General features: G+C 70.5%; 59 protein-coding genes (1 of these 59 cut by a window edge). 36 read left to right on the top strand and 23 right to left on the bottom strand.

Going from position 1 to position 53,813, the window contains the following annotated elements:
* From ACZ63J_RS25685 to ACZ63J_RS25675, 3 genes are all read right to left on the bottom strand, one after another.
* On the bottom strand, positions 1-680 hold the 5' portion of the coding sequence (locus ACZ63J_RS25685; protein WP_465400216.1) for an alcohol dehydrogenase catalytic domain-containing protein. The gene continues 379 nt to the left of window position 1, outside the view; 680 of the gene's 1,059 nt are visible here — the first part of the coding sequence; its start codon is at positions 678-680; its stop codon lies off the left edge, out of view.
* A gap of 47 nt (positions 681-727) precedes the next feature.
* Complete coding sequence (locus ACZ63J_RS25680) at positions 728-1,072, bottom strand: transcriptional regulator (protein WP_465302070.1); 345 nt, start codon at positions 1,070-1,072, stop codon at positions 728-730.
* A 73-nt stretch (positions 1,073-1,145) separates the two neighbouring features.
* Positions 1,146-1,964, bottom strand: coding sequence for an LLM class flavin-dependent oxidoreductase (locus tag ACZ63J_RS25675; RefSeq protein ID WP_465400217.1), 819 nt, complete (start codon positions 1,962-1,964; stop codon positions 1,146-1,148).
* A gap of 171 nt (positions 1,965-2,135) precedes the next feature.
* Between ACZ63J_RS25675 and ACZ63J_RS25670 the strand changes: the two genes are divergently transcribed.
* Positions 2,136-2,630, top strand: a complete 495-nt coding sequence (locus tag ACZ63J_RS25670) for a hypothetical protein (RefSeq protein WP_465400218.1) — start codon at positions 2,136-2,138, stop codon at positions 2,628-2,630.
* Positions 2,631-2,650: 20 nt separating this feature from the next.
* Here the strand turns inward: ACZ63J_RS25670 and ACZ63J_RS25665 are convergent, their stop codons facing one another.
* Together ACZ63J_RS25665 and ACZ63J_RS25660 are read right to left on the bottom strand one after the other, a co-directional pair.
* Positions 2,651-3,334: a metal-dependent transcriptional regulator gene (locus ACZ63J_RS25665; RefSeq protein WP_465302066.1), complete on the bottom strand. Its 684-nt coding sequence runs from the start codon at positions 3,332-3,334 to the stop codon at positions 2,651-2,653.
* A 40-nt stretch (positions 3,335-3,374) separates the two neighbouring features.
* A complete protein-coding gene (locus ACZ63J_RS25660) occupies positions 3,375-3,815 on the bottom strand; it encodes a GNAT family N-acetyltransferase (protein ID WP_465341299.1) in 441 nt (146 codons plus the stop codon).
* Positions 3,816-3,870: 55 nt separating this feature from the next.
* Here ACZ63J_RS25660 and ACZ63J_RS25655 point away from each other — a divergent pair, with 55 nt between their 5' ends.
* Positions 3,871-4,194: a hypothetical protein gene (locus ACZ63J_RS25655; protein ID WP_465400219.1), complete on the top strand. Its 324-nt coding sequence runs from the start codon at positions 3,871-3,873 to the stop codon at positions 4,192-4,194.
* A gap of 34 nt (positions 4,195-4,228) precedes the next feature.
* On the opposite strand, the gene ACZ63J_RS25650 is transcribed toward ACZ63J_RS25655, so the two are convergent.
* The gene (locus ACZ63J_RS25650) at positions 4,229-5,821 is read right to left on the bottom strand and encodes an amidohydrolase (protein ID WP_465400220.1); all 1,593 of its coding nucleotides are present in this window, start codon (positions 5,819-5,821) and stop codon (positions 4,229-4,231) included.
* Positions 5,822-5,923: 102 nt separating this feature from the next.
* Between ACZ63J_RS25650 and ACZ63J_RS25645 the strand changes: the two genes are divergently transcribed.
* From ACZ63J_RS25645 to ACZ63J_RS25630, 4 genes are read left to right on the top strand one after another with little or no spacing between them, the layout of a single operon-like run.
* Entirely contained in the window at positions 5,924-6,661 is a 738-nt protein-coding gene (locus ACZ63J_RS25645) for an enoyl-CoA hydratase/isomerase family protein (protein WP_465341297.1), read from the top strand.
* Entirely contained in the window at positions 6,658-8,196 is a 1,539-nt protein-coding gene (locus ACZ63J_RS25640) for an ATP-dependent acyl-CoA ligase (protein WP_465400221.1), read from the top strand. The genes ACZ63J_RS25645 and ACZ63J_RS25640 overlap by 4 nt, the downstream gene beginning before the upstream one ends.
* Entirely contained in the window at positions 8,187-8,828 is a 642-nt protein-coding gene (locus ACZ63J_RS25635) for a TetR/AcrR family transcriptional regulator (protein WP_465302056.1), read from the top strand. The genes ACZ63J_RS25640 and ACZ63J_RS25635 overlap by 10 nt, the downstream gene beginning before the upstream one ends.
* Positions 8,829-8,886: 58 nt before the next feature.
* Positions 8,887-9,207 carry a hypothetical protein gene (locus tag ACZ63J_RS25630; protein WP_465341295.1) on the top strand — a complete coding sequence of 107 codons (321 nt, stop codon included), beginning with the start codon at positions 8,887-8,889 and terminating at the stop codon, positions 9,205-9,207.
* A gap of 65 nt (positions 9,208-9,272) precedes the next feature.
* Here the strand turns inward: ACZ63J_RS25630 and ACZ63J_RS25625 are convergent, their stop codons facing one another.
* A complete protein-coding gene (locus tag ACZ63J_RS25625) occupies positions 9,273-10,442 on the bottom strand; it encodes an acyl-CoA dehydrogenase family protein (RefSeq protein WP_465400222.1) in 1,170 nt (389 codons plus the stop codon).
* On the opposite strand from ACZ63J_RS25625, the gene ACZ63J_RS25620 reads away from it, so the two are divergent.
* The 3 genes from ACZ63J_RS25620 (at position 10,423) to ACZ63J_RS25610 (ending at position 12,511) form a co-directional block, all read left to right on the top strand.
* On the top strand, positions 10,423-11,298 hold the full coding sequence (locus ACZ63J_RS25620) for a hypothetical protein (RefSeq protein WP_465400223.1): 876 nt from the start codon (positions 10,423-10,425) through the stop codon (positions 11,296-11,298). The two genes, ACZ63J_RS25625 and ACZ63J_RS25620, sit on opposite strands and share 20 nt — an antisense overlap.
* Before the next feature lie 73 nt (positions 11,299-11,371).
* The gene (locus ACZ63J_RS25615) at positions 11,372-11,749 is read left to right on the top strand and encodes a hypothetical protein (RefSeq protein WP_465400224.1); all 378 of its coding nucleotides are present in this window, start codon (positions 11,372-11,374) and stop codon (positions 11,747-11,749) included.
* Between the two features lie 75 nt (positions 11,750-11,824).
* Positions 11,825-12,511 (top strand): 4'-phosphopantetheinyl transferase family protein, encoded by a 687-nt coding sequence (locus ACZ63J_RS25610; RefSeq protein WP_465400347.1) that lies wholly within the window; start codon positions 11,825-11,827, stop codon positions 12,509-12,511.
* 4 nt (positions 12,512-12,515) lie between these two features.
* On the opposite strand, the gene ACZ63J_RS25605 is transcribed toward ACZ63J_RS25610, so the two are convergent.
* Both ACZ63J_RS25605 and mihF read right to left on the bottom strand, forming a co-directional pair.
* Complete coding sequence (locus ACZ63J_RS25605; RefSeq protein ID WP_465400225.1) at positions 12,516-13,670, bottom strand: isochorismate synthase; 1,155 nt, start codon at positions 13,668-13,670, stop codon at positions 12,516-12,518.
* Positions 13,671-13,753: 83 nt separating this feature from the next.
* Positions 13,754-14,065, bottom strand: coding sequence for an integration host factor, actinobacterial type (gene mihF / locus ACZ63J_RS25600; protein WP_026468624.1), 312 nt, complete (start codon positions 14,063-14,065; stop codon positions 13,754-13,756).
* 445 nt (positions 14,066-14,510) lie between these two features.
* Between mihF and ACZ63J_RS25595 the strand changes: the two genes are divergently transcribed.
* From ACZ63J_RS25595 to ACZ63J_RS25570, 6 genes are all read left to right on the top strand, one after another.
* A complete protein-coding gene (locus ACZ63J_RS25595) occupies positions 14,511-16,139 on the top strand; it encodes a long-chain fatty acid--CoA ligase (RefSeq protein WP_465400226.1) in 1,629 nt (542 codons plus the stop codon).
* A 101-nt stretch (positions 16,140-16,240) separates the two neighbouring features.
* Positions 16,241-17,527 (top strand): ABC transporter substrate-binding protein, encoded by a 1,287-nt coding sequence (locus ACZ63J_RS25590; protein WP_465400227.1) that lies wholly within the window; start codon positions 16,241-16,243, stop codon positions 17,525-17,527.
* Entirely contained in the window at positions 17,524-18,420 is an 897-nt protein-coding gene (locus ACZ63J_RS25585) for a carbohydrate ABC transporter permease (RefSeq protein ID WP_465400228.1), read from the top strand. Before ACZ63J_RS25590 ends, ACZ63J_RS25585 begins: the two co-directional genes overlap by 4 nt.
* Positions 18,417-19,235 carry a carbohydrate ABC transporter permease gene (locus ACZ63J_RS25580; RefSeq protein WP_465302038.1) on the top strand — a complete coding sequence of 273 codons (819 nt, stop codon included), beginning with the start codon at positions 18,417-18,419 and terminating at the stop codon, positions 19,233-19,235. The genes ACZ63J_RS25585 and ACZ63J_RS25580 overlap by 4 nt, the downstream gene beginning before the upstream one ends.
* Positions 19,236-19,292: 57 nt before the next feature.
* Positions 19,293-19,748 (top strand): DUF4190 domain-containing protein, encoded by a 456-nt coding sequence (locus ACZ63J_RS25575; RefSeq protein ID WP_465400229.1) that lies wholly within the window; start codon positions 19,293-19,295, stop codon positions 19,746-19,748.
* Complete coding sequence (locus ACZ63J_RS25570) at positions 19,730-19,906, top strand: hypothetical protein (protein WP_465400230.1); 177 nt, start codon at positions 19,730-19,732, stop codon at positions 19,904-19,906. The genes ACZ63J_RS25575 and ACZ63J_RS25570 overlap by 19 nt, the downstream gene beginning before the upstream one ends.
* A 282-nt stretch (positions 19,907-20,188) precedes the next feature.
* Here the strand turns inward: ACZ63J_RS25570 and ACZ63J_RS25565 are convergent, their stop codons facing one another.
* On the bottom strand, positions 20,189-20,401 hold the full coding sequence (locus ACZ63J_RS25565) for a hypothetical protein (protein WP_465400356.1): 213 nt from the start codon (positions 20,399-20,401) through the stop codon (positions 20,189-20,191).
* Between the two features lie 139 nt (positions 20,402-20,540).
* On the opposite strand from ACZ63J_RS25565, the gene ACZ63J_RS25560 reads away from it, so the two are divergent.
* The 3 genes from ACZ63J_RS25560 to ACZ63J_RS25550 all read left to right on the top strand — a co-directional run bounded on the left by ACZ63J_RS25560 (position 20,541) and on the right by ACZ63J_RS25550 (position 24,049).
* Positions 20,541-22,265, top strand: coding sequence for a TIGR03767 family metallophosphoesterase (locus tag ACZ63J_RS25560; RefSeq protein ID WP_465400231.1), 1,725 nt, complete (start codon positions 20,541-20,543; stop codon positions 22,263-22,265).
* A 57-nt stretch (positions 22,266-22,322) separates the two neighbouring features.
* Positions 22,323-22,724 (top strand): PaaI family thioesterase, encoded by a 402-nt coding sequence (locus ACZ63J_RS25555; RefSeq protein WP_465400232.1) that lies wholly within the window; start codon positions 22,323-22,325, stop codon positions 22,722-22,724.
* 71 nt (positions 22,725-22,795) lie between these two features.
* Positions 22,796-24,049, top strand: a complete 1,254-nt coding sequence (locus ACZ63J_RS25550) for a peptidase C39 family protein (protein WP_465400233.1) — start codon at positions 22,796-22,798, stop codon at positions 24,047-24,049.
* 1 nt (position 24,050) lies between these two features.
* On the opposite strand, the gene ACZ63J_RS25545 is transcribed toward ACZ63J_RS25550, so the two are convergent.
* Positions 24,051-24,500, bottom strand: coding sequence for a carboxymuconolactone decarboxylase family protein (locus ACZ63J_RS25545; protein ID WP_465400234.1), 450 nt, complete (start codon positions 24,498-24,500; stop codon positions 24,051-24,053).
* 76 nt (positions 24,501-24,576) lie between these two features.
* Here ACZ63J_RS25545 and ACZ63J_RS25540 point away from each other — a divergent pair, with 76 nt between their 5' ends.
* The 4 genes from ACZ63J_RS25540 to ACZ63J_RS25525 all read left to right on the top strand — a co-directional run bounded on the left by ACZ63J_RS25540 (position 24,577) and on the right by ACZ63J_RS25525 (position 27,784).
* Positions 24,577-25,437, top strand: coding sequence for a sigma-70 family RNA polymerase sigma factor (locus ACZ63J_RS25540; protein ID WP_465400235.1), 861 nt, complete (start codon positions 24,577-24,579; stop codon positions 25,435-25,437).
* 44 nt (positions 25,438-25,481) lie between these two features.
* Complete coding sequence (locus tag ACZ63J_RS25535; RefSeq protein ID WP_465400236.1) at positions 25,482-26,021, top strand: HAD domain-containing protein; 540 nt, start codon at positions 25,482-25,484, stop codon at positions 26,019-26,021.
* 45 nt (positions 26,022-26,066) lie between these two features.
* A complete protein-coding gene (locus tag ACZ63J_RS25530; protein WP_465400237.1) occupies positions 26,067-27,164 on the top strand; it encodes an S-(hydroxymethyl)mycothiol dehydrogenase in 1,098 nt (365 codons plus the stop codon).
* A 65-nt stretch (positions 27,165-27,229) separates the two neighbouring features.
* A complete protein-coding gene (locus ACZ63J_RS25525; protein WP_465400238.1) occupies positions 27,230-27,784 on the top strand; it encodes a gamma-glutamylcyclotransferase in 555 nt (184 codons plus the stop codon).
* On the opposite strand, the gene ACZ63J_RS25520 is transcribed toward ACZ63J_RS25525, so the two are convergent.
* The gene (locus tag ACZ63J_RS25520) at positions 27,762-29,381 is read right to left on the bottom strand and encodes an FAD-binding oxidoreductase (RefSeq protein ID WP_465400239.1); all 1,620 of its coding nucleotides are present in this window, start codon (positions 29,379-29,381) and stop codon (positions 27,762-27,764) included. The two genes, ACZ63J_RS25525 and ACZ63J_RS25520, sit on opposite strands and share 23 nt — an antisense overlap.
* 97 nt (positions 29,382-29,478) lie before the next feature.
* Between ACZ63J_RS25520 and ACZ63J_RS25515 the strand changes: the two genes are divergently transcribed.
* From ACZ63J_RS25515 to ACZ63J_RS25490, 6 genes are all read left to right on the top strand, one after another.
* Positions 29,479-30,042, top strand: coding sequence for a TetR/AcrR family transcriptional regulator (locus ACZ63J_RS25515; protein WP_465341405.1), 564 nt, complete (start codon positions 29,479-29,481; stop codon positions 30,040-30,042).
* The gene (locus ACZ63J_RS25510; RefSeq protein ID WP_465400240.1) at positions 30,039-31,580 is read left to right on the top strand and encodes a glycerol-3-phosphate dehydrogenase/oxidase; all 1,542 of its coding nucleotides are present in this window, start codon (positions 30,039-30,041) and stop codon (positions 31,578-31,580) included. The genes ACZ63J_RS25515 and ACZ63J_RS25510 overlap by 4 nt, the downstream gene beginning before the upstream one ends.
* A gap of 180 nt (positions 31,581-31,760) precedes the next feature.
* Positions 31,761-32,030 carry a helix-turn-helix transcriptional regulator gene (locus ACZ63J_RS25505; RefSeq protein WP_465302014.1) on the top strand — a complete coding sequence of 90 codons (270 nt, stop codon included), beginning with the start codon at positions 31,761-31,763 and terminating at the stop codon, positions 32,028-32,030.
* Positions 32,027-32,575, top strand: a complete 549-nt coding sequence (locus ACZ63J_RS25500) for a hypothetical protein (RefSeq protein WP_465400241.1) — start codon at positions 32,027-32,029, stop codon at positions 32,573-32,575. The genes ACZ63J_RS25505 and ACZ63J_RS25500 overlap by 4 nt, the downstream gene beginning before the upstream one ends.
* Complete coding sequence (locus ACZ63J_RS25495) at positions 32,568-33,482, top strand: ABC transporter ATP-binding protein (protein WP_465400242.1); 915 nt, start codon at positions 32,568-32,570, stop codon at positions 33,480-33,482. The genes ACZ63J_RS25500 and ACZ63J_RS25495 overlap by 8 nt, the downstream gene beginning before the upstream one ends.
* Entirely contained in the window at positions 33,479-34,669 is a 1,191-nt protein-coding gene (locus ACZ63J_RS25490; RefSeq protein WP_465400243.1) for an ABC transporter permease, read from the top strand. Before ACZ63J_RS25495 ends, ACZ63J_RS25490 begins: the two co-directional genes overlap by 4 nt.
* Here the strand turns inward: ACZ63J_RS25490 and ACZ63J_RS25485 are convergent, their stop codons facing one another.
* The 4 genes from ACZ63J_RS25485 to ACZ63J_RS25470 all read right to left on the bottom strand — a co-directional run bounded on the left by ACZ63J_RS25485 (position 34,670) and on the right by ACZ63J_RS25470 (position 39,154).
* Positions 34,670-36,016, bottom strand: a complete 1,347-nt coding sequence (locus tag ACZ63J_RS25485; protein WP_465400244.1) for a cryptochrome/photolyase family protein — start codon at positions 36,014-36,016, stop codon at positions 34,670-34,672.
* A gap of 64 nt (positions 36,017-36,080) precedes the next feature.
* Complete coding sequence (locus tag ACZ63J_RS25480; RefSeq protein ID WP_465302004.1) at positions 36,081-37,397, bottom strand: citrate synthase; 1,317 nt, start codon at positions 37,395-37,397, stop codon at positions 36,081-36,083.
* A gap of 197 nt (positions 37,398-37,594) precedes the next feature.
* Complete coding sequence (locus tag ACZ63J_RS25475; RefSeq protein ID WP_465400245.1) at positions 37,595-38,536, bottom strand: carbohydrate kinase family protein; 942 nt, start codon at positions 38,534-38,536, stop codon at positions 37,595-37,597.
* A gap of 42 nt (positions 38,537-38,578) precedes the next feature.
* Complete coding sequence (locus tag ACZ63J_RS25470) at positions 38,579-39,154, bottom strand: TetR/AcrR family transcriptional regulator (RefSeq protein ID WP_465302000.1); 576 nt, start codon at positions 39,152-39,154, stop codon at positions 38,579-38,581.
* A gap of 105 nt (positions 39,155-39,259) precedes the next feature.
* Between ACZ63J_RS25470 and ACZ63J_RS25465 the strand changes: the two genes are divergently transcribed.
* Both ACZ63J_RS25465 and ACZ63J_RS25460 read left to right on the top strand, forming a co-directional pair.
* Positions 39,260-40,405 carry an acyl-CoA dehydrogenase family protein gene (locus ACZ63J_RS25465; RefSeq protein ID WP_465400246.1) on the top strand — a complete coding sequence of 382 codons (1,146 nt, stop codon included), beginning with the start codon at positions 39,260-39,262 and terminating at the stop codon, positions 40,403-40,405.
* Positions 40,406-40,491: 86 nt separating this feature from the next.
* A complete protein-coding gene (locus ACZ63J_RS25460; protein WP_465400348.1) occupies positions 40,492-41,049 on the top strand; it encodes a Uma2 family endonuclease in 558 nt (185 codons plus the stop codon).
* Positions 41,050-41,097: 48 nt separating this feature from the next.
* On the opposite strand, the gene ACZ63J_RS25455 is transcribed toward ACZ63J_RS25460, so the two are convergent.
* Genes ACZ63J_RS25455 through ACZ63J_RS25445 form a run of 3 tightly spaced genes read right to left on the bottom strand, consistent with a single transcriptional unit; the run spans position 41,098 to position 43,705 of the window.
* Positions 41,098-42,315: an amidohydrolase gene (locus ACZ63J_RS25455; RefSeq protein WP_465400247.1), complete on the bottom strand. Its 1,218-nt coding sequence runs from the start codon at positions 42,313-42,315 to the stop codon at positions 41,098-41,100.
* Between the two features lie 11 nt (positions 42,316-42,326).
* Complete coding sequence (locus tag ACZ63J_RS25450; RefSeq protein WP_465400248.1) at positions 42,327-42,833, bottom strand: GNAT family N-acetyltransferase; 507 nt, start codon at positions 42,831-42,833, stop codon at positions 42,327-42,329.
* On the bottom strand, positions 42,800-43,705 hold the full coding sequence (locus ACZ63J_RS25445; RefSeq protein WP_465400249.1) for an aldose 1-epimerase family protein: 906 nt from the start codon (positions 43,703-43,705) through the stop codon (positions 42,800-42,802). Before ACZ63J_RS25445 ends, ACZ63J_RS25450 begins: the two co-directional genes overlap by 34 nt.
* 66 nt (positions 43,706-43,771) lie before the next feature.
* Between ACZ63J_RS25445 and ACZ63J_RS25440 the strand changes: the two genes are divergently transcribed.
* The 3 genes from ACZ63J_RS25440 to ACZ63J_RS25430 are packed head-to-tail and all read left to right on the top strand — an operon-like array spanning position 43,772 to position 46,007.
* Entirely contained in the window at positions 43,772-44,350 is a 579-nt protein-coding gene (locus tag ACZ63J_RS25440; RefSeq protein ID WP_465400250.1) for a TetR/AcrR family transcriptional regulator, read from the top strand.
* Positions 44,350-45,186, top strand: coding sequence for an MBL fold metallo-hydrolase (locus ACZ63J_RS25435; protein ID WP_465400251.1), 837 nt, complete (start codon positions 44,350-44,352; stop codon positions 45,184-45,186). Before ACZ63J_RS25440 ends, ACZ63J_RS25435 begins: the two co-directional genes overlap by 1 nt.
* Positions 45,183-46,007, top strand: coding sequence for an MBL fold metallo-hydrolase (locus ACZ63J_RS25430; protein ID WP_465400252.1), 825 nt, complete (start codon positions 45,183-45,185; stop codon positions 46,005-46,007). Before ACZ63J_RS25435 ends, ACZ63J_RS25430 begins: the two co-directional genes overlap by 4 nt.
* Before the next feature lie 3 nt (positions 46,008-46,010).
* Here the strand turns inward: ACZ63J_RS25430 and ACZ63J_RS25425 are convergent, their stop codons facing one another.
* Together ACZ63J_RS25425 and ACZ63J_RS25420 are read right to left on the bottom strand one after the other, a co-directional pair.
* A complete protein-coding gene (locus tag ACZ63J_RS25425; protein WP_465341267.1) occupies positions 46,011-46,559 on the bottom strand; it encodes a DUF3558 family protein in 549 nt (182 codons plus the stop codon).
* Positions 46,560-46,581: 22 nt separating this feature from the next.
* On the bottom strand, positions 46,582-47,847 hold the full coding sequence (locus ACZ63J_RS25420) for an MFS transporter (RefSeq protein ID WP_465400349.1): 1,266 nt from the start codon (positions 47,845-47,847) through the stop codon (positions 46,582-46,584).
* A gap of 564 nt (positions 47,848-48,411) precedes the next feature.
* On the opposite strand from ACZ63J_RS25420, the gene ACZ63J_RS25415 reads away from it, so the two are divergent.
* Positions 48,412-49,269, top strand: a complete 858-nt coding sequence (locus ACZ63J_RS25415) for a YwqG family protein (RefSeq protein WP_465400253.1) — start codon at positions 48,412-48,414, stop codon at positions 49,267-49,269.
* A gap of 9 nt (positions 49,270-49,278) precedes the next feature.
* Here the strand turns inward: ACZ63J_RS25415 and pdxH are convergent, their stop codons facing one another.
* Positions 49,279-49,956: a pyridoxamine 5'-phosphate oxidase gene (gene pdxH, locus ACZ63J_RS25410; protein WP_465301980.1), complete on the bottom strand. Its 678-nt coding sequence runs from the start codon at positions 49,954-49,956 to the stop codon at positions 49,279-49,281.
* 221 nt (positions 49,957-50,177) lie between these two features.
* Here pdxH and ACZ63J_RS25405 point away from each other — a divergent pair, with 221 nt between their 5' ends.
* Positions 50,178-51,845, top strand: a complete 1,668-nt coding sequence (locus ACZ63J_RS25405; protein ID WP_465400254.1) for a purine-cytosine permease family protein — start codon at positions 50,178-50,180, stop codon at positions 51,843-51,845.
* Between the two features lie 49 nt (positions 51,846-51,894).
* Here the strand turns inward: ACZ63J_RS25405 and ACZ63J_RS25400 are convergent, their stop codons facing one another.
* A complete protein-coding gene (locus ACZ63J_RS25400; RefSeq protein WP_465341264.1) occupies positions 51,895-52,605 on the bottom strand; it encodes a TetR/AcrR family transcriptional regulator in 711 nt (236 codons plus the stop codon).
* 88 nt (positions 52,606-52,693) lie between these two features.
* Between ACZ63J_RS25400 and ACZ63J_RS25395 the strand changes: the two genes are divergently transcribed.
* Positions 52,694-53,800 (top strand): lipase family protein, encoded by a 1,107-nt coding sequence (locus tag ACZ63J_RS25395; RefSeq protein WP_465400255.1) that lies wholly within the window; start codon positions 52,694-52,696, stop codon positions 53,798-53,800.
* Positions 53,801-53,813: the final 13 nt, after the last annotated feature.

Here is a 53,813-nt window from a genome sequence, read left to right as displayed (position 1 = left end):
TCGGCGACGGCTTCCGGGCCGCCGAAGGCGGACGAGTCGACGGTGTGGACGGCGCCGGACTCGGCGGCCAGCCGGAGCGCGGCCGGCGAGACGTCGACCGCGACGACCTTCGCGCCCGCCGCGACGGCCAGCAGCACCGCGGAGATCCCGACCCCGCCGCAGCCGTAGACCGAGACCCACTGCCCCGCGCTGACGCGACCCTGCCGCAGCACCGCACGGAACGCCGTCCCGAACCGGCAGCCGAGGGCGGCGGCTTCGGCCGCGCCGAGGGAGTCCGGCAGCGCCACCAGGTTCGTCTCGGCGTGCTCGATCGCGACGCGCTCGGCGAACGACCCCCAGTGCGTCGCGCCGGGCTGGAACTCGCGGTCGCAGATCTGCTGGTCGCCGCGGGCGCACTGGGCGCACGTCCCGCAGGCGCAGACGAACGGCACGGTGACCCGCGCGCCGAGCTCCCACCCGCGTACGCCTTCGCCGAGCGCGACGACCCGGCCGGCCAGCTCGTGCCCGGCGACGTGCGGCAGCTTCACCGCGGTGTCGTGGCCCTGCCAGGTGTGCCAGTCGCTGCGGCACACCCCGGTCGCGTCGACCTCGATCACCACGCCACCCGGCGCGGCCACCGGCTCCGGCACGCCCCGCACCACGGGCGGGCGACCGAACTCCTCCATCACGACAGCTCGCATGCTCGCGAGCCTACGTGCTCACCTGAGCGGTTTTCCGTTGGTACCGCTCAATTGAGCGGCGGTTGCCGAACGTGGAAGCGCGTTCTGCCGCGCGGCGGCCCGAGGAGCCTGCTGAGCGAGCCGTCCGGCACGTTCAGGATGTCCTCGAGATTCCGCAACGCCTCCAACGATTCCGGCCGCTCGGGCCGGCACCGCCCGGACTGCCAGTGGCTGAGGGTGGCCAGGCTGACCGTGGTTCCCCTGCCGCGCAAGCGATAGCGGATCCGGTCGAGGCCGAGCCCACGGGCCCGGATCGCCGCCCGCAGGGCCAGGTCGAACGGCCCGGCGGCGAGCAGCTGGCTCAGCTCCGCCTGTTCCCCCCGGTCGATGGTGCGTGTTCGCTGACCGGTCATCACAACGCTCCGAAGCACTCCCGAATACGGAAAATTGGAGCGTAGGCCCAGCGTCGCAAGATCGGAAGGGCCCTCACCCACCTGCCGTGCGCGCCTCGGCCGCGATCGCCGCGAACGGTTCCGCGTAGCCCGAGTTGATCGTGACGTAGGTAATCCCCCACCGCTCCCGCCAGCCGAGAAGCCTTTCCACCGCTTGACCTGGATCTTCGGGCAGCACGGTGACGGCGCCGGCCGCGGCCAGCTCGGGCACGTCGACCCCGGCCCACCGAGCGATCCCCGGCGCCGGCGCATCCCCGACGGCCATGAGGTTCAGCCCGAGCTCGATCTCCGGCAGCCGCGCCCCGGCGAGCGCCCGGAATCGATCCACAATGGACTGCGCCTCGGCCTCGGTGGTCTTCGGCGCCCAGGTGAAGGTGACGGTGTCGGCTTCTTGCGCGGCGAGCGCCAGCATTTTCGGCCCCCCGCCGGCGAGAACCAGCCGCGGGCGGTCGATCGATCGCTTGAAGTACGTGATCGTCTCGGCCATCCGTGTGATGCGCTCACCCGGTGAGGCGAATTCCCGGCCGAGGTCTTCGGTGTGCTCCTTCGCCCCGGGCCGCCCGACGCCGAGCCCGAGCTCGAACCGCCCACCGGTCTGCTGGTGCAGGGTCCGAACCTGCCAGTCGAGGGCGCGAGCGTCCCGGAAGGGATCGGCGAGCACGAAGGTGCCGAGGCGCAGGTTGGTGGTGACGGCGGCCGCGGCCCCGAGCAGGACGAAGGGATCGGCGGCACCGACGGGATCGGTGGCGAGCAGGGTGTCGAAGCCGAGCTCCTCGGTACGCCGGGCTTGGGTGGTCCAGGCGGCCAGGTCGGGCGCGTAACCGGCGACGATGCCGAAGCAGAAGGGAGTCATGCGGGCCATGGTCGGCTTCGCGGGCCTGTCACCACATCCGCTTCAGGACGTCATCCGCGCGTACGCCGCTCAGCGCACACCCACCGCCATCACACCTTGGTCACTTTTCGTAACAACGCTCACGGCCATGCCGTCTGAATGCACGTCCGGCGACGAGAGCGAGGGCAGACGATGACCACCGAAGCGAATACCGATCAGGCAGCGCAGTCCGAGCCCGTTCCGCAGCCTGTGCAAAAACGACGCAAACCGCTCGTCTTCATCATCGCCGCTGTTGTCGCCGCGGCGCTGGCCACTGTTCTGGTCGTCGTGCTCACGGCTTCGGGAAGCACAGCGGTCAACGGCACGCTGTCCTTGCTGTGCGACATGCAATGCATCAAGTCCACAGCTGACGGGTACGACGGGTACGGCGATCTCGCCGACGGTTCACAGGTCACCCTCATGGACGAAAGCGGCCGAGTCGTCGCGAGCACCGAGCTGCGCCGGACTCCGGGCGAGGAGACGAAGATCGTCGACGGGATGTGGGTGCGTACGTTCACCTTCGCCTTCGCCGACGTCCCGACCGCGGATCGCTACGGCGTGCACGTCGGCAACGGCAATCGCGGGACGCTGTGGAAGGACGCCGACGAAGCCGAGCGCGTCGGGTTCCAGCTCTCCATCGGCGGCTGAACGGCTCGTCACGACGCCGCTCAGCGCAGGGTGACCGACAAGGCCTGCGCGATCTCCTTACCGATGGCATGCGTAGCCGCATCCGGCGGCGAACCCACCTTCACCACCAACGGCCCGCCAAACGGCTGCCGCTCCACGACCTCGATGCGTTCGCCCAGGTTGATCGCGTGCTCCGTCAAATACCGCAGGAGCTCCGGGTCCGTGTCCCACACCCGGACGATCTCGCCCACCGCGCCCGGCTCGAGGTCGTCCAGGATGCGGACCGACAGCTCCTCGACGCTGCCGTCCGGGGCCGGGATCGGGTCGCCGTGGGGGTCGCGGACCGGGTTGCCGAGCTTGGCCGCGATGCGCTCGACCAGCCGGTCGGACACCGCGTGCTCGAGCGCGTCGGCCTCTGCGTGGACCTCGTCCCACGTGTAGCCGAGCTCGGACACCAGGTACGTCTCGATCAGCCGGTGCCGCCGCAGGACCGAGCGCGCGAGCAGCCTGCCGTCCGCGGTCAGCTCGATCCCGCGGTACGGGACGTGCGTGACCAGCCCGAGCTGGGACAGCTTCGTGACCATCCCCGACGCCGAGGACGGGCTGACCTCCAGCCGGCCGGCGAGCGAGGTGTTCGTGACCGCCTCACCCCGCTCGACCAGGCCGTAGATCACCCGGACGTAGTCCTCGACCGACGAGGACCTCCGGACCGAACCATCTCCCATGCCGCATACGATACGGGGCCCGGTTCTTTCTCGTGAAAGTTCACGGCCGCCAGCGGTAGCGGATCCAGCCGGGCACCGGTTCCGCGCCGAGCTGGGCGTAGAACGCCTCGCCCTTCTCGTTGCCCGCCTGCATGTCCCACTCGACGCGGCCCGTGGTGCGGTTGCGCAGCTCGTTGAGCAGCTCGCCGCCGAGGCCGTGACGCCGGTGGGCGGGCCGGACGAACACGTCGTCGAGCCAGATCCCCGGCCGGGCCTCCCACGTGGAGAAGTTCCAGCTGCAGAAGGCGAAGCCGGCGACCGTGCCGGGCTCACCCGGCGGGGTCGCGATCAGCACCCACGCCTTGGGGTCGGGCCCGAACAGGTGACCGCTCATCTCGGCGCGGTCCAGCTTGAGGTCGTGGTTGTCCTCGTAGACGGCGTGCTCTTCGATGAGCGCGCAGATCTCTTCGATGTCTTCGAAGACGGCGTCGCGGACGGGCATCTCGCCTCCCGTTTCTGTCGGTGGTGGTCGTTACTGTCGGCTCAGGAGGTGGTCGATGTCACCAGAAGAGCGGTTCGAGGACCTGGTCGAGGAGTACACCGGGCGCCCGGGCATCACGCCACCGGGCGCGACCGGCGGCTTCGGGCGTTCGGCGCTGCGCTCGCACGGGCGGATCTTCGCCATGTTCGTCCGCGGGCAGCTGGTGCTCAAGCTGCCGAAGGCGCGCGTGGACGAACTGGTCGAAGCCGGCCACGGCGTGCGTTTCGACGCGAACAAGGGCACCCCGATGAAGGAGTGGCTGGCGCTGGCGAACGACTCGCCCGAGCCGTGGCGGGGGCTGGCGGACGAGGCGCTCGAGTTCGCCGGCGGCGCGCGATGAGCGAGCACGCCGGCTACCGGGAGGCGGTGATGCGTCACGACGGCGCCTGATAACGCAGTTCGCCGCCCACGGCCGTGCCCAGTACACGCAGGTCGTCCAAAGCGGACTCCTCCAGCGGCGACCCGGAGAGCACCGCGAAGTCGGCGAGCTTCCCCGGCTCGAGCGTGCCCAGATCTGCCTCCGCGAAGGTCGCGTACGCCGAGCCGTACGTGTACGCGCGCAACGCCTCCGCCGGCGTCAGCGCCTCTCCGGGTGAGAAGGGCGCGCCAGACGCCGTGCGCCGGCGCACCATGTCGGCCAGCGCGAGCAGCGGAGCGCCGTTCACGACCGGGCGGTCCGAAGACGCGGGAAGCACACAACCCGCGTCGAGGACGCTTCGCAGCCGGTAGCACCACGGCACGCGTGCCTCGCCGAGCGCTGCACGCATGCCGTCGCCGAGCTCGTTGACGAACCGTCCCTGCGGCGAAGCGATCAGGCCCAGCGAAGCGAGCCGAGACAGCTCCGCGGGCTGAAGCACGGCGCAGTGCTCGATGCGGTGCCGATGGTCCGTACGCGGCGAAGCGGCCAACGCGGCTTCGTACGCGTCGAGCACGACGGTGATCGCGCGGTCGCCGATCGCGTGCGTCGCGATCTGCCAGCCCGCGTCGTGCGCGCGCCGGATCGTGGTCGCCAGGGAGTCCTCGGGCACCTGGAAGTAGCCGCGGTTGTCCGGCTCGCCGTCGAACGGCTCGTGCATCGCGCACGTCCGCCCGACCAGCGAGCCGTCCGCGAACAGCTTCATCGGCCCGACGCGCAGCCAGGAGTCGCCGAGGCCGGTGCGCAGACCGAGGTCGAGGCCGAACCCGGCGCCGTCGGGCAGGTCGTGCAGCACGCTCGCGGCGACCATCACCGTGCTCCGCACGCGCAGCACGCCGGCCTCGCGCGCCTCCTGGTAGGCGGCCAGCTCCGCGGGGGTCTCCCCGACCAGCCCGCCGCCGATCCCGGCCTCCTGGACGCTGGTGATGCCTTCCGCGAGGTACTGCTCGGACGCCCGGTCGAGCCCGCGCACGACCCGCGAAACCGGCGTCGGGTAGATCAGCGGCCGCAGTAGCAGCTGGGCCTGCTCGCGCAGCAATCCCGTCGGCGAGCCGCCGGCGTCGAGCACCACGTCCCCGCCGACCGGCACGTTCGCCAGGTCCAGCTGGTCGAGGACGGCCGAGTTGACCACGGTCATGTGCCCGGACGTGTGCTTGAGCCGCACCAGCATCCCGGGCGCCGCGCGGTCCAGGCCGTGCCGGTCCGGGTGGCCGCCGACGAGCTTGTTCTGGTCGTACCCGCTCCCGACGACCCAGCTCCCGGCGGGCAGCGACGCGGCCCGCGCGGCGACGGCGTCGTAAACCTCCTCGACGCTGCGGCAGCTCCCCAGCGCGACGTCGTCCAGCGCCATCCCGAACCACGCCATGTGGTTGTGCGCGTCGTGGAACCCCGGCACGACGAACCCGCCCGCGAGGTCGACCCGCGTGCGCGCGGACAGCGCCCGGGCGTCGTCCCCCAGCGCGACGACCCGGCCGTGCAGCACGGCGACCGCGCTGGTCACGCCCGTGCCCGTCCACACCGTGGTGTTCTCGTAGACCGCGTCGACCCGCATGACTCCGCCTTCCTCCCCACCCCCACCCTCAACGGAGGCGCTTCGCGCCGCTGTGCCGTTCAAGGCTATCGATCGATCGATCGAACGTCTAGCATCGGCGTCATGCCCACCGTGGAGTTCGCCGTCGAGGACGGCATCGCGCAGATCCGGCTGAACCGGCCCGAGCGGCTGAACGCGGTCGCCGCCGTCCTGGTCGACGACTTCCTCACCGCGCTCGACGCGGCCGCCCGCAGCGACGCCCGCGTCGTGGTGCTGTCCGGCAACGGCCGGGCCTTCTGCGCCGGTCACGACCTCAAGGAGCCCACCCCCGAGGGTGACTCGCGGGCCCGGCTGGACCGACTCCAGGACGTCACCCGGCGGCTGCGCGCCCTGCGCCAGCCCGTGATCGCCGCAGTACACGGCTACGCGATCGGCGCCGGTGCGGAGTTCGCGCTGGGCTGCGACCTCATCCTCGCCGCCGAAGACGCCGTGTTCGCGTTCCCAGAAGTCTCGCTCGGCTTGAGCGTCACCGGCGCCGCGTCGCGGCTGCTGCCGCTGCTCGTCGGCCCGCTCAAGGCGAAGGAGCTCCTCCTGCTCGGTGAGCGCTTCGACGGCCGGAAGGCCGCGGAGCTCGGCATGGTCAACGCGGCCGTACCCGCCGACCAGCTCCAGGCCGAGGCGCGGAGCTGGGCGAAGCGGATCGCCGAGCACCCGCCGGCGGCCGCGGCGATGGCGAAGCGCGTGCTCGACACCCCGATCGACGTCGAACCCGCGCTGGAGCTGGAAGTCAGCCACGCCCTCATCACCGAGCACTCGGCCGCGGTCGCCGCGTCCACGGAGGCCTTCCGGAGCCGGACGTGACGCCGCTCGCCGACATCGGCACGCTGCACCAGCTCGTCACGCGCGCGGCCGAGCTGTGGCCGGAGCGCACGGCCTGGGTGTTCGACGAGAACGACCAGCGCTTCACCTTCGCCGACGTCGACCGGCTCAGTTCACACGTCGCCGCGGGCCTGGGCCGGCGTGGCATCGGCCCCGGCGACCGGGTCGCCGTGATGCTGCGCAACCAGCCGGAGTTCCCGCTGACCTGGCTGGCGCTGGCCAAGCTCGGCGCGATCATGGTGCCGGTCAACACGAACTACCAGGAGTTCGACGGCGCCCACGTCCTCCGCCACTCCGGCGCGAAGCTGGCCGTCGCCGCACCCGAGTTCACCGATCTGCTCACCCGGATCGGCCTCACCGGAGTCGTCACCCCCGCGGAGCTTTCACGTGAAAGCTCCGACCAGGGGGCCGGGCTTTCACGTGAAAGCTCCGTTCCCGAGACGCCGGTGAACATCCAGTACACCTCCGGCACGACCGGCGCGCCGAAGGGCTGCGTGCTGCCGAACCGGTACTGGACCACCCTGGCCGTCGGCCTGGCCACGGACTTCCCGGCGATCGGCGAGTCCGACGTCATCCTCACCGCGCAGCCGTTCCACTACATCGATCCACAGTGGAACGTCGCGCTCGGGCTCGCGGGCGGCGCCACCCTCGTCGTGCTGGACCGCTTCCACCCCAGCACGTTCTGGGCGAAGGTACGCGAACACGGCGTCACGTGGTTCTACTGCCTGGGCCTGATGCCGACGCTGCTGCTGCGCCAGGAGCCGTCGGCGGCCGACCGCGAACACCGGGTCCGCGCGATCTGCGCGTCCGCGATCCCGCACGACCTGCACGCCGAGCTCGAACGGCGGTGGGGCGTGCCGTGGTACGAAGCGTTCGGGATGACCGAGACCGGCGGGGACATCCGGATGGGCGTCGCCGACCACGACGAGACCGTCGGCACCGGCTGCCTCGGCCGCCCCAGCCGCGACCGCGAGGTGATGATCGCCGGCGACGACGGGAAACCGTTGCCCCGCGGGGAAACCGGCCAGCTGCTGATCCGCGGGATCGGGTTGATGCACGGGTACCACGACGATCCCGAGGCGACGGCGAAGGCGTTCGAGAACGGCTGGTTCCACACCGGCGACCTCGCCCGCGAGGACGACGCCGGCCGCGTGTACTACGTGGGCCGCACCAAGGACATGATCCGGCGCAGCGGCGAGAACATCTCCGCCGACGAGGTCGAACGCGCGCTGCTGCTGCACCCGGCGGTGCGGCTCGCCGCCGTCGTCGCGGTGCCCGACGAGCTGCGCGGCGAGGAGGTCAAGGCGTACGTCGTGTGTGACGGCGAGCGCCCGGACCCGGCCGAGCTGGCCGCGTTCTGCGCGGAAAAGCTGGCCTACTTCAAGGTTCCGCGGTTCTGGGCGTTCGCCGGTGAGCTGCCGATGACGCCGTCCGAGCGGGTCGCCAAGGGTGAGCTGCGGAAGGTGGCCGACCCGCGCGCCGGCTCGTGGGACACGAAGGCGGAGACATGGCTGTGAGCAGCCGGGAACGGGTCCGCGCGGCGGCCGTGAAACTGTTCGCCACCAAGGGCTTCCACGGCACTGGCATCCGGGATCTGGCGCAGGAGGCGGAACTTTCGTCGGCGAGCCTGTACCACTACATGGGCACCAAGGAAGATCTGCTCGCGGAGATCATGCACACCGCGCTGAACCGCCTGCTCGACGCCGCCCGCGAGGCGACCGCCGGGAGCGCGGACCCGGTGCATCGGCTGCGCACGCTGGTCGCGCTGCACGTGCTCGCGCACGCCGTCGGGCCGGCGGAAACCCGCGTGGTGGACAACGAAGTCGACGTGCTTTCCCCCGCCGCGCGCGAACCGGTCGTGGCGCTGCGCGACGCGTACGAACGGCTGTGGGCCACGGCGATCGACGAAGGGGTCGCGGCCGGGGTGTTCCACACCGAACACCCGGCGGTGACGCGGCTGGCGCTGCTGGAGATGTGCAGTGGTGTCGCGCGGTGGTATTCGCCCCGCGGCCCGCTGGCGCTGGACCAGCTCGCCGAGCACTACGCGGAGCTGGCGTCGAGGGCTCTGGCCTGCACGTCCCCGCCCGGAGTCACCGACTTGCGACGCTGCCGGGAAATCGTCGCGAAAGAGTGGGGCATGTCCGTTTAGCGGCGCTTTTACCTGTGTACGCCTTGCTCAGAACGCGTGCGTGGGGGACGCTCGAAGGGTGACTGAGGAAACGATCCAACTGGAACTGGACGACTCGGGTCTCGCGCCGGGCCTCCCGGCGCCGGCACACCCCCGCGATCAGGTGCAGGACGTACCCTACCGCCCGGTCGAGTTCCGCGATGACGATCTCCCCACCGCCCTCGAGCGGTGCTCGAAGTGGCTACGGCAGGCTCAGGAGTGGCTAGGTGAGCCGCTCGACGTGCTGGCCATCCACCTCGACTACGACGACCGGCAGGGCTCGCCGTACTACGACGTGAAACTGCTGTGCAACGAAGAGGACCTGGCGGGCGTGCCGATCGCCATCCGCAACAAGAAGTAGCTCCGACTTGCCGTCAAGGCCACCTCGCGGACGTCCGGGAGGTGGCCTTGACGCACTTCGCGGCCTCAGCCGAGGACGCCACCGACCTTCACGTGCCCCTTGAGCAGGTTGCGCGCGATCGTGCGGCGCTGGATCTCGTCGGTGCCCTCGTAGATGCGCAGCAGCCGCAGCTCGCGGTACCAGCGCTCGACCGGCAGTTCCCGCGTGTAGCCCATCCCGCCGTGGATCTGCAGGACGCGGTCGACGATTTCGTTGGCCTTCTGGCCGCCGTAGAGCTTCGCGATCGACTGCGCGTGCCGCGAGTCGACCCCCTGGTCGACCTGCCAGGCGGCGTTGAGCACCAGCCACCGCAGCGCTTCCAGCTCGACCCCGGAGTCGGCGATCATCCACTGGATCGCCTGGCGTTCCGCGATCTTCTGCCCGAACGTCTCGCGCGTGTTGGCGTGTTCGATGGCCATCGTGATCAGCCGCTCGCACGAACCGATCGCGCGCGCCGGCAGGAGGTACCGGCCCTGGCCGATCCACTGCATGGCGAGTTCGAAGCCGCGGCCCTCTTCACCGAGGATCTGCGTTTCGGGCACGCGGACGTCCTGGAAGATCAGCGACGCCGGGCCCCACTCGCCCATGGTGTCGATGTATTCGGACTTCCAGCCGGCCTCGCGGTCGACCAGGAAGCACGTGACACCGCCGTTCGCGCCCTTTTCCGGGTCGGTGATCGCGAAGACCATCGTGAAGTCGGCCTCGTTGCCCCCGGTGATGAAGGTCTTCTCGCCGTTGATGACCCAGTCCGCGCCGTCCTTGCGGGCGGTGGTGCGGATGGCCTTCGCGTCCGACCCGGCGCCCGGTTCGGTGATCGCGAAGCAGGACTTGCGCTCGCCCGAGATGGTCGGCAGCAGGTAGGTCTGCTTCTGCTCTTCGTTGGCGTGGAACAGGATGTTGTCCGCGGCGCCGCCGAAGCGGAACGGCACGAAGGTGCGGCCGAGCTCGGCCTCCAGCAGCGCGGCCATCACGGCGGACAGGCCCATGCCGCCGTACTCCTCCGGCGTCAGCACGCCCCAGAAGCCGGACTCCTTGGCCTTCAGCTGGAGGTCCTTGAGCTCTTCGCCGGTGAGGCCGGGCTGGTGCGCGCGCTCGCGGCGGAGGACCTCCTGCTCGAGCGGGATCAGCTCGCGCTGGACGAACGTGCGGACCCAGTCGCGCACTTCACGTTCTTCGGTGCTGAGAGAAAAGTCCATCGGTGAGCTGCTCCTCCGACACTGGCTAAGCGCTTGCTTACATCGCCATTTTGCGCGCACCACCACCGGCATGCAAGGACACGACCGGATCGATCACGGGTTCGCCCGCGCCGCCGCCGGGCAAATTGTGAAATCGGACACATCGTACGTCGGGGATGCCGCCGCCGCGCACTACGGCACCTTGGCCGGGGCGCTCGAGGCGAACCTCAATGCGTTGCGTGACGGGAAAGCCCTTTCCGGCGGTTACGGGGTGACCGGGATGTTCCAGGGGCTCATCCGCGAGTTCGGCCGTGAGTGGCCGGCGCAGATGGATGTCCTCGCGCAGGAGGAACGCGCTTTGGTGGCGTTCCTGCAAGGGATGCCCGAACGGCTCGGGACCGCGCACGGTCTGGTGCGCTCGGCCGAGGAGAACCACGTGAGCATGCTGCGGGCGCCCCGGCACCCGCAGGTCGTGCACCTCGATCCGGTGTTCACCGGGCCGAACGGGAAGGCGGCGGCGCCGGCCGGCTGGATCGAGTACCTGGCGCACCCCGAGCAGAATGAAGGCCCCCGGGTGACGGAGTTCCGGAACGGGAGCAAGTGGGAGACCTCACGGAAGCTGCCCTGGGACGAGTACGAGATTTCCGGGGAACGCTCCGTGCTCCGGGACCTGACCGTCGACCGGTTCTTCGCGCACGCCGACGTGCTCTCCGGCCAGAAGATCGGCAGCCTGGACGAGCACGGCGAGGTGGCCAACACCCAGGTGCTCGGCGCGACCTTCGACCTGCTCGAAGAAGTCCGCCTCCGGCGCTCGATCGAGCTCACGGTCCCGGACCAGACCGCGGACGCAAGCCGCGCGAGCGGTACATCCAGCTGACGCAGTGGTACGAGAATCACCGGGACCCGGCCCTCACGGCGATGAACAAGTTCCGGTCGCCTACGCCGCCATCATGCTGAAGGCCCGCACCGACATCAACGAGCTCATGGGCAAACTGGCGGACTCGCTGCACAAGGCCGTGGCCAGTGACCCGCTGGGGAGACCGCGTTTTTCCAACTTCCCGAAGACGCTGAAGGACGCCGCGGTGAAGGTGGTGAGCGAGGTCAAGTCCGCCGTCGACTCCGTGTCGGAGAACAAGAAGGACACCGGTTTCGGCATCAACACCAGCGACATCCACCTCGGCTATTACCGGTGTTTCGAGTCGTTCGTCAAGGCGGGCGACCTCGTGTGCTGGGAAGCGGCCGGCGCGGTCGCCCGGCTCATCACCGACGCGGAGAAGGGCCTCCTGTTCGTCCGGCGCAACTGGGTGCCGGCCCCGAACTGGTCGTAGCGCCCCCGGAATTACCCCAGTCCTGTGCCCAGGTTCGTGACAACGGCTTCGGCGCCCGGAAGGATCGGGGGCGTGATGGAGATCGTGGTCCGCTGGTCGCCCCCGCTGCCCGCCGAAGAGCGCTTCCTGCGCTTGCTGGACGACGTCGAGCAAGACCGGTTCGCGGCGTACCGCCAGGACGCGGACAAGCGGCGCTTCCTGACCGGTCGCGTGCTGGCGAAGACGGTCGCGGCGGAGTGGCTCGGTCTCGCGGTCGAGGCCGTGAAGTTCGACGCGACCTGCGAAGACTGCGGCAAACCGCACGGCCGCCCGCGGGTCCCGGGCGCGGACCTGACGTTGTCGATCTCCCACTCGGGCGACCTGATCGGCGTCGCGGCGACCCCGTCGGTCCCGGTCGGCCTGGACGTCGAGACGGCCACCCGCACCGCCGACGAGCGGCTGATCGAGTACGCACTGAGCCCGGCCGAGGCCGGCCACCTGACCGGCCTGACCGAGGCCGAGAAGGCGAGCGCGTTCTTCGTCTACTGGACACGCAAGGAAGCGGTGATGAAGGCCACCGGCAAGGGCCTGCGCATCCCGCTGCAGAGCATCACGTTCTCCCGTTTCGACGAGCCGGCGCGCCTGGTGTCCTCGGGCGACGCGGCGCTGGACCCGGCGAAGACGCGCCTGGTGGACCTGAAGGCGTCGGACGGCAACCGCGCGGCCATCGCGGTGCTGACCACCGACGAGCTGTCGGTGACCGAGGAGCACTGGGTCCCCTGACCGCTCAGCCCGGGATGTCCGCCAGGCCCATGGCGGCCAGCAGGGTCCGGAACTTCGCGGTCGTCTCGTCCAGCTCCGCCCGCGGGTCCGAAGCCGGGACGATCCCACCCCCGGCGTACAGGCGCATCGACGTCGACGCGATCTCGGCGCAGCGGATCGCCACCGCCCACTCGCCGTCGCCGGCCGCGTCGACCCAGCCGACCGCGCCCGCGTAGTAGTCGCGGTCGAACGGCTCCAGCTCCTTGACCAGCTCGCGCGCGCCCTCGGTCGGGGTGCCGCAGATCGCCGGGGTCGGGTGCAGGGCCGCCGCGAGGTCGAGGGCCGTGACGTCCGGGTCGGCCAGCTCGCCCGTGATCGGGGTGCGCAGGTGCCAGATGGCCGGCGTGGTGACCAGCTCCGGCCCGGCCGGGACGTCCAGCGTCCGGCAGAACGGCCGCAGCGCCTCGACGACGTAGTCGATCACCACGGCGTGCTCCAGCTGGTCCTTGCGGGACGTCCGCAGGGCCTCGCCGTTGGCGCGGTCGGTCGCCGGGTCGGCCGAGCGCGGCATCGAGCCGGCGTGCGGTGACGAGAACACCGTGCGGCCGGTGCGGCGCAGCAGCAGCTCCGGCGTCGCGCCGACGAGCGACCGGCCGCCGGGCAGCTCGGCCGCGTAGGTGAAGTGCCGCGGGTTGCCGACGGCGAGGTTGCGCACGATCCGCTCGGCGGACACCGGCGCGTCGAACTCGAGGTCGAGGGCCCGGGCGAGGACGGCTTTCCGCAGGTCACGCTCACGAAGAGCGTCAACGGCCGCGGCGACGGCGGACATGTGCTGCGCGGGTGAGGGCACCGCACGCACCCGCACGGGCGCGGGGAGGACCTCGCGCGGCAGGGTCGGCGCGCCTTCGGACCGGTGGACGGTCCGGGGCACCACGAGGTGACCCGGCACCTTCGTGTCGGGCCCGGTGTCGAAGGGCAGGACGCCGACGGCCAGCGGGGCGCCGGTCTCGGCCAGCACACCGGGCAGGACCGAGGCCAGCCGCCTCGGGTCCGTCTCGGTGACGGTCCGGATCGTGCCCTGCGCCAGTAGTGCGCGCGAAGCCGTCGTGAACAGGAAGTCGCCACGCTGGTAGCGGGCGGCGAGGTCGAGTGCCGGGGTCGCCGGGTCAGGTGAGCTCACCTCACCAGCGTCCCAGGCTTCGGGAGATCCGCGAGGGGAGTGTCACGAGCGACACTCCCCTCGCGGGAGCTCCTGGTGACGGGCTACTTGAGCGCGTCGATGAGCGCCTCGCGCTGGCGCTCGCCCAGGCCGGCGGCGCGCCGGTCCGGGTCGATGCCGGCCTGCTCGAGCAGGGCGGCGACCTTCACCGCGCCGAGGCCGGGGACGGCCTTCAGCAGCTGGGTGACCTTCGTCTTCCCGATCGTCTTGTTCTCCTTGGCCTGCTTGAGCACCTTTTCGATGCTCTCCTTGCCGGACTTGATCGACGCGAGCAGCTCCGAACGCGCCTTGCGAGCCTCGGCCGCCTTGGCGAGTGCATCGGCGCGCTGCTCCGGAGTCAACGTAGGCAGAGCCAACGTAGTAGTCCTTTCCTCTCAGGTCTCCGCTTTCGCGGCCGACGGCTTTTGTGAGTGCTTGCTGCTGCAAGCGCTGGCCAGCCGTCTCTTACCACGGCCCCAGTAAACGCCACCGGGTTCAACGCCGTGCAACCGACACGCACTTATTACCCCCGGAGGTGACGGCGGGCAACCCGCTCCGGCCTGCGGAAACGCTCCCAAGAACCGTCCCGAGTGGCCATACTCACCCGGAAGTGAAGCCTCCGCTACACCGGGTTTCGACGCATATTTCCTTGCTCACAACGAAAAGCGCAAAAATAGTCGATCATGATCACCGTTCGGTCGTCGCCCGATCGCGGGACGACCGTGACCGAACGGAGCCGTTGTTGACCATGCCCGCTTCACCCGATCCGCACTAGAGTCGGCGCAACCCCAGTTCACCGGCGAACGACCCCCGGGAGCGACCATGTTGAGCACCATGCAGGACGGCCAGCTGTCGCTGGCGAACCTGCTCCGCCACGGCACGTCGGTGCACTCGGCGAGCGAAGTCATCACCTGGACCGGTTCAGAAAGCCGGCGCGAGACCTACGGCGACCTCGGCCGGAACGCCGCCCGGCTCGCGAACGCCCTCCGCGGCCTCGGTGTGACCGGCGACCAGCGCGTCGGCACGTTCATGTGGAACAACGCCGAGCACATGGCGGCCTACCTGGCCGTCCCGGCGATGGGCGCCGTGCTGCACACCCTGAACATCCGCCTGTTCCCCGAGCAGCTGACCTTCGTCGCCAACCACGCCGAGGACCACGTCGTCATCGTCGACGGCACGCTGGTCCCGCTGCTCGCGAAGCAGCTGCCGGAGTTCAAGACCGTCCGGCACGTCATCGTGGCCAACGGCGACGCGGCGTCGCTGCAGGCGCCTGACGGCATCCAGGTGCACTCCTACGCCGAGCTGCTGGCCGGCCAGCCGGACACCTTCGACTGGCCGGACGTCGACGAGCGCTCCGCGGCCGCGATGTGTTACACCTCGGGCACGACGGGTGACCCCAAGGGCGTCGCCTACTCGCACCGCTCGATCTGGCTGCACTCGATGCAGGTCTGCATGAGCGACAGCATGAACCTCGCGCAGAGCGACACGGCGCTGGCGATCGTGCCGATGTTCCACGCGATGGCGTGGGGCCTGCCGTACGCGGCGCTGATGGTCGGCGCGTCCCTGCTGATGCCGGACCGGTTCCTCCAGCCGGCGCCCATCGCGGCGATGCTGGCCGCCGAGAAGCCGACCTTCGCCGGCGCGGTCCCGACCGTCTGGCAGGGGCTGCTCGCCCACCTCGAGGCGAACCCGCAGGACATCTCGCACCTGCGCGAGGTCGTCGTCGGCGGGTCCGCGGTGCCGCCGTCGCTGATGCGCGCGTTCCAGGAGAAGCACAACGTGTCGATCCTGCACGCCTGGGGCATGACCGAGACGTCGCCGCTGGGCAGCGTCGCGCGGCCGCCCGCCACCGCGACCGGCGACGACGCCTGGCGCTACCGCTACACGCAGGGCCGCTTCCCGGCGTCCGTGCGGGCCCGGCTGATCGACGACGACGGCTCGGTGCTGCCCTGGGACGACGAGGCCGTCGGCGAGCTCGAGGTCCAGGGCCCGTGGATCGCCGGGTCGTACTACGGCGGGTCGGAAATCGACCCGGACAAGTTCCACGACGGCTGGCTGCGCACCGGCGACGTCGGCCGCGTCAGCCCGGACGGCTTCCTGACCCTGACCGACCGCGCCAAGGACGTCATCAAGTCCGGCGGCGAGTGGATCTCCTCGGTCGACCTGGAAAACCAGGTGATGGGGCACCCGGCGGTGGCCGAGGCCGCGGTCGTCGGCATCCCCGACGAGAAGTGGGACGAACGGCCGCTGGTCGCCGTCGTGCTCAAGGAGGGCCAGAGCGTCACCCCCGAGGAGCTGCGCGAGTTCCTCAGCGACAAGGTCGCGAAGTGGCAGCTGCCGGAGAACTGGACGTTCGTGGACGAAGTGCCCAAGACGAGCGTCGGCAAGTTCGACAAGAAGCGGATCCGCGCGTCCTACTCCGAGGGAAAGCTCGACATCGCGCAGCTCTAACGGGTAAATCTCCGGCGAGTCTTCATGTTCGTGAAGGCCACTTTGCGGAACCCTGTGTTCCTCATCGTGGCCTTCACGAACTTCACGGAGGGGTTCCGGGGATGCACAACAGGCGCAAGTTCCTGGCGCTGGCGGGCGTCGGCGCGCTGACGGCGGCCTGCGGGTCGAACACCGGGCGGCAGGGTGACCCGCCGCCGTCGACGGCCTACTCGGCGGGCCCGCCACCGTCCGACGCGCCGAAGGTGACGCTGCAGCAGTGGTACCACGCCTACGGCGAGGACGGCGTCCAGGACGCCGTCAAGCGGTACGCCGCGAGCTACCCGGGCGCGAAGGTCGACGTCCAGTGGAACCCCGGCGACTACGACTCGAAGATCGTCACCGCGCTGCAGAACAGCAAGGTGCCGGACGTCTTCGAGGCGCAGGTCAAGATCGACTGGGTGCGGCAGAACCAGGTCGTCTCGCTCGACGACGTCATCGCGCCGGTCAAGGGCGACTTCAGCCCGGCCGTGCTCGCCGCGCAGACCGTCGAAGGCAAGGTCTACGGCATCCCGCAGGCCACCGACACGCAGGTGCTCTTCTACCGCAAGAGCCTGCTGCAGGCCGCCGGGGTGCAGCCGCCGCAGTCCGTCGACGAGCTGATCGACGCGGCGTCGAAGCTGACGAAGGACGGCGTCAAGGGTTTCTTCGCGGGCAACGACGGCGGGGTCGGGGTGCTCACCGGCCCGCTCCTGTGGTCGGCCGGCCTCGACTACCTGAAGAACGGCAACCGTGAAGTCGGCTTCGACGACCCGCGCGCGGCGACCGCGCTCGGCAAGCTGCACACGTTGAACACCAACGGTTCCCTGCTGCTCGGCGCGCCGGCGGACTGGTCGGACCCGGGCGCGTTCATCGACGGGCTGGCCGCGATGCAGTGGACCGGCCTGTGGAACGTGCCGAAGATCCGTGACGCGTTCGACGACGACTTCGGCGTGCTGCCGTTCCCGCGCCTCGACGGCACCGGCGCGCCTTCGGTCCCGGTCGGCGCGTACGGCGCGATGGTGAACGCCAAGAGTGTGCACGTCGGCGAGGCCAAGGCGTTCGTGAAGTGGCTGTGGGTCGACCAGACGCAGGACCAGCTGGAGTTCTCGACGAAGTTCGGCTTCCACGTCCCGGCCCGCCAGAGCCTGGTCGCCAAGGCGGACAGCCTGGCTTCGGGACCGGCGGCCGACGCCGCCCGGTTCGTCAAGGAGAACAGCCACCTCGTCGGCGGTCCGGTGTGGACACAGCAGGCGAACACGGCGCTGTCGGACGCGGTCGCGAAGATCGCGAAGGAGGGAGCGGACCCGGCGGCGCAGGTCAAGACGGCGGTCGGAGTCGCGCAGGCTGAACTGAAGCGCCTGTTCGGATGAACCGGCGCGACGCGCGGACGTTCTGGCTGTTCGTCGGGCCGTTCCTGCTGGGGCTGGCGGTTTTCGCCTACCTGCCGATCGGCTGGAGTGCGTATCTGTCCTTTTTCGACGCCCGCAACACGGTGACGCCGACCGAGTTCGTCGGGCTGGACAACTACGGGCACATGCTCACCGACGAGCCGTTCCTGTCGAGCCTGGGCACGTTCAGCGTGTTCGCGGTGTTCATCGTGCCGCTGACGTTCGTGCTGTCGCTGGCCCTGGCGCTGGGGGTCAATCAGCTGCGGTTCGCGCAGGCGTTCTTCCGGTCGGTGTTCTTCCTGCCGTTCGCGTGCTCGTACGTCGTGGCGTCGCTGATCTGGAAGACGTCGTTGTTCTCGGGTGTCCGGTACGGGCTGGCGAACACGGTGCTCGCGTTGTTCGGCGCGGACCCGGTGGCCTGGACCGGGACGGTCAGCCCGCCGCTGTACTGGGTCGTGCTGGTGACGGCGCGGTTGTGGCTGCAGCTCGGGTTCTACATGATCCTGTTCATCGCGGCGCTGCAACGCATCCCGCGGCACCTGTACGAGGCCGCGTGGCTCGACGGCGCGAAGCCGGGCTGGCAGGTCTTCCGGCACATCACGCTGCCGCAGCTGCGCGCGACGGCCGTGGCGGTGCTGCTGCTGAACCTGATCAACGCGTACCAGGCGTTCGACGAGTTCTACAACATCATGGGCGACTCCCGCGGTTACCCGCCGTTCGCCCGGCCACCGTTGGTGTACTTGTACTACACGTCCTTGGGTTCGGGCGGCCAGGACCTCGGCCGCGGCAGCGCGGGTGCGGTGATCCTGGCGCTGATCATCGCGCTGGTGACCCTGTTGCAGGGCCGCATGCTCCGCTTCGGGCGTGCGTCATGAAGGCGGTCCTGCGCTGGGCGTCCCTCGCCGTGGCGGCGGTCCTGTTCCTGCTGCCGTTCTACCTGCTGCTGCGCAACGGCCTGGCGTCGCGCGCGGAGATCACCGCTCCGGAGTGGACGTTCTTCCCGTCCACAGTGCACTGGGAGAACTTCTCGCGGCTGTTCTCCCTTTCGGACGTCCCTTTTGGACGGAGCCTGCTGAACTCGGCGCTGGTAGCGACCCTGCAGACGACCGGACTGCTGGTGATCTGCTCGCTGGCGGGCTACGGCCTGGCGCGCATCCCGTACCGGCACTCCCGCCTGGTGTTCTACGCGGTGCTGGCGACGCTGATGATCCCGACGTCGGTGACGTTCGTGCCGAGCTTCGTGGTGGTCTCGACGCTCGGCTGGCTGTCGGACTTCCGCGGCCTGGTGATCCCGGGGCTGTTCAGCGCGTTCAGCGTGTTCCTGTTCCGGCAGTACTTTTTGGACTTCCCGCGCGAGCTGGAGGAAGCGGGCCGGGTGGACGGGTTGACGCGCTGGGGAGTGTTCTGGCGCATCGTGGTCCCGAACTCCCGCGGCTTCTTCGCGGCGATCGCGGTCATCACGGTGATCGGCAGCTGGAACGCGTTCCTGTGGCCACTGATCATCGCCCAGTCCCCGGACTCGTGGACGGTCCAGGTGGCGCTGTCGGGGTTGTTGACGGCGCAGAACCCGCAGCTGAACCTGCTCTTCCTGGCGGCGGCGGTGTCGATCCTGCCGATCGTGCTGCTGTTTGTGTTCCTGCAGCGGTACCTGGTCCGCGGGGTGACGGAGTCCGGTCTGGGCGGCACCTGAGTAACGTGCGAGGCCGTCCGCGCGACTCCGCTGTGGACGGACAGAAGCAGGTGCACAGTGACCAGTTACGACCCTTACCAGGCTGACCAGCCGCCGATCGATCCGGCGTACCCGCCTTCGGGGCCGGTCCAGCCGTGGGGGACGCAGCCGTACCCCGTGCAGCCCCACATTTCCCAGCCGTACCCCGCACAGCCCTACGGTCAGCAGCCGTACCCCATGGTCGCGTACCCGATCCTGCGCACGAGCGGCCTCGCGGTCGCGGGCATGGTGCTCGGCATCGTGGCGCTGCTGGCGTTCTGGGTCCCCTTCGTCGACCTGCTCCTCGGCTTCCTCGCGATCGGCCTGTCGTGGGCCGGGATGGTCCAGGCCGGCCGGCCCGGGTACACCGGCAACGGCATGGGCATCGCCGGCCTGGTGTGCGGCATCATCGCGGTCATCCCGGCTCTGGTCGTGATGCTGTTCTTCTTCGGTATGTTCGCCGCGGCCGGAACCGCGTGCGGAATAGCCTGCTGACCGGCACCACCGTCAGCACGAGCGCGCCGCCGTCCGTCACCGACGACGGGATCACGAAGACGCCCAACGCCTGCGTCGCATTCACCGCCAGCACCACCCACCACACCCACGCGCGCCCGGACAACGCCAGCAGGCCCAGCAGGTTGCCCGCCAGGTAGACGTCCCCACCAGGCGCAGCCCCGTCAGGAAGCCGTCCGACGCCGGCGCGCCCGACAGGAAAGCCGCGCGAGCCACCAGTTCGGGTGAGATCACCACGAAGTTCTGCACCGCCGTCCCGATCGCGAAATCCAGCGAACACCCGGCCACCCACCACCGCATCCCCAGCCGCTCGATCGCCGCCGGATCACCGAAGCCGCCCTCGAACTGTTGGACGAAGCCGGCCTCGCCGGCCTGAGCACCCGGCGGCTCGCCGCGCGGCTCGGCGTCAGCTCGCCGACCCTCTACTGGCACGTCAAGGACAAGGCCCAGCCCTCGACCTCCTCGCCGAAACCATCTGCGAAGACGCCTTCGAGATCGACGGCACCCGGCCGTGGCGCGACCAGCTCGAGCAGGGCCTGAACCAGTTCCGCGCGCTGCTCCTCAAGCACCGCGACGCCGCCACCCTGCTCCGCGACCGCCCGCCCGGCCCGAACCGGCTGGCCCACATCGCCCACCGGCGGAAATGACCACGACCTTCGGCGGTACACCCACCCCGACACCTGTGACAGGGTACCTCGAAATGTCACGTTCACCGCCCGGACACCGGCGTCCGGCACGGTGCTGGGCAACCGAGAAACTGGGGAGCGAAAACACATGGCCGAACTCACCCGGCGCACCTTCGCCACCGCGGGCGCCGCCGGACTCGGACTCCTGCTGTGCACGCCGACCGCGAACGCCCTCGACCGCGCCCTGCGGCGCACCGCCACCCGCTCGGTCAGCACCACCGGGACCACGCTTGAACAGGTCGCCACCGGCGGCGGCACCACGAGCTACAGCCGGCTCAGCGCGGGTCCCGGCTGGCCGCTCGTCGTCCGCGGCGACCTCGCCGCTCCGCAGGCCGGCCGCGACGACCGGCGCCGCGCCCTCAGCGCGTTCGTGCAGTTCACCGACCTGCACATCACCGACGCCGAGAGCCCCGCGCGCTTCGAGTACCTGCACCCCTTCATCGGCTCCGCGCACCGGCCGCAGGAAGCCCTCGGCACCGTCGCGACGAGCGCGCTCGTCGAGCGTGTCAACAGCGTTCGCCAGGGCCCCTTCACCGGACGGCCGTTCGACCTCATGGTCACCACCGGCGACAACACCGACAACCACGAGCTGATCGAGCTCGACTGGTTCCTCAAGGTCCTCAACGGCGGCAGCGTCACGCCGAACTCGGGTGACACGAACGCCTACGAAGGTGTCCAGAGCTCGGGCAACAGCGAGTTCTGGAACCCGTCGATCCCCGGCGTGGGTGACGACTACTCCGCGAAGGGCTTCCCGCAGCTGCCCGGCCTGCTCGAAGCCGGCCAGCGGACGTTCACCGCGCCCGGCCTCGACGTGCCGTGGTTCTGCACCTTCGGCAACCACGACGACAGCATCGTCGGCTCGCTGCCGGCGCAGATCCCGGGCGTCAGCGCCTGGTACACCGGGAAGTACAAGGTCATCGGCAAGGACGAGGCCACCGCGAAGAAGCTCGCCGCCGCCGTCAAGAAGGGGTCGGGCGTGCCGGTCGCCGAGCTGTTCGGCGGCGGGGGCACCATCCGCGAGATCACGCCGGACGCGCGGCGCCGCCCGTTCAGCACCGCCGAGTTCGTCCGCGCGCACCTCGACCCCGCCAACACCGGCCCCGGTCCGGTCGGGCACGGCTTCACCAGCGCGAACTCCGACGGCAAGAACGTCTACTACACGTTCCGGATCGCGCCGGGCATCACCGGGATCAGCCTCGACACGACCACCGACGCGGGGCTCGCGGACGGCTCGATCGGCCTCGCGCAGTACAGCTGGGTCGAGTCGACGCTCAAGGCCGGCAGCTCGACCTACTACGACTTCTTCGGCCGCAAGGTCACCCACGGCGTCACCGACGAGCTGTTCGTCCTGTTCAGCCACCACACCAGCGGCTCGATGGGCAACCTGCTGCCGGACTCGCGCCACCTGCTCGACCCGCGTCTCGACGGCAACGCGTTCGTCGCGCTGCTCAAACGGTTCCCGAACGTGCTGGCGTGGGTCAACGGCCACACGCACCTTAACAAGATCACCGCGCACGCCGGGAGCACGCCGAAGCAGAGCTTCTGGGAGATCAACACCGCGTCGCACGTCGACTTCCCGCAGCAGGCCCGGATCGTCGAGGTCGCGGACAACGCCGACGGCACGTTGTCCCTGTTCACCACGCTGGTCGAGGCCGAAGCGCCGTACGCCGTGGACTACGACGCCCGGACGCCGCAAGCGCTTGCGTCGCTGTACCGCGAACTGTCGTACAACGACATCCACGTCGACCTCGGCCGCGTCGGCGAGGCCGTCGACCACAACACCGAGCTGCTGCTGGTGAACCCGCTGAGCTGACCCGCGTTACCCCGGAGGTAATCGTGCGGCGGCCCGGCGTCCGGCAAGCTGCGGGGCATGACCGATCCCGAGGGCACCGAGCTCTTCCACCGGACCATGCCGTTCGCCGAGCGCCTCGGCGTCGAGGTGCTGGCGCACGGGCGCGAGCTCGTCCGCAGCCGGGTGAAGTGGGACGAGAGCCTCTGCACGCTCGGCGGCGTGCTGCACGGGGGCGCGCTCATGGCGCTGGCCGACTCGACCGGCGCCGTGTGCGCGTTCCTCAACCTGCCCGAGGGCGCGCAGGGCACCACGACCGTCGAGTCGAAGACGAACTTCGTGCGCGGCGTGCGTTCGGGCTACGCGACTGCGTCGTCCAGACCACTGCACGCCGGCCGGAGGTTCGTCGTGGTGGAGACGGAGATCCACGACGACAACGGCAAGTTGGTCGCGAAAGTGACACAGACCCAGGCCGTCCTCTAGGTACCTGTTTACATACCGGGCCCGACCGGCAAAAATCCCTGGCTACTGGGTGGGTCGAACGAGGAGCCGGGATGCGCGTACGCAGTCTGTTCACCTTATTGTCGGTTGTCATGCTGACAGCGGTAACCGCGCAGGTCGCCGAGGCGGTGCCCCGGGACGACGAGGCGATCGACTACCACGAATGGGCCGGCGGCCGCCTCCACGAGGGCAGCTTCGCCGGGCTCGCGCTCACCCACGACGGCCTGCGCATCACCCGCCCGGTCGGCACGGTCGAGCACACCGAGCCCGAGCTCGGCACCACGAAGACGTACGAGTACGGCCAGTGGACGTCGCCGTCCTACCGCCAGGGTTTCGGCGCGACGCAGCTGGTCGCGTCGTGGAACGCGCAGACGCCGGCGAAGACCTGGCTGCAGGTCGAGGCGCAGGGCAAGACGTCCGCGGGCGCCGAAACGGCGTGGTACGTGATGGGCCGCTGGGCCAGCGGGGACGCCGACATCCTGCGCACCAGCGTCGACGGCCAGGACGACACCAACGCGCTCGTCGACGTCGACACGCTGGTGACGAAGGCGGGCGTGACGCTGAAGTCGTTCAAGCTGCGGATCAGCCTGTACCGGGAGCAGGGCTCGCGCGCGACGCCGTCGGTGACGTCGCTGGGCGCGATGACCTCGGCCGTGCCGGACCGCTTCGACGTCCAGACGACGAAGCCGGGCCGTGCCACCGGGATCGAGCTGAAGGTGCCCGCGTATGCGCAGAACCTCCACAAGGGACAGTTCCCGCAGTACGGCGGGGGCGGCGAAGCCTGGTGCAGCCCCACTTCCACCGAGATGGTGGCCGAGTACTGGGGCAAGAAGCCGTCGGCGGCGGAGATGTCCTGGATCCCGGCGGACTACGTCGACCCGTCGGTGGCCTTCGCGGCGCGCTACACCTACGACCACGCGTACGACGGCACCGGCAACTGGCCGTTCAACACGGCGTACGCGGCGTCGCGCGGGCTGCGCGGGCACATCACGCGGCTGCACTCGCTGAACGAGCTCGAGACCTACATCGCCCGCGGCATCCCGGTGATCACGTCGCAGTCCTTCCTGTCCGAGGAGCTCGACGGCGCCGGCTACGGCACGGCCGGGCACATCATGGTGGTCGTCGGGTTCACGAAGGACGGCGACGTGATCGTCAACGACCCGGCGTCCAGCAGCAACGACCGGGTCCGGAACGTCTACAAGCGGGACCAGTTCGAGAAGATCTGGCAGCGGACGAAGCGGTACCGGGCGGACGGGACCGTGGCCAGCGGCCCGGGCGGGGTCGTGTACATCGTCACGCCCGCGTAGTTCACCAGGTCTTGCCGGCCTGCTCCCGGACCGTGCGGTTGATCCGGTTGAAGAAGTTGGTCAACGCGATGTTCAGGATGATCGCGGAGAGCTGCTTCTCGTCGAACTGCCCGGCGGCGGCGTCCCAGATCTCGTCGGTCACGCCCGGCTCTCCGTCCTGGATCCGGGTGGCGGCTTCGGTGAGCGCGAGCGCGGCCCGTTCCGGCTCGGTGAAGAACGGCGTCTCGCGCCAGGTGACGACGGCGTGCAGCCGCTCGTCCGTCTCACCCTGCCGCTTCGCCGCCTGGACGCCGGCGTAGGCGCACGGGCTGCAGCCGTTGATCTGGCTGGCCCGCAGGTGGACCAGCTCCAGCAGCAGCGGGTCGACGCCGCCGGCGTGCACCGCCGCGAACAGCTGCTGGACCGCTTCGGTCACCTCGGGGCTGCCGGCGCTCTTCAGTCGTGCTTCCATCGGTCCTCCATCGGTTACCTGTGCCCCTCCGGGCTCGTCACCACCACGACGGAACGGAACCGAGGAAGGTAACAAGATGCCCGACACCCTGGCCGAGGCGTTCGAGACCCAGCGCGACCGGCTGCGCGCGGTCGCCCACCGCATGCTCGGCTCGCACGCCGACGCCGAGGACGTCGTCCAGGAGGCGTGGCTGCGGCTGTCCCGCCAGGACGCGGCGGCGATCCGGAACCTCGAGGGCTGGCTGACCACGGTGGTCGGCCGGATCAGCCTGGACGTCCTGCGTTCGCGCAAGTCGCGGCCCGAGTCGCCGTACGACGAGATCGTGGTGGCGGCCGAGGAGGGCCCGGAGGAGGACGCGGCGCGGGTGGACTCGGTCGGGCTCGCGCTGCTGGTGGTCCTGGAGTCGCTCGGGCCGGGCGAGCGGGTGGCGTTCGTGCTGCACGACCTGTTCGCGGTCCCGTTCGACGAGATCGCCCACATCGTCGGCAAGTCCCCGGGCGCGACGAAGATGCTCGCCAGCCGCGCCCGGCGCAAGGTGCGCGAGGCCTCCCGCCCGGCGACGCCGGGCCGCGAGCAGCGAAAGGTGGTCGAGGCGTTCCTGACGGCGGCCCGCGACGGCGACTTCGAGGGGTTGCTGCGGGTCCTCGACCCCCAGGTCCAGCTGACGGTCGACACCCCGGGCGGCGTCGTGGTGGTCCTGGGCGCGACGAGCGTGGCGGCGGGAGCACGTTTCGGCGCGGCTTCGGGAGGACGCGAGGTCCTGGTCGGCGGCCTGCCGGGAGTGGTGGCGTGGCGCCCGGACGGCAGCCCGCTGTCGGTGGTGGCGTTCACGGTGGTGGGAGAGCTGATCTCGGCGATAGCGGCGGTCGCCGACCCGGCGCGGCTGGCGTCGATGGCGCTGCCGGAGCCGCCCGGAACTGTCGGTGGGTCTCGGTAAACTGGAAGCCGGGGGCCGGAGGCCCATGCAAGACTGCCAAAGCCATGCACCGGCCTCTGCTGTTCCTCGACGTCGACGGCCCGCTGATCCCGTTCGGGCGCAGCTCCGGCGAGTACGAAGTCTTCACGGACACCGGCCCGGGCAATCCGCTGCTTCGCCGGATCGACCCGAGCCTCGGCCCGCGGCTGCTCGCCCTCGGGTGCGACCTCGTCTGGGCCACCACCTGGGCGGACGACGCCAACGAGTGCATCGCCCCGTTGCTCGGTCTGCCGCCGCTCCCGGTGCTCGACTTCCCCGACGAGGACACCGGTCCCGGGACGCACTGGAAGACGCGGCGCATCGTCGAGCGGGCGGCGGGACACCCGTTCGCCTGGATCGACGACGAAACCACCGACGCGGACCGCTCCTGGGTGGCGGGCCACCACCCGGGCCCGGCGTTGCTCCACACCGTCTCCGCGAGTGCCGGTCTGACGACCCGCGACCTGGATGTCATCGCGGCCTGGAGTTGCGGACTACGCAACCCGTTGCACCCTCACCACCGAACCTCACTCATGCGGATGTCGCCATCTCCGCATGATCCGTGATTAGCTGCGGGCAGCACCAGCAGCGCGGCCGGAAGGTGGATTCGCATGCCGTACGAGGTCCAGGGGGTTGTTTCGCGGGCGAAGGGCGAGCCCGTCTCGCTGGAGACCGTCCTCGTCCCCGATCCCGGGCCGGGTGAGGCCGTCGTGAACGTGCAGGCCTGCGGGGTCTGCCACACCGACCTGCACTACCGCGAGGGCGGGATCAACGACGACTTCCCGTTCCTGCTCGGCCACGAGGCCGCCGGGGTGGTCGAAGCCGTCGGCGACGGTGTCACCGATCTCGAGCCCGGCGACTACGTCATCCTCAACTGGCGCGCCGTCTGCGGCACCTGCCGGGCCTGCCGGCGCGGCAAGCCGTGGTACTGCTTCTCGACGTTCAACGCCGCCCAGCCGATGACGCTCGCCGACGGCACCAAGCTGTCACCCGCCCTCGGCATCGGCGCCTTCCTCGAGAAGACGCTCGTCCACAGCGGACAGTGCACGAAGGTCAGCCGCGACGCCGAACCGGCCGTCGCCGGGCTGCTCGGCTGCGGCGTGATGGCCGGGCTCGGCGCGGCGATCAACACCGGCGCCGTCACCCGCGGCGACTCGGTCGCCGTCATCGGCTGCGGCGGGGTCGGTGACGCCGCCATCGCCGGCGCGAAGCTCGCCGGGGCCACCACGATCGTCGCGATCGACATGGACGACCGGAAGCTCGAGTGGGCCAAGGACTTCGGCGCGACGCACACCGTCAACAGCCGCGGGCTCAGCGAAGAAGCCGTCGTCGAGGCCATGCAGGACGCCACGAACTCCTTCGGTCCCGACGTCGTGATCGACGCCGTCGGCCGCCCGGAGACCTGGCGGCAGGCCTTCTACGGCCGCGACCTCGCGGGCACCGTGGTTCTCGTCGGCGTCCCGACACCGGAGATGCGCCTGAACGACCTGCCGCTGATCGACTTCTTCTCGCGCGGCGGCTCGCTCAAGTCGTCGTGGTACGGCGACTGCCTGCCCTCCCGCGACTTCCCGATGCTGGTGGACCTCTACCTGCAGGGCCGGCTGCCGCTCGACAAGTTCGTCACCGAACGGATCGGTGTCGACGGCGTCGAGCAGGCCTTCGAGCGCATGCACCACGGGGACGTCCTGCGCAGCGTGGTGACGTTCTGACCCTGTTCACCGACGACGAGTACCCGGCCGAGCCCTACCCGGGCGCCCGGCCGGGTTTCTCGTTCGTGCACGTCGACGGCGTCGGGCACCCGCTCGACGCCGCGCCCGCGGGCTGGCGCGACCGGATGGCCGTGCTCGCCTACGGCTCGAACGCGAACCCGTCGAAGATCACCTGGCTGCGGGCGCGGCTCGGGCTCGAAGGCCCGGTCGTGGTCGCGCACGCGCGCTGCGGCGGGCTCGCCGCGGTGTGGGCGGCCGGCCTCCGCGTGGTCGACGACCAGCGCCCGGCCACCCTCACCGCGATGGACGGCGTCGAGGAGCACGCCGTCTGGTTCGTGACGCCGGACCAGCTCGCGGTGCTCGACCGCTGCGAGGGCCGCGGCACGCGGTACCACCTGGCCCGGCTGACCGAGCCCGACATCACCCTCGAAGACGGCACGCGCCTGACCGAGGTGTGCAGTTACGTCGGCGCCGCGCCGATCCGCTATCCCCTGCTGGTGGACGGCAAACCGGTGCGCACCGCCGACGTCCCGCAAGCCGAGGCGGCCGCGCTCGACGGCGTCGCCGCGGACGGCCACGGTGTTCCCTGCGAAGTGCTCAGACCAGCTTCCCCGGGTTGAGGATCCCCGTCGGGTCCACAGTGGACTTCGCCGCGCGCAGGACCTCGACACCCAGCTCGCCGATCTCCGCCTTCAGGTACGGCGCGTGGTCGACACCGACGGCGTGGTGGTGCGAAATCGTGCCCAGGCCGGAGATCGCCTCGCACGCGGCCGCCTTCGCCCGCTGCCACTGGCCGACCGGGTCGCTCTCGTCGCGCGCGGTCAGCACGGTGAAGTAGAGCGACGCGCCGGTCTCGTACGCGTGCGAAATGTGGCACATCACGATCGCCCGTCCCAAGGACGCCGTCAGCGCCGCGCGGACGTCGTCACGCAGCTCGTCCACATTGGACCAGTACGCGGCGGTCTCCAGCGTTTCGACGCAGACTCCTTGATCCAGCAGCATGTCCCGCTGCCGCGGGCCGGCGAACCGGCCGTGGCGCCAGGACTCCCCGAGCGCCTTGCCGACCCGCACGGCACCCGAAGCCTTGAGCCGTCGAATGGTTTCCCGGCGGCGCAAAGCCACGTCGTGCGCGGTGCCCTCCCAGCCGACGATGAGGAAACACGGGTGCGGCACACCGCGTGCCGCGAGGTACCGGCGCAGCGCCGTCGTCTTGAGTCCCGCGTTCAACGCCAGTGAAACCGCGGTTTCGTCCCCATCGGACAGTCGTGTGACGTCGGCGAGCGCGTGGTTCTGCGCCAGGTCGCGCACGGCCTCCCGCCCCGCTTCCCAGCTGGGCAGCGCATAACCCTCGTACCGGCGGACCGGCGGCGCGGGCCGCACCCGCAGCGCGACCTCGGTGATCACGCCGAGCGCGCCTTCGCTGCCGACCGCGAGCTGACGCAGGTCCGGCCCGGCGGCGGACGCCGGCGCGACACCGAGCTTCCACTCGCCGCGCGGGGTGGCCAGCCGCACGCGGGTCACCATGTCCTCGAACCGCCCGTACCCCGACGACGCCTGCCCGGCCGAGCGGGTCGCCGCGAAACCGCCGATCGTGGCCCGCTCGAAGGACTGCGGGATGTGCCCGAGCGTCAGGCCGTGCTCGCCGAGGAGCCGCTCGGCCTCGGGACCGCGAACCCCCGCCTGCAGGACGGCGATGCGCGACTCGGTGTCGACCGACACCAGCGCGTCGAGCCGGACGAGGTCGAGCGCGATCACCGACGTCTTGTCCCCGCGCAGCGCCGAGACGCCGCCGACCACCGAGGTGCCGCCACCGAAGGGCACCACCCCGACGTCGTGCCGGACGCAGACGTCGAGCACGGCCTGGACCTCGTCCGGGTCGGCCGGCAGGACCACCGCGTCGGGGATCGGGAAGTCCGCCGACCCCGACCGGCGGCGCAGCAGGTCGAGGTAGGACAGTCCGGTCGCCCGCGCGAGCCGCGAAGCGTCGTTCACCAGCACGTTTTCCGCGCCGACCACCGCGACGAGCGCCTCGGACGCAGGTTCGCCGAGTTTCGGTGACGGTATTTCCGCCGTCATTTCGGCCGCTGGGGCGGCGCCGGCCCCGATCGGACCGATACGCTGGTCGAGCCACTTGGCCGCCCGCGCGGGCAGCTCGGCGGCGTCGGCGGCTTCCGGGGTCCAGGACCGTCGGAGACGGTGGTCAATCAGCTCGTTCACGACTACAGTGTGACATATGGACGTGAAACGTCACACCACACAGAACGCGGGTTCCTCCGCGCTCGCGGACACCCGTAACCGCCAGACGGCGACGCGCGTGGCCGATGACGTGCTGCTCGACGCCGCGCGCTCCTGCGTGCTGGCCGTCGGTGTGCGTCGCACCACACTCGCCGAAATCGCCCGCACCGCCCGCGTCAGCCGGATGACGGTCTACCGCCGGTTTCCCGACGTCCGCAGTGTGCTCGCCGCCCTGATGACGCGGGAGTTCAGCGGACTGCTGCGCACCGCCAGCGAGCGCGGCGCCGACGCCGCGAACAGCCGTGAACGGCTGGTGCTCATCGCCTCGGCCGGCGTCCGCTCGCTGTCGGCCGACCCGCTGTTCCGCACGCTGCTCGACGTCGACCCGGAACTGCTGCTGCCGTACATCGTGGAGCGGCTCGGCGCGACGCAGAAGTTCGCCGAGCAGGCGCTGCACCAGCTCCTCGAGGCCGGCCACCAGGACGGCTCGGTCCGGCGCGCGCCGGTCGCGGCGCAGTCCCGGTCGGTGCTGCTGGTGGTCCAGTCCTTCGCGTTCTCCCTGCGCCCGGCCACGGCGGACGTCGACGAGGAAGCACTGCTGGCGGAGTTCACCCACGTGCTCGATTCGGCGTTGCAACCATGACGTCCGGCTCACTCAACGCCCGGCGCCGGGACCGCGAGCTCGCGGAGCTGGCGTCGGGCGAGCGTGTCGACGTGGTGGTGGTCGGCGGCGGTGTCACCGGCACGGGAATCGCGTTGGACGCGGCGACGCGCGGGTTGTCGGTGGCGCTCGTCGAGGCGCACGACCTGGCGTTCGGGACGTCCCGCTGGTCGTCGAAGCTCGTCCACGGCGGCCTGCGGTACCTGGCGCACGGCGAGCTCGGACTGGCGCACGAAAGCGCTGTCGAGCGCGGTGTTCTGATGACACGCACGGCGCCGCACCTCACGCGGGCGATGCCGCAGCTGTTTCCGTTGTACCCCAGCACTTCCCGGGCCCAGCAGGCCATCGTGGCGGCCGGCCTGCACGCGGGAGACGGCCTCCGCCGCGCGGCGCGCACGCCGTCGTCCGTGCTGCCCCGGCCGCGGTCGATCCCCACCGCCGAGGCGCTGGCGCTGGCCCCGGGATTGTCGCCGGTGGGCTTGCGCGGAGCGCTCCTCGCGTACGACGGCGCGCTGGTCGACGACGCCCGCCTGGTGGTGTCCCTGGCCCGCACGGCGGCGACGTTCGGCGCGCGCATCCTGACACGGCTTTCGGCGTTGTCGGTTTCCGCCGACCGGGTCCAGGTCCGCGACGGCGTTTCGGGTGACACGCTGGACATCCACGCCCGCCAGGTGATCAACGCGACGGGCGTGTGGGCGGGAACCCTGACCGGCTCGGTGCGGCTGCGGCCGTCCCTCGGCTCACACCTGGTGCTCGCGCCGGGGACGGTGCCGATGGGGACCACGTCGGTGAACATCGGCGTGCCGGGCGAGACCAACCGGTTCGTCTTCCTGTTGCCTCAGCCGGACGGCCGGGTCTACTTGGGACTGACGGACGAGCCGGTCTCCGGCGAGATTCCCGATGTGCCGGCTGTTCCTGAGTCCGATGTGGACTTCCTGCTTTCTTTGGCCTCTTCCGTGCTGGCGCGCCAGCTGACCCGCGCGGACGTGGCTGGGTCGTACGCGGGCCTACGCCCGCTGGTCGAGGGCGGCGGTGGCCGGTCGGCGGACCTGTCCCGCAAGCACGCGGTGCTCGCCGGTTCCGACGGCCTGCTGACGGTGGTCGGCGGGAAGCTCACCACGTACCGGCGGATGGCGGAGGACGCCGTCGACGCGGCGGTGCGGCTGGCCGGGCTGACGGCGTCGCCTTGCCGGACTGCTCGCCTGCCGTTGCTGGGCGCGGCGGCGCGGTCGAGTCTGTCTCTTGTGGACGCTGCTCCGCGGCTGGTGGCCCGGTACGGGACGGAGGCCCCGCGGGTGGCGGCCTTGGGCGAGCTGGACGCGGAGTTCGCGGCGCCGGTGGCCCCGGGAACCGAGATCACGGCGGCCGAGGTGGTCTGGGCGGTCCGGAACGAGGGGGCGCTGGACGTCGAGGACGTGCTGGAGCGCCGGACTCGGCTGGCGTTGATCCCGTCGGATGCCGCTGCGGCTGCGCCGCGGGTTGCGGAGCTTGTCGACAAGTCGCTGGCCGGACTGACCTGACCGGTTGCGCGGCCGGGCGCCAGACGTCGCGCGGCCGCCAACCGCGGGCAGCGCCTGGGCCGAGCAGCCTTCACCCAGCGAGCCCGAGAACATCCGCGGCAGTCCGCCCACCCCTGCCCAAACCCTTCTTGATGTTCTCTTAAGTTGACGACTCGTTGGGTTTTTGCAACAGTACGTTCCATGAGTCCGGTCAGACGCGGCAAGGAGCTGCCGATCTACAACCGGCTTCCCGTGCTTCGAGCCGAGCGCGGGTTGAGCAGGGCCGCGCTCGCCGATGCCGTCGAGGTCAACCCACAGACCATCGGCGCGCTCGAGCGCGGGGACCATTATCCGAGCCTGGACCTGGCGTTCCGGATCTGCGCGGTGTTCGACCTGCCCGTCGAAGCGGTGTTCAGCCGCGCGCCGTTCACGCCGCTGTCCACCCAGGTCTACCGCGAGGGGGGAGCATGACCGAACGACCAGGCCGGCTCGCGGCCTACTGGGAACGTCAGCTGGACAAACTTGACGAACGAGAACGGCAAGCGGCGCGGCAGCTGCCTCGCTGGCGGACGCGGCGGCGACGGCGGTCGCTGGCCGTCGTGCTGGCCGGGGCCGATCTGGTGCTGATCGTCAGCGCCACCATGTTCACCGTGGCGAACGACTGGCTCTACTTCGGCCTGTGGGCCGGCAGCATCCTGCTCGGCGGCACCGCTTTCATGCTGCTGCGGATCCTGACCGGCCGGATGAGCGGCGGGTTCTCGCGGCTGCTGGACGAACGCGAGCGCGAGTGGCGCCACCGCGTCACCTTCATCGGCTACCAGACGCTGGCCTTCCTGATGGTCGTCGCGCTGATCTACAGCCTGGTGATCGCCCACGCCGAAGAGGGCGGCGTCCGCGGCGCGATGATGCTGTCCGCGCTGCTGGTCACCGGCACCACCGTCCCGCCGATCGTGCTGGGCTGGTCGCTGCCGGACGACGACCCCGAGGACTTCGAGGAGGGGATGGGGAATGAGTGAGGGGACACTGGAGATCGACACGGTCTCCAAGCGCTACGGCGCCAAGGTCGCGCTGGACGGCGTGACGTTCGACGTCCGGGCCGGGGAGCTGTTCGGCTTCGTCGGCAGCAACGGCGCCGGCAAGACGACGACCATGCGGATCGCGCTGGGGGTGCTGGCCGCCGACGGCGGTGAGGTGCGGTTCGGCGGCGAGAAGATCACGCACGAAGCGCGCACGCACATCGGCTACATGCCCGAGGAACGCGGGCTGTACCCGAAGATGAAGGTGCTCGACCAGCTCGTCTACCTGGCCGAGCTGCACGGCCTGAGCGCGAACGAGGCGCACCGCAACGCCGAGAACTGGATCACCCGGCTCGGGCTGGCCGAGCGTCGCCGCGACGAGGTGCAGAAGCTCAGCCTCGGCAACCAGCAGCGCGTCCAGCTGGCCGCCGCGCTGGTGCACGACCCGGCCGTGCTGGTGCTCGACGAGCCGTTCTCCGGCCTCGACCCGCTGGCCGTCGACGTGATGAGCGGGGTGCTGCGGGAGAAGGCCGCCGCCGGGGTGCCGGTGGTCTTCTCCAGCCACCAGCTCGACCTCGTCGAGCGGCTGTGCGACCGGGTCGGGATCATCCGCAACGGCCGGATGGTCGCCGTCGGCACCGTCGACGAGCTGACGTCGGGGGCGGCCGGCAAGCTCGTGGTCACCGCTCCGGCCGCGCGTCCCGGCTGGGCCGCGAGCCTGCCCGGCGTGCGTGTGCTGGAGGAAGACGGCGCCACCACCGTGCTCGAGCTCGACCCGAGCGCCGACGACCAGGCCGTGCTCGCCGCCGCGCTGGCGACCGGGCCGGTCACCGAGTTCAGCCGTCGTCGCCGGTCGCTGACCGAGCTCTTCCGCGACGCCGTGGCCGACAAGGGGGAACCGCGATGAGGAAGCTGAGTGGCCGGCGGGCCGTCTGGCTCGTGATGAAGCGCGAGCTGAACACGCGGCTGCGCACACGCTCGTTCGTGATCGGCACCGTCGTGCTGCTGGTGCTGCTGCTGGGGTACGTCGGGTTCCAGAGCTCACTGGCGGGCTCGGCGGGCAGGAGCAAGGTCGGGCTCACCGGCCAGGCGATCGGGATCGCCCAGCAGCTGCAGACGCAAGCCGCCCTGTCCGGGCGGGAGATCTCGACGGCCGTCGTGACCGATCCGGCGGAGGGCCGGAAGCAGGTCGAGGACGGCGACCTCGACGCGCTCGTCTCGGGCAGCGCGGCGAAGCTGACCGCCACCTATAAGTCCTCTTTGGACGACCAGCTGCGCCGGGTCCTCGACCAGGTCGCGCAGCAGCAGGTGCTCGACGGCGTGCTCTCGTCCGCACAGCTCGAGCCCGCCGAGGTGATGGCCCAGGTCCACGGCACCCACGTGCAGGACGACGCTCTGTCGCCGGAGCCGGCCGACCAGACCCAGCGGCTCATCGTCGGCCTGATCGTCGCTTTCCTGCTCTACATGAGCATCATCACCTACGGGATGATGGTCGCCCAGGGGGTCGTCGAGGAGAAGTCGAGCCGGGTCGTGGAGATCCTGCTCGCCAGCGTCCGTCCGTGGCAGCTGTTGCTGGGCAAGGTGATCGGGCTCGGCCTGGTCGGCCTGACGCAGCTGGTGATCCTCGGCGCGGCCGGCCTGGCGGCGGCGTCGGCGACCGGCGTGTTCTCGCTGTCCGGCTTCGCGACCGGGACGCTCCTGTGGGGCCTGCTCTGGTACCTGCTCGGTTTCCTGCTGTACGCGACGATCTACGGCGCGCTGGGGTCGCTGGTGTCGCGGCAGGAGGACACGCAGTCGGTGGTCTCGCCGCTCAACATCGTCCTGATCGTCGGGTTCATCGCCGGGATCAACCTGCTGCTGCAGGACCCGTCGGGCACCGGGACGAAGGTGCTCTCGCTCATCCCGCTGCTCTCGCCGATCCTGATGCCGGCCCGCATCTCGACCGGCGCGGCGGCGGGCTGGGAGATCGCGCTGTCGCTGGGGTTGACGGTCGCGTTGGTCGCGCTGCTGACGTGGTTGGGCGGGCGGATCTACGGCAACAGCGTGCTGCGGATCGGCAGCCGCATCAAGCTGTCGGAGGCCCTGCGCGGCTGATCACGACGTGATCGTGCCGTACCGCTCCAAGGACACCTGGCGCTCGTGGGCGTGGTCGACCATCGGCTCCGGGTAGTCCTTGGGGCGGTCCTTCAGCTTGTGGACCGCTTTCCCTTCGACCGAACACAGTTCCGGCACGTACTTGCGGACGTAGTCGCCGTTCGGGTCGAACTTTTCGCCCTGTGTGGTCGGATTGAAGATCCGGAAGTACGGCGCCGCGTCGGTGCCGCTGCCCGCGACCCACTGCCAGTTCAGCTGGTTCGACGCGAGGTCGCCGTCGACCAGGTGCTTCATGAAGTGCCGCGCGCCGAGCCACCACGGCAGGTGCAGGTCCTTCACCAGGAAGCTCGCGACGACCATCCGGACGCGGTTGTGCATCCAGCCCTCGGCCAGCAGCTGCCGCATCCCGGCGTCGACGATCGGGTAACCGGTCCGGCCGGCGCACCACTGCTCGAAAGCCTCGTTGTCGTTGTCGTGCTTCATCTTGTCGAACCGCACGTCGTAGTTCTTGCGCGCGGTTTCCGGCCGGTGCCACAGGACGTCGGCGTGGAACTCGCGCCAGCACAGCTCGCCCCGCATCGACTTCGCGCCGGCGCCGTCGTTCCCGGCGAGGTCCGCCAGCAGCGTCCGCGGGTGGACGCACCCCCAGCGTAGGTACGGCGAAATCCGCGTGGTCCCTTCCCGGTCCGGCCGGTCGCGGTCGGTGTCGTACGTCTCGAGCCCGCCGTCGAGGAAGGCGTGCCAGACGTCCAGCGCGGCCTGCTCACCCGGCTCGGGCAGCGACGCCGAAACGCGCGGCGGCTTGGGGATCTTCAGCGTGCGAGGCGGCTCGACCCAGTCCACAAGGGACGGTCCGGTGTCGGCGGGACCCCGCCAGCCGTGCGCGGTCCAGGCGCGGTGGAACGGCGTGAAGACGCGGTACGGGTCACCGTCCGGTTTGGTCACGCGCCCCGGCGTCACCGCGTACGGCGATCCCGTCTCGACCCAGTCGATGTTGTTGTCCGCCAGCGCCTTGGCGACCTCGGCGTCGCGACGTCGTCCATAGGGGCCGGTGTCGGCGCTGACGTGCACCGCCGCGGCGCCGATCTTCTTGGCCGCCTTCACCACTTCGGCCGCCGGCTCGCCGCGCACCACCATCAGGCGGCCGCCGAGCTGCTCGTCCAGCTTTTCCAGGCAGCCGTAGAGGAACGCCGCCCGCGGCGCGCCGCCCGGCTTCAGCAGCGCCTCGTCGAGGACGTACAACGCGAGGACGTGCTTGCTGTGCTTCGACGCTTCGAGCAGCGCGGCGTGGTCGCCCAGCCGCAGGTCGCGGCGGAACCACAGGACAACGGGTGCTTCTCTGGTCACGCGGCCCAACGATAAACGCCCCGCCGTGCCAGTGCACGACGGGGCGTTTGCCAGGGTGAGCCGCTCAGCGCTCCGACATCGGGATGTAGTCCCGCGACGGGTAGCCGGTGTAGATCTGCCGCGGGCGGCCGATCTTGGTGGCCGGGTCGTTGATCATCTCGCGCCAGTGCGCGATCCAGCCCGGCAGGCGGCCGAGCGCGAACAGCACCGTGAAGAACTTCGTCGGGAAGCCCAGCGCCCGGTAGATCAGGCCGGTGTAGAAGTCCACGTTCGGGTACAGCTTGCGCTCGATGAAGTAGTCGTCCGAAAGGGCGGTCTCTTCGAGCTTCTTGGCGATGTCGAGCAGCTGGTCGCCGCCCTTGAGCTTGCCGAGGATCTCGTCCGCGGTGTTCTTGATGATCTTCGCGCGCGGGTCGTAGTTCTTGTAGACCCGGTGCCCGAAGCCCATCAGCTTCACGCCCTTTTCCTTGTTCTTCACCCGCTCGACGAACTTGGCGACATCGCCGCCGTCGCGCTGGATGCCCTCGAGCATGTCGAGGACCGCCGCGTTCGCGCCGCCGTGCAGCGGGCCGAACAGTGCGTTGATGCCGGCCGAGATCGACGCGAACAGGTTCGCCTCGGACGAGCCGACCAGGCGCACCGTCGAGGTCGAGCAGTTCTGCTCGTGGTCGGCGTGCAGGATGAACAGCAGGTCGAGCGCCTTCGCGACGTCCGGGTCGACCTCGTACGGCTCGGCCGGGAAGCCGAACGTCATCCGCAGGAAGTTCTCGACCAGGCCGAGCGAGTTGTCCGGGTACAGCAGCGGCTGGCCGACGGACTTCTTGTACGCGTACGCGGCCAGGGTTGGGACCTTGGCGAGCAGGCGGATGGTGGACAGCTCCACGTTCGGCTCGTCGAACGGGTCGAGCGAGTCCTGGTAGAACGTCGACAGCGCCGACACCGCGCTGGACAGCACCGGCATCGGGTGCGCGTCGCGCGGGAAGCCGCTGAAGAACGCCTTGAGGTCCTCGTGCAGCAGCGTGTGGCGCTGGATCTTCTCGGTGAAGTCGGCCAGCTGGGCCTCGGTCGGCAGCTCGCCGTAGATCAGCAGGTAGGAGACCTCGACGAAGGTCGACTTCTCGGCCAGCTGCTCGATCGGGTACCCGCGGTACCGGAGGATGCCGGCGTCACCGTCGATGTAGGCGATGGCGGACGACGCGGCGCCGGTGTTGACGAAGCCGGGGTCGTAGGTGATGTGCCCCGTCTGCGCCAGCAGCTTCCCCAGTTCGATCCCGGGCGCGCCCTCGACCGGGTGGACGATCTTGAACTCGTGCTCGCCACTCGGCAGGGTCAGCTTCGCGGTTTCGCCGCCGGACTGCCCCGCAGTCGTCGCGTCGGACATGCAAGTCCCTCTCACGTTGGGCACGGGCCGGCGGCGCCTGTACGTTCCACAGGTAGCCACGTGTTCACGCGAGGAAACACTGGCGCCTCGCTGCACACCGCCCCGCTGGGGTATGAAGAATGCCCCTCTACGCTAGTCGAGAAACGTGTGTTCGCGCAGCGGTGACGTTGCTCCTGGGGGCCCCTTTGGGACCAGGTTCACACGGTGGATGCCATGTCGGCCGACGTCGGCGGTTCGGCGCCGCTTCGGGAGACGGTGATCGAGGCCGCTTTCGCGGCGAACGTGAGAGCTTCGCGCCACGCGTCCGCGTCCAGTGCGGCCAGGTCAGTGACATCGTGGGTGTGCAGCCAGGCCAGCAGCGCGCCCTGGACCGTGTCACCCGCGCCGATCGTGTCGACGACGGTCACCTTGCGCGACGGCAGGTGGGCCAGCTCACCTGCGGCGGTGATCACCGCGACGCCGTCGGCGCCCCGGGTGAGCACCACGGCGTCCACACCGGACTCGATCCACGTCTTCGCCGCGGCGACCGGGTCGGCGCCTTCGGTGAGCCACGCGGCGTCGTCGTCGGAGATCTTGAGCAGCCGGACGTCCGGCAGCCAGGACGTGAACCGGGCGCGGTAGGCGGCGGGATCGGTGATGAGCGCTTCGCGGATGTTCGGGTCGAGCACGGTCAGCACGCCGCGGGCGGCCTCGCGCCGCAGCATCGCTTCGTACGCCGAGGCGCCGGGCTCGAGGACCATGCCGAGCGTGCCGAGCGAGAGCGCCGTCACGTTTTCCGGCAGCGGACCCGGGTCGGCGACGAGCCGGTCGGCGGTTCCCTCGACGTAGAACGTGTAGTGCGCCGCGCCCTTCGCGTCGAGCGCGACGACGGCCAGCGTCGTCGGCTCGTCTCCGCGCTGCAGCAGCGTGGTGTCGACGGCCGAGGCGTGCAGGCGCTCGACCATCGCGTCGCCGAAGCGGTCGGTGGACACGCGCGAGAGGAAGGCCGTCGGCACGCCGAGCCGGCCGGCGGCCAGCGAGACGTTGTACGGGCCGCCGCCGAGCCGCGGCAGCAGCGCGCGCAACCCACCGTCCACAGTGGAATCCAGGGGGTCGCCGGGAACCAGGTCGACCAGAGCTTCTCCGCCTACGACGATCACGAGGAGGAGTTTAAGTGACCGGAGGCTGACAATTCCTGTCCGCTATTTGTTCAGCCCGCCGAGGAGCAGTTCACCCAGGGCGGTGAACGCCTCGGCGTCGGACACGTCGGTCCGCCGGCCGAGCACCCCGGTCTGGATGCCTTCGATGATCAGCCCGGTCATCTCCGCCACGAGGCGCGCGTGGACGTCGCGGAACACCCCTTCGGCGACGCCCTGGTCGATGAAGTCGCGAAGCCGCTTCGCCGCGTACCGGCTGTTTAGCTGGTAGGCCTCACGGGCCGGGCCGAACTCGGCGAGGTCGCGCATGAACGCCGCGGACGCCCGGTTCAGGTGCTCGGCGACGCCGTCCAGGTACTCCCCGATGAGCTTGCGGGCGTCGTCGATGCCGGCGATCCGCTCCTCGATCCGCTCCGCGGCGCCCCGGAAGAACTGCGTGACGACCTTGACGGCGAGCTGCTCCTTGCTGGGCGCGAGCGCGTAGAGCGTCGACTTCGAGCAGCGCAGGCGGGTGGCGATGTCCTCCAGCGTGAAGACGGCGAAGCCTTCGGCGAGGAAGAGCGCCTCGAGGTCGGCGAGCAGGGCTCGCTGGCGAGCCGTGGGCCGGCGACGGGCTTCCATCGGACCACTATCCCTTACCTCTAGTCGGCCACCCCAGGCTCTTCGTACTGTACTCTAAGCGGGCCCACAGTACTGTTTTCAGTACCGTTTTGCTGGAGGACGACGATGCCCGCCGAACGCCTGCTGCCCGATTCGGCCGCCGAGGACCTGCTCGCGCTGGCCACCGAGATCGCGCGCGACGAGCTCGCGCCCCGGGCGGCCGCGGCCGAGGAGGCCGAGGAGTTCCCGCGCGAGCAGTTCCGCCTGCTCGGCAAGTCCGGGCTGCTGGGGCTGCCGTACTCGGAGCGCTGGGGTGGCGGCGAGCTGTCGTACGAGGTCTACCTGCAGGTCCTCGAGGAGCTCGCGGCCGCGTGGATGACGGTCGGCGTCGGCCTCTCGGTGCACACGATGTCCTGTTACGCGCTGGCGGAGTGGGGCACCGACGAGCAGCGCGACCGCTGGCTCCCGGACATGCTGGAGGGCTCGCTCCTGGGGGCGTACGCGCTGTCGGAGACCCAGGCGGGCTCGGACGCGGCGGCCCTGACCACGCGCGCGCGTCTCGACGGCTCGGACTACGTCGTGAACGGCACGAAGGCGTGGATCACCCACGCGGGAGCGGCCGACTTCTACACGACGATGGTCCGCACGAGCGACGACGGCGGCCACGGCATCTCATGCCTCCTGGTCCCGGCGTCGACGGACGGCCTCTCGGCGGCGCCGCGCGAGCGCAAGATGGGCCTCACCGGGTCCCCGACGGCCCAGATGATCTTCGACAACGCGCGCGTGCCCGCTTCCCGGCGGCTGGGCGAGGAGGGCGACGGTCTCCGGATCGCGCTGTCGTCGTTGAGCTCGGGCCGCCTCGGCATCGCGGCGTGCGCGGTGGGCCTGGCGCAGGCGGCGCTGGACGAAGCGGTGCAGTACGCGAAGGGCCGCTCGCAGTTCGGCCGCCCGATCATCGACTTCCAGGGCGTCGAGTTCCTCCTGGCCGACATGGCGGCGACGGTGGAGTCGTCCCGCGCGACGTACCTGGAGGCGGCCCGGCGACGCGACCGCGGGCTGCCGTTCCAGCGCCAGGCGTCGATCGCGAAGCTGGTGGCGACGGACGGCGCGATGAAGGTGACGACGGACGCGGTCCAGGTCCTCGGCGGGGCCGGGTACACGCGGGACTTCCCGGTGGAGCGGTACATGCGGGAGGCGAAGGTGCCACAGATCTTCGAGGGGACGAACCAGATCCAGCGGATGGTCATCGCGCGGGAGCTGAAGGCGAGCTGACCCGGCTGAGCGAATGCTGTCACACGCACGGTACGGATAGCGTCACTTCACGTTCAGTCCGACTTCAGTGGAGTGCCGTGCCCGTGATTCCTGTTCGCCTGCTGACCATCGACGAGTACGCAGCGCTCGGCGAGACCGAAGTCGGTTACACCGAACTCGTGGAGGGCTGCGTGGTGACGTCGCCGAATCCGGGCGCCGCGCACAACTGCGCAGCGTTCGAGCTGTGCCGGCAGCTCGAACCGCAGGTGCCACCCGAGCTCGACTTCGTCCACGGAATCGACCTGGACCTGCGCCTGGCATCCGCCGGTGAACCCGGCTTCTCTCGCCGGCCGGACCTGCTGATCTTCGACAAGGCCGCGCTCGCTCGCGACGACAACCACATGCTTCGAGCCGACGAAGTGGCCGTTGTCGTCGAAATCGTCTCGCCGGGCTCGAAGCGCACCGACTACCAGGTAAAGCACGACGAATACGCCGATGCGGGAATCCCGCACTACTGGATTGTCGACATCACCGATCCCATCTCCCTGGTCGCATGCCACCAAGGCGGCGAGTTCGGGTATATGGACGCCTCAGCGGTCACCGGCACATTCACCACCGACGTCCCGTTCCCGGTCAAGATCGACCTGGACGCGCTCCTCGACTGATCGGACGACACGCCGGAACCGCCCGGTAACCGGCGTGCCGTCCGAAACTCAGCGGGTTTCGCGGTACCTGCGGTCCGCGGAAACTCCCTCGCCCAGCTGCTCGTCGAAGTGATACACCTCGGCGCCGCGGACGAACACCCGCAGCGCGCGGTTCATCACATCGAGCGGGTCGCCGCTCCACAGCACCACGTCCGCGTCCAGGCCCGGCTTCAGCGACCCGATCTGCCCGTCCAGTCCCAGCATCTCAGCCGGGTTCACGGTGAGCGAACGCAGGGCCGTCGCGGGGTCGAGGCCGTCCTTGACCGCCAGGGCCGCCTGGTAGACCAGGAAGTTGATCGGGATCACCGGGTGGTCCGTCGTGATCGCGATCTTCACACCCGCGCGGGCCAGGATGCCGGCCGAGCGCAGCGTCCGGTTGCGCAGCTCCACCTTGGACTTCGTGGTGAACAGCGGCCCGAGGATCACCGGGACGTCGCGCGAAGCCAGCAGGTCCGCGATCAGGTGGCCCTCGGTGCCGTGGTTGATCACCAGCTTGTAGCCGAACTCGTCGGCCAGCCGCAGCGCCGTGACGATGTCGTCGGCGCGGTGGACGTGCTGGTCCCAGTACAGCTCGCCGTCGAGGACCTTCGACAGGGTCTCCATCGTGAGGTCGACCTCGTGCGGCTTGCCCTCGGACTCCGCGTGCGCGCGCTTGGCCTGGTAGTTGCGGGCCTTCGTGAACGCCTCGCGCAGGATCGCCGCGACACCCAGCCGGGTCGACGGCGTCTGCTTCTTCTCCCCGTACACGCGCTTCGGGTTCTCGCCGAGCGCGCTCTTCACGCTGACCTGCTCCGCGAAGACCATGTCGAGGATGCTGCGGCCCCACGTCTTGACGCCGATCGTCTGGCCGCCGATCGGGTTGCCCGAGCCGGGCTTGATGACGACGCTCGTGACGCCGCCGGCCAGCGCGTCGTCGAAGCCGGGCTCGTACGGGTCGATGCCGTCGATCGCGCGGAAGCGGGCGCCGTTCGGGTCGGTCATCTCGTTCGTGTCGTTGCCGGCCCACCCTTCCCCGTCCTCGTGGACCCCGAGGTGCGCGTGGGCGTCGAAGAACCCGGGCAGCACCCAGGTGCCGGCCGCGTCGACCAGCTCGGCGTCCTCCGGGATGTCGACGTCGGCCTCGGCGCCGACCGCGACGATCTTGCCGTCGTCGATCAGGACCGTGCCGCCGTCGATGGGATCACCGGTGATGGGGACGACGTAGCCCCCGACAATTGCCTTCGCCATAGTTCGCCACGCTAACGAACTGCCCGGGAACTCTCCACACGGGCCTTCTCGAAGTGGACGAGCTCGTAGCCGTGCTCCGGCGTCCGGTGCGTCTCGCGGTAGCCGAGCTTGAGGTACAGCGCCTGCGGCCCCACGCTCTTCGACCCGGTGAACAGCCGGAAGACCGTCACGGCTGTGGGCGCCGCGGCCTCCGCGGCCAGGAGCAGCGCCTTGCCCAGCCCCTCACCCTGCCGGTCCGGCGCCACGACCAGCCGGCCGACCGTCGCGACCGGCCCGGACACCGTCAGCCGCACCGACGCCACCAGCCGCCCCTCGTCCCGGAAGCCCCACGACAGTCCGGTCGCCAACGCCGCCCGCGTCTCGGGCAGCGTCTCCAGCAGCGGAGGCAGGTCGAAGTCGTCGTGCGCGCGGGCTTCGGTCACGTACGCGGCGCGTTGCAGCGTCAGCACTTCGCCCGCGTCGGCGACGCTCAGGCGAAGCGGCGTCACCGGACCCGGATGCCCCAGCTGCCCGACCACGACGCCGCGGGCTCGAGGTCGATCAGGTCGGTGCCGGTGTTGAGCGCGTCGGCCGGGCAGGTCATCGGCTCGATCGCGACGGCCCGGCCGCGCCCGACCAGGTCGTCCGGGGTGAACACCTGCGCCCAGCGGAAGTCGGGGCCGGTCCAGACGACGAGCTGCTGGTCCTCGTGGCCGAGGACGAAGTGGTGCGTGCCGTCCGAAGCCGCCGACAGCGTGCCGAACGCCGTGTCGAGGTCGACGTCCTTGAGGACCCGCCCGCCGCGGAAGTCGTACTCGGTGCCTTCGACGTCCTGCTCCGGCGCGTACGGCATCTGCTCGTCGCCGACGTACGGCCGGACGCGGCTCGCGGGCAGCGTCAGGGTCAGGTCGTCGGTCGGGACGTCGCCGATCCGGAAGTACGGGTGCGTGCCGACGCCGACGCCGATCGGCTGCTCACCCTCGTTGCGGATTTCGTGGGTGATGGTCAGTTCGCGCGGCGCGAGCTCGTAGGTGACGGTCGCGCGCAGCGGCACCGGCCAGCCGGGCTGCACCTCGACGTCGACGGCCATCGTGATCGACGACTCGGCGTGCTCCAGCAGCTCCCACTCGAGGTGGCGGGTCAGGCCGTGGATGGCGTTGCCGCGCGCGGCCTCGGTGATCTCGAGCTGCTGCTCCTCGCCCTGGAACGTCCACTTGCCGGCCTTGGTGCGGTTCGGCCAGGGCAGCAGGACCTGCCCGGCGCCCTTCGGCGGCTTCGCGTCTTCGGGGAACTCCTCGACGTACGGCACTCCGCCGACCTCGAACGCGCGCAGCCCGGCGCCGATTTCGGTGACGACGGCGCGCGCGTTGCCGCGGGTGATCTCGAACTGCTGACCGGTCGGGTTGCCCATGCGGACGACCTTACCGATCCGCGAAGTCACTAGACCGGTCGTCATAGTTTGCGCTACGGTCGTGGCATGGTTCGCCGCACCGACACGCGGCAGCGGATGCTCGACACCGCCGCCGACCTGTTCCAGACCCAGGGCTACCACGCCACCGGCCTCACCCAGCTGACCACGGCCGGGGGCGCGCCCAAGGGGTCGCTCTACTTCCACTTCCCCGGCGGCAAGGAGCAGCTCGCCGCCGAGGCCGTCCAGCTTTCGAGCGAGCGCACCGGCGCGATGCTCAAGGCGATCGTGCAGGCCGCTCCCGACGCCCCGACCGCGATCACCCAGGCCGTCGAGGCGCTCGCGGGATTCCTGACGGAGTCGGACTTCCAGCGTGGCTGTCCACTCGCGACAGTCGCGCTCGACGCCGCCGCGGCGAGCGAGCCGATCCGGGAAGCCTGCGCGGACGGCTACTCGTCCTGGCACGGCATCCTCGCGGACTACCTGGCCGCCCAAGGACTTTCCGCGGACCGCGCGGACGAGCTGGCCACCGTGGTGCTCGCCACGATCGAAGGCGGACTGCTGCTGGCCCGCACCCGCAAGGACGTCGCGCCGCTGCGCGCCGTCGCCGCCCACCTGCACACCACCCTCGACCGGGAGTTCTCCTGATGCGCGTCCACCACCTGAACTGCGGCACCATGCGGCCGCTCGGCGGCAAGCTCGTCGACGGCGAGCCGGGCCTGTTCCGGCGCGCCACCATGGTCTGCCACTGCCTGCTGCTCGAGACGGACACCGGTCTCGTGCTCGCCGAGACGGGCATGGGCACCCCGGCCGCCGTCGACCGGGAAGCCTGGCTCGGCGCCGGGTTCGTCCGCCAGTCCAACCCGGTCGCCGACCCCGCGCAGACCGCGATCGCGCAGATCCGGGCGCTCGGCTTCAACCCGGCCGACGTCCGCGACATCGTGCTGACGCACCTGGACCTCGACCACGCGGGCGGGCTCATCGACTTCCCGTGGGCCCGCGTGCACGTCTACGCCGAAGAGCTGCGGGCGTTCCAGGAACCGCGTGACAGCAAGGAACGCGGCCGATACCGGCGGATCCAGTTCGCCCATGGTCCACAGTGGACGTCCTATGCGGACAGCGGCGAGCCGTGGTTCGGCTTCGACGCCGTCCGGCAGCTCGACGGCCTGCCGCCCGAGATCCTGCTGATCCCACTCTCCGGGCATACGCGCGGGCACGCGGGCGTGGCCGTCGACACCGGCAGCGGCTGGCTGCTCAACGCCGGCGACTCGTACTTCTTCCACGGCCAGGTCGACCCCGCCGCCCCGCACTGCCCGCCGGGCCTGAAGTGGTTCGAGGGCCGGATGGAAACCGTCGGCGGCGCCCGGCTGGACAATCATCGCCGCCTGCGCCAGCTTGTTCAGGAGCACGGCGACGAGGTCACCGTCTTCGCCGCGCACGACGAGACCGAGTTCCTCCGGCTGAGCACCAGGAGCAGCGTATGAAGGTGCACCACCTGAACTGCGGAACCATGCGCCCGGCGGGCGGCAGGCTGCTCGACGGCGAGCCCGGCCTGCTGCGGCGGTCCGAGCTGGTCGCGCACTGCCTGCTCATCGAGACCGGCGACGACCTGGTGCTGGTCGACACCGGGTTCGGCAGCCGCGGGGTGGCCCGGCCCGGCGAGTGGCTCGGCCGGCCGTTCCTGACCATGGTCGGCGCCAAACCCCGGGCCGCCGAGACGGCCGTCGCGCAGATCAAGGCGCTCGGCCTCGACCCGGCGAACGTCCGGCACATCGTGATGACCCACCTCGACGTCGACCACGCGGGCGGGCTCGCCGACTTCCCGAACGCCGTGGTGCACGTCCGCGCGGAGGAGCACCGGGCGGCGACGGCCCCGGCGAACGCGGCCGAGAAGAACCGCTACCGGGCCGCGCAGTTCGCGCACCACCCGCTGTGGAGCACCTACGACGAGACGGGCGAGCCGTGGTTCGGCTTCGACGCCGTCCGCGCGCTCAAGGGCCTGCCGGCGGAGATCCTGCTGGTCCCGCTCACCGGCCACACGCGCGGCCACACCGGCGTCGCGGTCGACACCGGCGACGGCTGGCTGCTGCACGCCGGTGACGCGTACTTCTTCCACGGCCAGCTGGACCCGGTCGCGCCGCACTGCCCGCCGGGGCTGACGGCGTTCCAGAACATCGTCCAGACGCTGCGCGGGCCGCGGCTGGAGAACCTGGCGCGGCTGCACGAGCTGGCGCGCGACCACCAGAACGAGGTCACGGTGTTCTCGGCGCACAGCCCGGTCGAGCTGGCCGCGCTGCGCCGGTGAGCGTCAGCTGGCTTCGAGGGCCTTCTTGACCAGCGGCGCCATCACGTCCGGCGTCATCTTCGCCGGGCCGGTGTAGTTGACCAGCACGGGTGTGCCCGACACGAGCTCAGCCGAGGCGAGCGTCGCCGTCTTCTGGTCGTCGACGTAGTACACGGCGCCGTCCGGGAAGCCGGCGACGTCCTGCGCGCCCGCCTTCGCCTTCTTGATCGACGCCACCATGTCGGCGGGCTTCGCCTGGCGGCCCTCGTAGCGGGTCACCGCGAGCGCGCCCGCGGCCTTGCCGTCGTGCTGGTACTCGCAGCTGCGGGCCTTGCCGCCGTTGGCCGCGTTGTCCTGCACCGGGCCCGGGACGGCCTTGAGGTTGTCGAGGAAGAGCGCCTTCGAAACGGCGTCGGCGGGCAGCAGCTGACACGGGTCCAGCGAGGCCGCGGCGGCCTTCGAGCTGGGCGCCGGGGACGGCTTCGAGGACGAAGGCGCCTTCGACGGCTCGTCCCCCGAGGAGCAGGCAGTCAAAGCGGCAAAAGCGACCAAAACGACGGCGAGGGTGCGCATGTCCCGCACCGTACCCGCTTCGTCACGCTCCGGGCGCGCGGTACCGCCAGAACGCCGGGAGCACCAGCATCGAGGCGCACACCAGCACGATGACCAGCAGCCCGCCGACGGTCGCCGCGGCTTCCGTGCCGAACGCCGCGGCGCCCCAGCCGTGGGTCAGGTCGGCGATCCGCGGGCCGCCCGCGACGACCACCGTGAACACACCCTGGAGCCGGCCGCGCATCTCGTCGGTGGTCGCCGTCTGCAGGATCGCCATCCGGTAGACCGCGCTGACCATGTCGGCGGCGCCGGCCAGCGCCATGAAGAGGACCGCGAGCCAGAGCGAGTGCGCGAGCCCGAACGCGGCCACCGCGGCGCCCCACGCGCAGATCGAGACGACCACCGCGACACCCTGGCGGTGGATGCGTGTCAGCCAGCCGGAGAACAGGCCGATCAGCATCGCGCCCGCGGGCAGCGCGGCGTAGAGCCAGCCGAGCGCGGGGCCGCCGCCGGGCGGGTCGCCGAAGGTGCGTTCGGCCATCTCGGGGATCAGCGCCCGCGGCATCCCGAACACCATCGCGATGATGTCGGCGACGAACGAGGCCAGCAGGATCTTCTGCCCACCGAGGTACCGGAAGCCGTCGACGACGTCACCGATGCCGGCGCGGCGCGACGGGCCGTTGAGCGGCGGGATCGACGGCAGCCGCCAGACCGCGAAGAGCGTGATGGTGAGGGCGACGACGTCGATCAGGTAGAGCGTCGAGAGGCCGAGGACGGGGATCAGCGCCCCGGCCATCAGCGGCCCGAAGACGGCGCCGAAGGTCGACATGGTGGTGTTCAGCGCGTTCGCCGACGGCAGCAGCTTCGCCGGGACGAGCCGGGCGACCACCGCGCCGCGGGTGGGCATGTTGATCGCGAAGAACGCCTGGTTGAGGGCCAGCAGGGCGAGCACGAGCCAGACCGAGCCGAAGTTCATGAACGCCTGCAGCCAGAGCAACGCGGAGGTGATCGCGACCCCGACGTTGGTGACGAGCAGCAGCTTCCGCCGGTCGACGGCGTCGGCGATGGCGCCGCCCCAGAGGCCGAAGACCAGCAGCGGGACGAGGGCGACGAGCCCGGTGAGGCCGACGTAGGCGGAGGAGCCGGTGAGGTCGAAGACCTGCTTGGGCACCGCGACGGCGGTCAGCTGGGTGCCCACGGCGGTGACCACAGTGGACAGCCAGAGCCGCCGGAAGGCCGGGATCTTCAGCGGCCGGGTGTCGACGATGATGCGGCCTAGCAGCCCCCGCAGTCCCGAGCGGGGCGGCAAGGTCCCCGGTTCACCAGTCACAACAAACGAGCTTAGCTCGGCTAACTATTAACCCGCGCGTGATTTTCGTCGCCCGGGAGCTCTGCGGTGGCGGCTGACATCCTCGAACAGCCCCGCCCTTCGGCGGTTACTGGGGTGGCTGCAACACCCTGAGCACGCGGGAGTCGCGTCCCGCCCACACGAGACCGAGCCGTCGGCAGCAGCCGCGCGGCAGGCCGGGATCAACGCCGGCCGCCTGTCCGGCCGGATCAGCGGTGGCTGCGGATGCCCCTCGGCTGGGACAGCCCAGCCGAACGCATTTCACGGTTGCTTGGCACCACCGACCAGCAGTGTTGCGCTGACCGCCGGAAACCGCCTTCCCCGGGCGGCCGACGTCCCCGAAGACAGACTCCCGCCCTCCCTGGGGGGGCCGTCCCCGCTCCAGCCTATCGGCGGCTGCCGACGAAAAGCCGAAAGAGCCGCCGCTCTGCCGCAGCTGTCCACATCACGGCCGGGCTGTGCACAACCCAGGATCGAGGCGCTCGAAACCGGCGTTTTGTCGGACCCTCCTGCCAAGATCAGCGAGTGACTTCTTGGGGAGATCGACTCAGTGCCCTGGCCCACGACCGGCTGCCCGCCGAGCTGGCGACGGCGTGGACCGGGCTGATGCGGCCGGGGATCCGGCTGGTCCCGGCCGGGGAAGGGCCGCGCGTGGCGCGGCTCGGCGGTGATCCGGAACTGCCGGCGGAGACGGAGTGGCCCACCTGGCCGGGCCACGGCCCGCTCAACTTCGTCGCGGCCGTCGACTGCGGCGCGCTGCCGCGGGAGTTCCTGAGTGTTCCGTTGCCGGCCGCGGGCACGCTGCTGTTCTTCTACTTCGACGGCGACCGGCGGCCCGTCCAAGCCGATTCGGCGGCGGTCGAAGACGCCGAGGGCAGCCGGGTGCTCTTCGTCCCGGCGGACGCACCAGTCACGCCCAGGAGCGCGCCCGGCGGTGTTGTCCCCTACCCTGCGCAGGACAAGTACGCCGAGGTCGTGGCCACCGCTCCCGAGCGGGAGCACATCCTGCTGGACCGCACCACGACCGCGAGCGGCGAGACCCTGACCGAGGCGGCCGAGGAGCTCGCCGAAGGCACCGACGTCTTCGGCGACCTGGTCTACGACGCCGCCGGTGACGGGCTCGGCCACCACGTCGGCGGGTTCGCGAGCCCGGTTCAGGGCGCGGTCGAGGTCGAAGTCGCCGCCGCGCTGCTCGACGGCTCCTGGGCCGATCCCCGGCTCGCCGACGAAGCGGCCCGCTGGGTGCTGCTCGCGGAGATCACGAGCGAAAAGGCCACCGAGATGATGTGGGGCGACGTCGGGTCGCTCTACTGGGTCATCCGGACCGCCGACCTCGAAGCCGGCCGCTTCGGGGAAGCGAGGTGCACCATGCAGTGCGGCTGACGCCCCGGCTCAGGGGGCGACGCGCTCGATCTGCCAGCCGTCGTCGTTGCGGACGTAGCGGAGCCGGTCGTGCATGCGGTCCTCGCGGCCCTGCCAGAACTCCACCAGGTCCGGGCGGATGCGCCAGCCGCCCCAGTGGGGCGGGGCCGGGATCTGCTCGGTGTCGGCGAAGCGGCGCTCGATGCCGTGGAGCGCGTTGTCGAGCGCGCGGCGGCCGTCGACCACCCGGGACTGCGGGGACGCCCACGCCCCCAGCTGCGAGCCGCGCGGGCGCTGGGCCCAGTACTCCGCCGTCTCCTTGACGCCGACCTTCTCGACCTCGCCGCGGACGTGCACCTGGCGGTGCAGCGGGTACCAGGGGAAGGTCACCGAGGCGTACCGCGTCGCGGTCAGGTCGTGGCTCTTCTCGGACGTGTAGTTCGTGTAGAACACGACACCGCGGTCGTCGAGGCCCTTGCACAGCACCGTGCGCGAGGACGGCCGGCCTTCGGCGTCCGCCGTCGCCAGCACCATCGCGTTCGGTTCGGCCATCCCCGAGGAGACGGCCTGGTTCAGCCACCCCTGGAGCTGGTCGGTCCACGTGGCCGCCAGGGCGGACTCGTCGAACGCCGCGCCGTCGTACGCGACCCGCATTCCGGGCAGGCGAACTACGGCGTCTTCCACCTGGTCCTCGATCCTCGGCGTCATCGCCAAACCTCCACGCCCGGTCGGGGCATCAGTCGACTTCGGCCCTAGGCACGTTAGGGCCTTCCGAGCTGCGGCGGAACCCACTGAACGGTGACACCCGACACCACCGCGGCGTAACCGCTGGACAACAAGCCGTAACCCGTGCGTTACCCGCCGGACCAGGATCGATACAGGACGGACCTACCTTCGGCGCGTTCCCCACCACCCCCCCGGAGGCAGGCATGACCGAGACCCTGTCGAACGCCGAAGAAAGCGCTCCGCCGAAACGCCGGTACGCCCCGCTCGCGGCCAACGAGAACCGCGAGGACTATTCACTGCGCTTCGCCGCTCATTCGTTCCGGAAATGGTCACCGTTCGTGGTCGCGACGACGGCGCTGGGCGGCATCGCCTACCTCGCCGACTTCGCGATCGGCGCCAGCATCGTCCTCTCCTACGGCTTCACGTCCGGGGTGCTCGCGATCCTCGCCGCGGCCGTCGTGATCTTCACGACCGGCGTGCCGATCGCGGCCGCCTGCGCGAAGTCCGGAGTGGACATGGACCTGCTGACCCGCGGAGCCGGCTTCGGCTACTTCGGGTCAACACTCACTTCGCTCGTCTACGCGAGCTTCACCGTCATCTTCTTCTCGCTCGAAGGCTCGATCATGGGCCAGGCCTTCGAGCTGGCGCTCGGCATCCCGCTGCCAATCGGCTACCTCCTGGCGACGCTGATCGTGCTGCCGTTCGCGCTCTACGGCATGGGCGCGGTCGCGAAGATGCAGACCTGGACGCAGCCGCTGTGGATCGCGGGCCTGGTGCTGCCGTTTGTCGTCGTGCTGGTCCGCGAGCCCGGCAAGTTCGCCGAGTTCACCCACTTCGGGGGCACCGAGGGCGCCGGCGCCGGGTTCTCCGCGATCGGGTTCGGCTTCGGCATGGGCGTCGCGCTGTCGCTGATCGGGCAGATCGGCGAACAGGCCGACTACCTGCGGTTCATGCCCGAGAAGACGGCGGAGAACAAACGTTCGTGGTGGGCCGCGGTGCTCGCCGCCGGGCCCGGCTGGGTGATCCTCGGGGCCGCGAAGCAGATCGGCGGCGCGCTGCTGGCGTTCCTCGCGCTCGGCGTGGTCGGCCAGACGCACGCGCTCGAGCCCATCGCGCCGTACCTCGAGGCGGTGAAACCGGCACTCGGCCCGGTCGCGCTGACGTTCGCCGCGCTGTTCGTGGTCGTCTCGCAGATCAAGATCAACACGACGAACGCGTACTCGGGGTCGCTGTCGTTCGCGAACTTCTTCTCCCGCGTGCTGCACAAGCACCCCGGCCGCGTCTGGTACGTGCTGGTGAACTGCGGGATCGCGCTCGCGCTGATGGAGTTCGGCGCGTTCGGCTTCCTCAACAAGATCCTGGGCTTCTACTCGAACGTCGCGATCGCGTGGATCGGCGCGGTCTGCGCCGACCTCGTGATCGCGAAGCCGCTGGGGCTGTCCCCGCGGCACATCGAGTTCAAGCGGGCCTACCTGCACAAGATCAACCCGGTCGGGTTCGGCTCGATGCTCGTCGCCTCGGCGGTATCGATCGTGGCGTACTTCGGCGCCTTCGGGCAGTTCCTGGCCGCGTTCAGCCCGCTGCTGGCCCTGCTGATCGCGATCGTGCTGGTGCCGACGCTGGCCGTCGTGACACGCGGGAAGTACTACCTGGCCCGGCCGAACGACGTCGCCGGGCCCGACGCCGACCTACAGGCGACCTACACCTGCTCGGTCTGCGGTGATCCGTACGAGCTGCCGGACATCGCCGACTGCGCGAAGCAGAGCGGCCCGATCTGCTCGTTGTGCTGCACGCTCGACAACACCTGCCACGACCTGTGCCAGACGGCCGGCCCGGTGACACTCGGCCTGCCGACGGTCCGCCCGGCGTAAAGTGCCGTGAAGGCCCTGTTCCCGGCGTCCGCTGCCGGGAACAGGGCCTTCACTTCGGCCGGGGTCCCCCCTGCTCCCCCTCCCGGCTCGACTCGTTCACGTCCGGGACAGCACCGGGGTTGCCCGGCAGTTCCAAGATTTTTTCCGGCCGCATGATGGCCGCCAGCATCATCGCGCGGAACTCCGCGCCGACCTCTTCCACCGGCAGCGGCGGCTCGTGCGCCTGCCATTCGCGCAGCAGCCCGGTGCCCGCGCCGACCAGCGCGATCGCCGTCAGCCGGTAGTCCCGTTTGGGCGCGACACCGTGGTCCGCGGCGCGGCTCGCCTCCGCCGCGATGAAGTTCGCCCAGCGGTCGACCCACACCTGGTGCTGCGCCTCCAGCTCGGCGCTGACGCCGACCGCTTCGACGTAGTTGAGGCGCGGCATCCGCGGATCCGAGGTGACAGTGGCGATGAAGACGTCCAGCAGCGTCGAGATGCGGGTGAGCGCGTCGGCGTCGGCGACCTTTTCGACCTCCGCCGTCACGTGGGCGAGCGCGAGGCTGTTGATCCGGTCGTGGAGGGTGCGGAGCACGTCTTCCTTGCTGGTGAACTCCTCGTAGAAGTTCCGCGTCGACACCCCCGCCCGCGCGCACAGCTCGGTGATCTTGGTGTGCCGGAAACCGGTGGAGGTGAACAGCTCCAGGCCGGCCACGAGCAACCGCTCGCGCCGGTCGGCACGGCGCTTCTCGGCCGTGACCCCGCCGTAGGTGCGAGCCACCGGCTCTCTCCTCCTTTCGAGGGATTGTCAGATCCTACCGGGGTGGCTAACTTGTGAAAATCTCGATTACCACCAGCCGGAGGCAAGGGTGCTTCGTCGGTTACTGGTCGCCGTCACGCTCCTTTTCGTGGCGGCCGCCCCCGCGGCGAACGCGTCGAACACACCCGGGACCCTGCTGGACCAGCGCCCGACGACGGTCTTCGTCGGCCCGTTCCCGGCGCCGGTCAGGGCGTGGCACCTCCTCTACCGTTCGACGTCGGCGACCGGCGCGCCGAACGCCGTCTCCGGAACTCTGCTGGTGCCGGCGGCACCCTGGCTGCGCGGCGGCCCGCGTCCGCTGGTCACGTACGCGGTGGGCACACACGGGCTCGGCGACCGGTGCGCGCCGTCGAACCTCCTGGCGCACGGTATCGAGAACGAGAGCGCTCTGCTGGCGCAGGCACTGTCCCAGGGCTGGGCGGTGGTTGTCACGGACTACGAAGGACTGGGCACACCGGGGACGCACACGTACGCGGTCGGGCAATCCGAGGGCCGGGCGGTCCTCGACGCGGCCCGCGCGGCGGCCCGGGTTCCCGGCGCCGGTCTGTCGGCCGCCGGGCCGGTCGGCGTGTTCGGGTATTCGCAGGGCGGCCAGGCCGCGGCGTGGGCGGCGGAGCTGCAGGCCTCCTACGCGCCTTCGCTGCGGGTGGTCGGGGTCGCGGCGGGCGGAGTGCCGGCGGACCTGAACGCGGTGTTCCGTTCGAACGACGGCGGCGCGGCGTTCGGCCTGGTCCTCGGCGCGGCAACGGGTTTCGCCGCGGCGTACCCGGAGCTGCCGTTCGACTCGATCCTGAACGACCGCGGCCGCGCGGCGGTCTCGAAGGTGTCCCAGGCGTGCACGGTCGAACTGGGCGCGGCGGCGCCGTTCGCGCACCTGCGGGACTTCGTGACGGTGCCCGACCCGATCCACGACCCGCGCTGGCAGGCCCGGCTGAACGCGAACCTGCTGGGCACGGTGGCGCCGGCGGCCCCGGTGTTCCTCTACCACGGGACGGCGGACGAGCTGATCCCGTTCAGCGTCGGCACGGCCCTGCGCGACCGCTGGAGGTCTTCGGGCGCTTCGGTGACGTGGCAGGAGTTCCCGCTGCTGGAGCACATCGCGGGGGTGTCGATCGGCGGCCCGCTGGCGATGAGCTGGCTGGGCACCAAGTTCTGACGCTCGCCGGGGA

The sequence above is a fragment of the Amycolatopsis sp. NPDC104863 genome, from assembly GCF_055582965.1.
Note: the sequence above shows the minus strand (reverse complement) of the source record. Positions and strands in the feature narration are given on the sequence as shown.

Excerpts from the sequence above, each read along its gene's own strand:
- ACZ63J_RS25440 (WP_465400250.1), top strand. The coding sequence starts at position 43,772 with ATGGTTCGCCGCACCGACACGCGGCAGCGGATGCTCGACACCGCCGCC.
- ACZ63J_RS25470 (WP_465302000.1), bottom strand. The coding sequence starts at position 39,154 with ATGGAAGCCCGTCGCCGGCCCACGGCTCGCCAGCGAGCCCTGCTCGCC.
- ACZ63J_RS25560 (WP_465400231.1), top strand. The coding sequence starts at position 20,541 with ATGGCCGAACTCACCCGGCGCACCTTCGCCACCGCGGGCGCCGCCGGA.
- ACZ63J_RS25505 (WP_465302014.1), top strand. The coding sequence starts at position 31,761 with ATGAGTCCGGTCAGACGCGGCAAGGAGCTGCCGATCTACAACCGGCTT.
- ACZ63J_RS25480 (WP_465302004.1), bottom strand. The coding sequence starts at position 37,397 with ATGTCCGACGCGACGACTGCGGGGCAGTCCGGCGGCGAAACCGCGAAG.
- ACZ63J_RS25495 (WP_465400242.1), top strand. The coding sequence starts at position 32,568 with ATGAGTGAGGGGACACTGGAGATCGACACGGTCTCCAAGCGCTACGGC.
- ACZ63J_RS25670 (WP_465400218.1), top strand. The coding sequence starts at position 2,136 with ATGACCACCGAAGCGAATACCGATCAGGCAGCGCAGTCCGAGCCCGTT.
- ACZ63J_RS25490 (WP_465400243.1), top strand. The coding sequence starts at position 33,479 with ATGAGGAAGCTGAGTGGCCGGCGGGCCGTCTGGCTCGTGATGAAGCGC.
- ACZ63J_RS25445 (WP_465400249.1), bottom strand. The coding sequence starts at position 43,705 with ATGGGCAACCCGACCGGTCAGCAGTTCGAGATCACCCGCGGCAACGCG.
- ACZ63J_RS25425 (WP_465341267.1), bottom strand. The coding sequence starts at position 46,559 with ATGCGCACCCTCGCCGTCGTTTTGGTCGCTTTTGCCGCTTTGACTGCC.
- pdxH (WP_465301980.1), bottom strand. The coding sequence starts at position 49,956 with ATGACGCCGAGGATCGAGGACCAGGTGGAAGACGCCGTAGTTCGCCTG.
- ACZ63J_RS25595 (WP_465400226.1), top strand. The coding sequence starts at position 14,511 with ATGTTGAGCACCATGCAGGACGGCCAGCTGTCGCTGGCGAACCTGCTC.
- ACZ63J_RS25625 (WP_465400222.1), bottom strand. The coding sequence starts at position 10,442 with ATGGACTTTTCTCTCAGCACCGAAGAACGTGAAGTGCGCGACTGGGTC.
- ACZ63J_RS25655 (WP_465400219.1), top strand. The coding sequence starts at position 3,871 with ATGTCACCAGAAGAGCGGTTCGAGGACCTGGTCGAGGAGTACACCGGG.
- ACZ63J_RS25610 (WP_465400347.1), top strand. The coding sequence starts at position 11,825 with ATGGAGATCGTGGTCCGCTGGTCGCCCCCGCTGCCCGCCGAAGAGCGC.
- ACZ63J_RS25545 (WP_465400234.1), bottom strand. The coding sequence starts at position 24,500 with ATGGAAGCACGACTGAAGAGCGCCGGCAGCCCCGAGGTGACCGAAGCG.
- ACZ63J_RS25650 (WP_465400220.1), bottom strand. The coding sequence starts at position 5,821 with ATGCGGGTCGACGCGGTCTACGAGAACACCACGGTGTGGACGGGCACG.
- ACZ63J_RS25555 (WP_465400232.1), top strand. The coding sequence starts at position 22,323 with ATGACCGATCCCGAGGGCACCGAGCTCTTCCACCGGACCATGCCGTTC.
- ACZ63J_RS25550 (WP_465400233.1), top strand. The coding sequence starts at position 22,796 with ATGCGCGTACGCAGTCTGTTCACCTTATTGTCGGTTGTCATGCTGACA.
- ACZ63J_RS25500 (WP_465400241.1), top strand. The coding sequence starts at position 32,027 with ATGACCGAACGACCAGGCCGGCTCGCGGCCTACTGGGAACGTCAGCTG.
- ACZ63J_RS25680 (WP_465302070.1), bottom strand. The coding sequence starts at position 1,072 with ATGACCGGTCAGCGAACACGCACCATCGACCGGGGGGAACAGGCGGAG.
- ACZ63J_RS25580 (WP_465302038.1), top strand. The coding sequence starts at position 18,417 with ATGAAGGCGGTCCTGCGCTGGGCGTCCCTCGCCGTGGCGGCGGTCCTG.
- ACZ63J_RS25530 (WP_465400237.1), top strand. The coding sequence starts at position 26,067 with ATGCCGTACGAGGTCCAGGGGGTTGTTTCGCGGGCGAAGGGCGAGCCC.
- ACZ63J_RS25675 (WP_465400217.1), bottom strand. The coding sequence starts at position 1,964 with ATGACTCCCTTCTGCTTCGGCATCGTCGCCGGTTACGCGCCCGACCTG.
- ACZ63J_RS25665 (WP_465302066.1), bottom strand. The coding sequence starts at position 3,334 with ATGGGAGATGGTTCGGTCCGGAGGTCCTCGTCGGTCGAGGACTACGTC.
- ACZ63J_RS25615 (WP_465400224.1), top strand. The coding sequence starts at position 11,372 with ATGCTGAAGGCCCGCACCGACATCAACGAGCTCATGGGCAAACTGGCG.
- ACZ63J_RS25585 (WP_465400228.1), top strand. The coding sequence starts at position 17,524 with ATGAACCGGCGCGACGCGCGGACGTTCTGGCTGTTCGTCGGGCCGTTC.
- ACZ63J_RS25435 (WP_465400251.1), top strand. The coding sequence starts at position 44,350 with ATGCGCGTCCACCACCTGAACTGCGGCACCATGCGGCCGCTCGGCGGC.
- ACZ63J_RS25590 (WP_465400227.1), top strand. The coding sequence starts at position 16,241 with ATGCACAACAGGCGCAAGTTCCTGGCGCTGGCGGGCGTCGGCGCGCTG.
- ACZ63J_RS25645 (WP_465341297.1), top strand. The coding sequence starts at position 5,924 with ATGCCCACCGTGGAGTTCGCCGTCGAGGACGGCATCGCGCAGATCCGG.
- ACZ63J_RS25660 (WP_465341299.1), bottom strand. The coding sequence starts at position 3,815 with ATGCCCGTCCGCGACGCCGTCTTCGAAGACATCGAAGAGATCTGCGCG.
- ACZ63J_RS25405 (WP_465400254.1), top strand. The coding sequence starts at position 50,178 with ATGACCGAGACCCTGTCGAACGCCGAAGAAAGCGCTCCGCCGAAACGC.
- ACZ63J_RS25535 (WP_465400236.1), top strand. The coding sequence starts at position 25,482 with ATGCACCGGCCTCTGCTGTTCCTCGACGTCGACGGCCCGCTGATCCCG.
- ACZ63J_RS25510 (WP_465400240.1), top strand. The coding sequence starts at position 30,039 with ATGACGTCCGGCTCACTCAACGCCCGGCGCCGGGACCGCGAGCTCGCG.
- ACZ63J_RS25455 (WP_465400247.1), bottom strand. The coding sequence starts at position 42,315 with ATGGCGAAGGCAATTGTCGGGGGCTACGTCGTCCCCATCACCGGTGAT.
- ACZ63J_RS25430 (WP_465400252.1), top strand. The coding sequence starts at position 45,183 with ATGAAGGTGCACCACCTGAACTGCGGAACCATGCGCCCGGCGGGCGGC.
- ACZ63J_RS25465 (WP_465400246.1), top strand. The coding sequence starts at position 39,260 with ATGCCCGCCGAACGCCTGCTGCCCGATTCGGCCGCCGAGGACCTGCTC.
- ACZ63J_RS25635 (WP_465302056.1), top strand. The coding sequence starts at position 8,187 with ATGGCTGTGAGCAGCCGGGAACGGGTCCGCGCGGCGGCCGTGAAACTG.
- ACZ63J_RS25540 (WP_465400235.1), top strand. The coding sequence starts at position 24,577 with ATGCCCGACACCCTGGCCGAGGCGTTCGAGACCCAGCGCGACCGGCTG.